Below are 41,280 nucleotides of genomic sequence, written 5' to 3'. Positions count from 1 at the left end.
GTTAGATATGTATCCAATTAAGAATCTCGAGGATCTATATGACAAAGAAGGATATCGAGATGGTGAGTTTAAAAAAGGTGATAAAGGTATGTGGACGATATATACAGATTTTGCCAAAAGTAATAAAGCAGACGAATTAAGTAATGAAGGTATGGTCTTATACTTAGATAGAAATACACGGACAGCAAAGGGACATTATTTTGTTAAGACATTTTATGAAAAGGATAAATTCCCAGATAGAAAAAAATATAAAGTTGAAATGAAAAATAATAAAATTATCTTATTAGACAAGGTAGAAGATCCAAAACTAAAAAAGAGAATAGAAAACTTTAAATTTTTCGGACAATATGCAAACCTTAAAGAATTGAAAAATTACAACAATGGTGATGTCTCAATTAATGAGAATGTTCCAAGTTATGACGCAAAATTTAAAATGAGCAATAAAGATGAAAATGTTAAGCAATTAAGAAGTCGTTATAATATTCCTACTGATAAAGCACCGGTATTAAAAATGCATATTGATGGTAATTTGAAAGGAAGTTCTGTGGGTTATAAAAAGTTGGAAATTGACTTTTCAAAAGGTGAAAAAAGCGATTTGTCAGTAATAGATTCATTAAATTTCCAGCCGGCGAAGGTGGATGAAGATGAAAGATAAATACAAAATAGATCCAGGACCTATTAAATATAATACTGAGGAAACTACAGCTATTTCTAAAATAAGTTATGAAATTGAAAATGCGAAATTATATGGAATTAAAAGTAAAACAATAGGTAGACAAATAGATCAATTAAAAGAAGCGAAAAAATTCCCTTCTAATCTTGAATATGTTGATAGTTATACTGATTCTCTTAATGGAGTAACAACTTCTGCTTTTTTAAATAAAGATACAGGCAAAGTAACTCTTGGGATGACTGGGACTAATATACAAGGCGAAGCCTTTAAAAAGTTAAAAGAAGGTGAATTTTCAAGACAAAATTTTACCAATGCTTTGGAAACAGTTAAAGATGGATATGCAGATCTTAAAATATTATATTCTCCTGCATCTGATCAAAACTATAGATATGCGAATACGCAAGAATTTATAAATAAAATAAAAAGTAAGTATGATATTGATTTTATTACTGGACATTCACTAGGTGGAAGAGATGCGGTAGTTCTAGGAATGAGTAATGGTATTCCGAACATTGTGGTTTATAATCCAGCTCCTATTTCTATAACTAGTTTGAATCCTAATTCCCCAGATGGAAAACGATTGTTAGAGTTATATAAAAATTATAAAGGTAATATTACTAGGTTTGTTGCAGAAAATGATGCATTGACAGAAAATCTGAAGAAATATAAGCATTATGTTTTTTTCGGTAATGATAAAGTCTTTAAAAATGGTAAAGGTCATGAAATGGAAGGCTTTCTGACCGAAGAAGAACAAAAAGCTATAAAAAAAGAACTTAAAAAACTACAAGGTTATGCAGAAGAAAATAATAAGTCATTTGTAAAGCATTCAAATAATGCTATCTCTAAATTAGCTAGTATAGAATTACTTAGAGCAAATATGATGACTACAAATGGAGGAGGATTATCTTCTTCGCAGCAAAAAGTTTTAGAAAGTTTAACAGCTTTAACAATTGCGCAGTCATTCAGTCAACTGATAGACGATGAAATTAATCAAATCAAAAAAATGTATAATGAAAAGAAAAAGAAATTTGGAAAAAATTGGGAAGACGCTCAAAAAGCTGGAAAAGCTGTAGGTGAAGATTTGAGTGTAAATGGAGTTCTCAATGCTTTAGATGAAGGTCAAGTGAATGAAAGTAGTATGGTAAGAGAACCTGAACAAATGATATCTGCAAAAGAAAGACAACTTTCAACGATAGGGTCTTCTGTATCAAATTATATTATGAGAGTTAGACTCAGTATTAATGAAATCGTTGATAAAGATCAAGTGCTTGCATCACAAATAGGTGGATTACTATGATGTTTAATCAAATTAATAATAAAAATGAATTAGAAGAATCATATGAATCTGAGAAAAAACGTATAGAGAATGAACTGCAAAATTTAAATGAACTTAGGCATAGAACTCGAAAAGAAAATGAACGTAGTTATGATGTTTTTCAATATTTGAAACACGAAATGAATTATAGTGAAGATGCACAAAGGAAAATGACGAGAAATATAGAAGCGTATGAGCAAGAAATCAATGAGATAATTAGAAAGCAAGAATGGAAATTAGAAGAATATAAAGAAGACTTAAAAAAGTCTTATGAAAAGCAGTTAGATAAACTAAGTGACTGATAATTTGGAGGAGATTAAATGACTCTAATAGAACCAGATATGACCTTAAGAATGCCAGATATAAGTACTACAGTAGAAACACTTAATCTCATATCTAAAATGAATGCTCAAAAAGAAAACATTCGTTCAGTTGTTGCACCTGAACATAAGCATAAATATAAAGATATTGAAAATGGATTAAAAGGTGAAGAAAAAGTATTAATTGAACAAATGGCGCATCATTGCGAGGCTTTTAAAGCTAATTTTAAAGGCGCGGCTCAAGGAGATTGGGTTAAAAGTGCCATGTCTGAGATAGACAGCATTAAGGATGACCTGAAAAAAATTAATAGCTAAACTACATATCGTACTACTAAATAAAGCGACCAATGTTCAGTGTATTCACAACTGACACTAGGCCGCTTCTTTTTATTTTATTCCCATGTGAAGTAATTCGAACTGAATCGAAATATCACACTTACAATTGTAAAAACACAACTTAAATTACTGTCCCGCATTAAACATATCCAAATTCCAAACAGCAACAACAAAATCCTCAAGTACCAAAAGCTATGACCTCTTTATCAAAATCAACGCAAGTCAAACTCTCTCGAACTATCCGCCATAAATCATCCTCACCTTACAAACCATAAAGCGCTGCAGTTAAGTATTGAATGGCATAGCCAATTGAAATGAAAATAGCAATCGTTATAATAGCACTGCCAATGGTATATAAAGTATGTTTCGTAGATAATCCTTCAGTCTTTGAACCAAAAACACTGAGTAGAATAAATGTAATACCAATGATATATAAAACTAAAATGACAAATAGCATGTTTATACACCTCGATTCTCTCTCGTGAGATATATCTTTGTCTCCATTATAAAGTAAAGTGCTCAATAATTTAATTAAGTATACTATTTTTTTATTATCGAAGATTGCGAAAGAGGAAATGCTCCTATATAATGTAAAACGGAATTATTCCTATTTGCAAACGAACGAAACAAATAAATTGAAGTGAGGGTATATATATGGCTAAAATTCCAGTTACGGTATTAAGTGGTTATTTAGGCTCGGGGAAAACAACGTTGTTAAATCATATTTTACAAAATCGAGAAGGTCGACGTATTGCGGTAATTGTAAATGATATGAGTGAAGTCAATATCGATAAAGATCTTGTCGCAGATGGTGGGGGACTATCGCGCACAGACGAAAAATTAGTCGAACTTTCTAATGGTTGTATCTGTTGTACACTTAGAGACGATTTATTAAAAGAAGTTGAGCGTTTAGTGAAAAAAGGTGGCATCGATCAAATTGTTATTGAGTCAACAGGGATTTCAGAGCCAGTACCTGTTGCACAAACTTTCTCATATATTGATGATGAACTTGGCATTGATCTTACAGCGATTTGCCGTTTAGATACAATGGTTACAGTTGTGGATGCTAACCGCTTCGTACATGACATCAACTCAGAAGATTTATTGATGGATCGTGATCAAAGCGTTGATGAAACAGATGAGCGTTCGATTGCTGATTTATTAATTGACCAAGTTGAATTTTGTGATGTATTGATTATTAATAAAATTGATTTAATTAGTGAAGAAGAACTTGCGAAGTTAGAAAAAGTGTTAAGTGCATTGCAACCTACTGCTAAAATTATTAAGACAATAAATTCTGAAGTGGATTTAAAAGAAGTCTTAAATACGCAGCGTTTTGATTTTGAAAAAGCGAGCGAGTCAGCAGGATGGATCAAAGAACTTGAGTCTGGTGGGCATGCATCGCATACACCTGAAACAGAAGAATATGGTATATCATCGTTTGTATATAAACGTCGACTTCCTTTCCATGCTAAAAGGTTCAATGATTGGTTAGAAACCATGCCAAATAATGTCGTTCGATCAAAAGGTATCGTATGGCTAGCACAATACAATCACGTAGCATGTTTATTATCTCAAGCAGGGTCATCTTGCAATATTCATCCAGTTACATATTGGGTGGCTAGTATGTCTGAAGCACAACAAACGCAAATATTAGCAGAACGCCAAGACGTCGCAGCTGAATGGGATCCAGAATATGGCGATCGTCATACACAATTTGTCATTATTGGTACCGACTTAGATGAAGAAAAATTAACAAAAGAACTCGATGCATGCTTAGTCAATGCGCAAGAAATTGATGCAGATTGGCAACAATTTGAAGATCCATATCAATGGCAAATTAGACCAGCACGATAAGTTGAATGAAGTATAATCATTTTTAAATTGTGGCTTAATTGTTTGCAATTTATGACAATTAATAAAAAGTTAAGATGTTCTTAGGATCTTTTTGTTTTCAATCTATCTAAAGTGTGATAGTTTTGATAAAGCAGAAATTTGCATTTTATCCATAGGGCTAGGACATGTATATGTCTTAGTCCTTTTTATGTTTGCTTTGATGAAAAATGGCAAAACCATCGTACCAACTGTTAATTGAAGGTACAATCATTGTTTAACAGTCATAAAAATGAGTGAAGTAAATGCAGCTATCAATGTACTATTAACACTTACGGTCACACGAGTGTTTCAGTCTAAACGTGCAACGCAATTCTGCACGTGGCCAATATATCTTGGGATAGATTATGAAAATCATTAAGATTTCGTATGCCAAATCATGAATGTCTCAGACCTCGAGTATCAAACATAAAACACGCCACAAAAATATAACGCGTCAGACTACAAAGATCACGAATATTCCGTACGTCCCACCAAGAACATCCTATACAAAAAACCAAGACCATTTATTTGCAACAAACTAACAAGACTCACCTCACATCAATAAATCAACACAAAGCAAAGCCACCATCCCTATTGGTATAGTGGCCTGAGAATTTTAAGTATTCAATTCGCTTAAATTATTTTGCGAAAATGTCGATAATTGCTTTGATGATTTTAATGATAGTACCTACAATAGCCATCGTTTTGTCCTCCTGTATGTTGATTTAACATAGTGATGAGTTGTTGATCGTTAATGTTTGAGATTAGTTGTTACCTAAAAATTTACCAAGTAAATCTTTAAAGAATTTGAATAATTTTGCTACGAATTCCATGTGAATGGCCCCCTTCAAATAAGATGTTCATATCTATGAGATTTTTATAACTTACTTACCAGTGAATTTCTCAATTAATCCTTTAATGAATTTAATGATTCCTGCAATGATACCCATGTGAAAGACCTCCTTTGTTTGTTATGAAATCTTATTTACCAGTGAATTGTTCGATTAAGCTTTTGATAACTTTAATGATGCCAGCGATGATACCCATTAAGATTACCTCCTTTGCTTATGAGTTAACTTCATTGTACATAGTTATCTTGTGCGTAATTGATTTTTTTCCTAACTTGAATTGTTATGATCATAACTGCGAATTTTTTATTTTAAAAGGACGGGAAATACTGCCTAACTGTACAGGTGCATTTACAAAATCTTTACAATCATTGGTTTAATAGAGGTTAAGCTCATGAATTTGACATGAAGCAGAAATTTAATTATATTTTATGTTATAAGTTTAAAACGAATAACACGTTAGGTCTCGTCTAGGCAAAGCATATTTATGAAGATGAATTGAACAGACAGAAGTAACATTTTATATACATATGTGCATGGGAGCACGCTTAAAGAGAACAATGCAACAAGGTATATCAACGTACCGTGATGCAGTGTCTAGTTAAACTGAAACCTGCAATAGTAAATTTTCTGCCATTATGTACAGAATCTACTATTGTAGGTTTTTATTTTATACATAAGCAATTATGCGAGAGATTAGAAATAAGGAGGTTATGCAGTGTTAAGTTTTCAATTGCTATTTTCACTGTTTGTTATTGCGCTTATCATTGCATTGATAAGTGGCTTGTTGTTTTTAGCACCAGTTATGCCAATGAGATATATTAAATTACATTTATACATACTAGTCATGCCAGTATTATTTGCAGTCATTGGCTTTTTCGGTATTCATGGTCAACATGTCTTAGGTCCATTTAAAATAGATCGTTTATCTTGGTTATTAGCTGGCTTTGTAATGGCGCTTGGTTTTATTATTCAAAAGTTTTCAATGCGATATTTACTAGGTGATCATCATTATAGACATTACTTTCCATTGTTCACTGCGATTACGTCGTTTGCATCTTTAGCATGGATGTCTGAAGACTTAAGACTGATGGCACTCTGCTGGGGTATGACATTATTATGTTTAACATTGCTGATGAACGTTAATCGTTTTTGGAAAGTGCCACGTGAGTCTGCGAAATTATCAAGTATGACATTTTTATGTGGTTGGCTTGCATTCGTTGGAGCAATTGTAACTATTTATATTGCGACTGGCGAGTGGCGCGTGCCTCAACATATGTCTAATTCGACATGGTCATTGTTGACGAATGTACTACTTGTATTAGCTGTCATGATACCAGCAGCACAATTTCCATTTCATCGATGGTTGATTGAATCTGTAACAGCACCAACGCCAGTATCGGCAATTATGCATGCAGGAATTGTGAATGCAGGTGGTGTTATTCTAACTCGTTTTGCGCCGATATTTGATAATGGATTTGCGTTATCATTATTACTTATCCTTTCTAGTATTTCTGTATTGTTAGGATCGGGTATTAGCTTGGTTCAAGTGGATTACAAAAGACAGTTAGTCGGCTCTACGATGAGTCAAATGGGCTTTATGTTAGTTCAATGTGCATTGGGTGTATATTCAGCAGCGATTATTCATTTAATATTGCACGGTATTTTTAAAGCAACATTATTTTTACAATCAGGTTCTATCGTGAAGCGATTCAATATTCCAAAACAAGCATCTGCTAAAGACGCTTATGGCTGGATTGTCATGGGACGTGTATTAGCTATTATCGTGGCATTTCTATTTTGGATGAGTAGTGACAGAAGTGCATATGAAGTGTTAAGTGCACTCATTCTAGCATGGTCATTACTTGTATCTTGGAATCAGATGGTAGCCTTTAGTAAAGGGCGCATGGCACGTCTGGTTGGCATGATTTTGATTGCAATTGTGACATTTATCTACGTCATCACACACAATTATTTTTACGATGTATTACAAAATATAACAACACATGCGACAACGCCGCCTACAGTGAGTGTCATCATTAGTGTTGTCATTTTAATATTTGGTAGTTTATTAAGTATTTGGGTGGCGCGTCATCGATACTCTAAGGGTTTTGCGGTATTGTACGTGTGGTTAGTTAATCTAGGTGAAGCACGCTCGAAAGCGATAGAAAGTCATCCGAATTATTTGAAGAAGTATTTATAGGAGGTGAAAGGTATGACAACACAGTTAAATATCAATTCAGTCATTGAAAATGCGAAACGTGTTATTACACCATTATCACCGATTTCGATTTTTGCAGCACGAAATCCATGGGAAGGATTAGAAGCGGATACGTTTGAAGATGTTGCAAAATGGTTACGTGATGTTCGAGATGTGGATATTTTTCCAAATAAAGCATTAATAGAAAGTGCTGTGGCACGTGGTGAATTAGACGAAAGTGTCTTTAATCAACTTGTTACTGATATGTTACTTGAACATCACTACAATATCCCGCAACACTACATCAATCTTTATATTGATAACATTAAAACATTAAAAGACGTACCTGCATCATATATGAATCATTCAAATGTTGATGTTGTTGCTGATCTACTATTAGAAAAATCAAAACGTGATATGGCTGATTCATATCATCACTATGATGTACGTCCGATGAGTGATGCAATAATAGATGAACAAGGTGAGCCACTTAGCGAACAAGTGAATCGTCAAATGATTAAATGGACGAAACTTTATATCGATCAATTTCTATCGAGTTGGACAATGCCGAAGCGTGAGCAAAGTTTTTACCATGCATGGTTGCATTTAGCGCAACATGATCATAGTTTTACTAAAGCACAGCGCCAAGTGATTAAAGGCTTGCCCAATGATCCTAAAATGACGATAGAGTCAGTATTAACTCATTTTTCAATAGATCAGGAAGACTACCAAGCTTATGTTGAAGGACATCTTTTGGCGTTACCGGGTTGGGCAGGTATGTTGTATTACCGTTCACAACAGCATCACTTTGAACAACATTTGTTAACGGATTATTTGGCAATTCGGTTAGTTGTCGAACAATTGCTAGTTGGTGATGAGTTTAAGTCAGTCACTAAAGATTGTGAAAGTAGATCGGAAAATTGGTTTAAGCAAACTGTTGCATCATGGTGTTACTACAGTGATATGCCTAGCGATGTATTACTACAACATGACGTCAATGAAATTCAAACGTTTATTCATTTTGCAGCAACTATGAATAAAAATGTATTTAAAAATTTATGGCTAATTGCCTGGGAAATGACATACGAATCTCAGTTAAAACAAAAAATTAAAGCAGGTCATGAAAGTGTGGCGGGCGCATTAGATGTAAACCAAGTAAATGTCTCAGAAAATGATAACGCTAATCAGCCACATTCAGTATTATTAAATGACACACAAGCAGTTGATGAAAATAATAGCGAGCTAAATCAGGTGGGCACATCAACGAAAGCGCAAATTGCATTTTGTATAGATGTTCGTTCAGAACCATTTCGTAGACATATCGAAGCAGCAGGGCCCTTTGAAACGATTGGTATTGCAGGTTTCTTTGGATTACCTATTCAAAAAGATGCCGTAGACGAACAATTCAAACATGATTCATTACCTGTCATGGTACCGCCGGCATATCGCATTAAAGAATTTGCAGACCGCTACGATATGAATGTTTATCGACAACAGCAACAGACAATGTCATCGATGTTTTACACATTTAAATTGATGAAAAATAATGTTATGCCTAGTCTGTTATTGCCTGAATTAAGTGGGCCATTTTTAAGCTTGAGTACCATTGTCAATTCGATTATGCCTAGAAAAAGTCGCGCGTCTTTACAAAAAATAACACAAAAATGGTTGAAAAAGCCTGAAACAAAGTTAACGATTGATCGTGAGTTTGACCGAACATCAGACTTACCTGTTGGATTTACTGAGCAAGAGCAAATTGATTTCGCGTTACAAGCGTTGAAATTGATGGATTTAACCGAAGCATTTGCGCCGTTCGTTGTGTTAGCAGGTCATGCTAGTCATTCTCACAATAATCCACATCATGCATCACTTGAATGTGGGGCTTGTGGTGGCGCATCAAGCGGTTTTAATGCTAAGTTATTAGCGATGATATGTAATCGTCCAAATGTCAGACAAGGATTAAAACAATCAGGTGTGTATATTCCAGAGACAACTGTTTTTGCGGCAGCAGAACATCATACGTCTACTGATACGTTGGCATGGGTATATGTGCCAGACACATTATCTTCTATTGCTTTAGATGCATATGAATCATTGAATGACGCGATGCCGATGATTTCTGAACACGCGAATCGCGAACGTTTGGACAAACTGCCAACGATTGGTCGTGTGAATCATCCAGTGGAAGAAGCGCAGCGGTTTGCGAGTGATTGGAGTGAGGTACGTCCAGAATGGGGCTTGGCTAAAAATGCATCATTTATAATTGGACGACGCCAATTAACAAAAGGCATTGATTTAGAAGGGCGGACATTTTTACACAATTATGATTGGCGTAAAGATAAAGATGGCAAATTGTTAAATACTATCATTTCTGGTCCGGCGCTTGTGGCACAATGGATTAATTTACAATATTATGCGTCGACAGTTGCGCCGCATTTTTACGGAAGTGGGAATAAAGCGACACAAACCGTCACGTCAGGTGTTGGTGTCATGCAAGGTAATGCGAGTGATCTGATGTATGGCTTATCATGGCAATCTGTTATGGCTGCTGATCGAACGATGTATCATTCGCCAATTCGTTTGCTTGTCGTTGTTCAGGCACCCGACTATGTTGTAGCAAGACTACTCGCGAATAATGACCATTTCGCTAGGAAGGTGTCTAATCATTGGCTGCGTTTAATGAGCGTTAATGAGGAAGGGCGTTTTAAAAGTTGGATTTAACGATGATATGTTGCGATGCTAAGTAACTAATATATCATCATATCTACAATGTTCTAGCTTCTTAAAATATACTAAAAATGATAAACTTAATGTAATAGTTGATGTCGTGATAACGATACAAAGATGAAGTAATCAATTTTAATATTATTGGAGTTAGTGATATGAAAAGAACGAAAGGTGAAATCGAAGCTGAAATCAGTAAAGCCATTACGCAATGGGAAAAAGATTTCCTTGGCAGAGGTTCCTTGTCAGTTAAATCAGACATTTTAAGAGATATGGTGATTATTAGTTTACAAGGTATCTTAACGCCAGCAGAATATCGTGTGTGTAGTACGAATGAAGGATTACTAAATATTAAACGAACACGTTCTGAATTAGTTGAATCCGGTGAGCAAGATTTGAATGATATCATTTTTAAAATTACAGGTATCAAAGTGATGAGCTTCCATAGTGATTTAAGTACAGTTACAGGTGAACGTATTATCGTATTCAAACTTGAGGATAATTTGGAAAAGCATATTTAAGAAGGTTAGGTATGCTTTTGCTGGCTTATTAAAGCTATAGAAGTATGCTTGGTTAAACAGCGCAACGCCATATATTTGGGTGTGCTGTTTTTCTATTACATGATGTGTTTATTACGTGGATGAATGCGTGGGTCTGAATATAGCCCGTGAAAGGCGTATGTCATAAAATTTGCGAATGGTGACAAGTCGACGCAAGCATATTTGTTGCGAGACATGCCCACTATCCTTTTACATAAAGAGTATATGTGTGACGTAGGCATATAATCGATAAAGTATTCCTAAAAAATTAGGTATAATGACCATTGTTGCAATAAGTTTTTCGGCCTTGAAACCGATAACGCATAGTATAATAGGAATAAAATATAATACAAATATCCAGTAAATCAAATTTGAAAACGATGGATGAATAGGGGTAAAGAATCTAACTAATGTAATGATTAACGCTATATAGACAAAAATAACTCTATTGATACGCCTTACCCCCTCTGTATAATAAATATAGATCGTACTAAATTGAAAATAGCAAAATATTGTTATTTCAATTATACAATGTTTTATTTGCAATATACATAACAATATGAACTTTATAATTTTGATATTGTCGGTAAAGTGAAATTTGTGGCACATTGATATTATGGATAACATTTGTAAAATGAAAATGATGATACGAGGAGATTGTAAGATGATAGATAAAAAATTAACATCACCGAAAATGACAGTGCCTTTATTTTTAATCGCGCTGATTGTATTTATAGGTATGTTTTACAGTGTAGTGACAAATCAAGAATGGCTTAAAAATATAGATATGGGATCATTAACATGGTTTACAGATTATTTCGGTGAGCCACAACGTCAGTATGTTAACAATTTATTTAATTACTATATGACGTTTAGTGCGGAAATTGGAGATGTCAAAGGTGTCGTGTTGATTTCCATTATCGTCACAATCATACTGTTTATTAAACAGAGGCATTTAGCGGTTTGGTTTGTGACATATTTGGTTTCAGGTGTCATCATGAACAAATTAATTAAAGATACTGTTTTACGTCCAAGACCATATAATCATTTAGCCGTTGATACAGGCTTTTCATTTCCAAGTGGACATTCCAACGCCAGCACATTATTATATTTCGCTTTAATGATCATAATTATTTCACTTGCTGCTAAGACAATAACAAAAGTGTTGAGTGCGCTAGTTATGGGAATATTATGGCTTAGCATATTATTTTGTCGCCTTTATTTTCATGCGCATTACTTTTCAGATGTCATTGGCGGCACGTCACTAGCAATCATTTGGGTAGCGTTATTCTTAATGGTATACCCATACTTTATTAATCATCGACGACAACGCGTTTAGCAAACATCTTTAGACATAGTGGAGGTATATAGAAAAATGAGAATTAAAACACCGAGTCCATCTTATTTAAAAGGCACAAATGGACATGCGATATTATTATTACATTCATTTACAGGTACAAATCGGGATGTGAAGCATCTTGCAGCTGAGTTAAATGACCAAGGATTTAGTTGTTATGCACCGAATTATCCAGGTCATGGCTTACTGTTGAAAGATTTCATGACATATAATGTAGATGATTGGTGGGAAGAAGTTGAGAAAGCTTACCAATTTTTAGTCAATGAAGGTTATGAATCTATCAGTGCAACGGGTGTGTCTTTAGGTGGATTAATGACATTAAAATTGGCGCAACACTATCCTTTGAAACGTATCGCTGTCATGTCAGCACCAAAGGAAAAGAGTGACGATGGTTTAATAGAACATTTAGTTTATTATAGTCAACGCATGTCGGATATTTTAAATTTAGATCAGCAAGCATCGAGTGCGCAATTAGCAGCAATTGATGATTATGAAGGTGAAATTACGAAGTTTCAACATTTTATTGATGATATCATGACAAATTTAAATGTTATTAAAATGCCAGCTAATATATTATTTGGTGGTAAAGATGCGCCATCCTATGAAACAAGTGCACATTTTATTTATGAACATTTAGGATCAGTAGACAAAGAATTAAATGGTCTGAAGGATTCGCATCATTTAATGACGCATGGAGAAGGCAGAGATATTTTAGAAGAAAATGTTATTCGCTTTTTCAATGCTTTAACATAATTGAAGATTTTAAAAATTAACACTTGAGTGACGATGTTATTATATTTGTCATTTGAGTGTTTTTTGTGGCGTGATAGTATAGGGAACTTAGCTAAAGTTAATTTTTAGTGTGATGTCGTGGAAATATTATGGAGTTATACCAGAAGTTGATTTGTATTGTAATGTTGTGGGCATTTTATGGGCATTGCACCTGAAGTTGTTATGTGGCGAGATGTTGGGGATATAGATGGTGTTGTATGTGGCGAGATATTGGCGCACGTATACAGCGTTGAACCAGGAATTTTAATGTAGCGTAATGACAACACATTACAAGAGTTGACTATATTATGATAAATCCAGGCGCTACCGTATTAATGAAACAATTTTGATGCAGGTGTATTGCATGTTATTTACATACATGTTAGAGTGTTACTTAAACACGTAGACGCTTTAACGCTTTAAAGGAGATGTGAATGATGAAAAGACAACAATCACAATGGAAGTCATCAACTGGATTTATTTTAGCTAGTGCGGGTTCTGCAATCGGTCTTGGTGCCATGTGGAAATTCCCATATATGGCAGGGATTTATGGCGGCGGTGCCTTTCTAGCTATGTTCTTAATATTCACCATTTTTGTTGGGTTACCATTACTCATTATGGAATTCACTGTTGGGAAAATGGGACGGACATATACAACACAAATATATAGTAAATTAACTGGTAAAAAATGGCTCAATATCATTGGCTGGAACGGTAATTTGGCCGTGTTTATTTTATTTGGCTTCTATAGTGTTGTCGGTGGTTGGATTGTCATTTACATCGGACAAGTATTATGGCAATTAGTTATATTTCAACGCATCAATCATCTCCAAGAAATGAATTTTGAAGCGGTAATATCAAATCCTTGGTTAACTGTTCTAGGGCAAGGTATATTCATATTCGCTACGATGATTATTGTCATGTTAGGTGTTGAAAAAGGATTAGAAAAGGCATCGAAAGTTATGATGCCATTGCTGTTTGTCTTTTTAATCATCATTGTGATTAAGTCTTTAACATTAGATGGCGCCTTAGAAGGTGTGAAATTTATTTTACAACCAAGAGTGTCAGAGATTACTGCTGACGGTATCTTGTTTGCGCTAGGCCAATCATTCTTTACGTTATCATTAGGAACTACAGGTATGATTACTTATGCGAGTTATGCCTCTAAAGACATGACGATTAAGTCATCAGCTATTTCTATCGTTGTTATGAATATCTTTGTATCTGTATTGGCAGGTCTAGCTATATTTCCGGCGTTACATAGTTTTGGCTATGAACCACAAGAAGGGCCTGGATTATTATTTAAAGTACTGCCAATGGTCTTTAGTCAAATGCATCTAGGCACATTATTCTATTTGGGATTCTTAGTGCTGTTCTTATTTGCGGCTTTAACGTCATCTATTTCTTTATTAGAATTAAATGTTTCTAACTTCACGAAGAATGACAATACAAAACGTAAAAAAGTCGCAGTGATCGGTAGTATTTTAGTATTTATCATTAGTATTCCAGCAACCTTATCTTTTGGTATCTTAAAAGATGTAAGATTCGGTGCGGGAACGATTTTTGATAATATGGATTTCATCGTTTCGAATGTATTGATGCCATTAGGCGCATTAGGTACTACGCTTGTCGTAGGACAATTATTAGATAAAAAATTATTACAACAATATTTTGGTAAAGATCGATTTAGATTATTCAGTGGTTGGTATTACTTAATTAAGTATGCGATGCCTGTCGTTATTATTTTAGTCTTTATCGTGCAATTATTTAGTTAATATATAGAAGCATCTGACACACAAGTATTTGTGTTGCTCAGGTGTTTTTTTGTTTGGAATTGAAAAGTTAGTACTGGTTCTGAATTAATCGAAACTTAGATAATTGCAAAATAACAAAATGTCGTTTATAATTCTTATTTGAAAAGTAAGAATTAAAATTGAGACATGAAGAAAGGTTTCATTCATTTGATCGGCATGTCAGATGAGGGTGCATCTATGATTACTTATGATTTAATTGGCAATACACCATTAGTACTGTTAGAACATTATAGTGATGATAAAGTTAAAATTTATGCCAAGCTTGAACAATGGAATCCTGGAGGCAGTGTTAAAGACAGACTCGGGAAATATTTAGTAGAGAAGGCAATTCAAGAAGGGCGTGTGCGTGCAGGTCAAACTATTGTTGAAGCGACTGCTGGTAATACAGGCATAGGGTTAGCTATTGCAGCGAATAGACATCATTTAAAATGTAAGATCTTTGCGCCGTATGGTTTTTCAGAAGAAAAGATTAATATTATGATAGCGCTTGGTGCAGATGTTTCAAGGACGAGTCAGTCTGAAGGTATGCATGGGGCACAATTAGCTGCACGTTCCTATGCTGAAAAATATGGTGCCGTTTATATGAATCAATTTGAATCCGAACATAATCCGGATACATATTTTCATACATTGGGACCCGAATTGACTTCAGCATTACAGCAAATTGATTATTTTGTGGCTGGTATTGGCTCTGGCGGTACATTTACAGGTACCGCACGTTATTTAAAGCAACATCACGTGCAATGTTATGCCGTTGAGCCAGAAGGGTCCGTGTTAAATGGAGGGCCAGCTCATGCACATGACACTGAAGGTATCGGTTCTGAGAAATGGCCGATATTTTTAGAGAGACGTCTTGTAGATGGGATATTTACGATTAAAGATCAAGATGCCTTTCGAAATGTCAAAAGTTTGGCTATAAATGAAGGGTTGTTAGTAGGCAGTTCTTCAGGTGCAGCATTACAAGGTGCATTGAATTTAAAAGCGCAATTATCTGAAGGTACGATTGTTGTCGTATTTCCAGATGGTAGCGATCGATATATGTCTAAGCAAATATTTAATTATGAGGAGAATGATTATGAATAAGAAAACTAAATTAATTCACGGTGGACACACAACGGACGACTATACAGGTGCAGTTACTACACCAATTTATCAAACAAGTACATATTTACAAGATGATATTGGTGATTTACGTCAAGGATATGAATATTCTCGTACTGCGAATCCAACAAGAAGTTCTGTAGAAAGCGTTATTGCGGCATTAGAAAATGGCAAACATGGCTTTGCGTTTAGTTCAGGTGTTGCAGCTATCAGTGCAGTTGTTATGCTGTTGGACAAAGGTGATCATATTATTTTAAATTCAGATGTATACGGCGGTACTTATCGCGCATTGACAAAAGTATTTACACGATTTGGCATTGAAGTGGATTTTGTAGATACAACGCATACAGATTCAATTGTACAAGCGATACGCCCAACAACAAAGATGTTGTTTATTGAAACACCTTCTAATCCATTATTACGTGTTACTGACATTAAAAAGTCTGCTGAAATTGCGAAAGAACACGGTTTGATTTCAGTCGTTGATAACACATTTATGACACCTTATTATCAGAATCCATTAGATTTAGGCATCGATATTGTCTTGCATTCTGCAACGAAATATTTAGGTGGACATAGTGATGTCGTTGCTGGTTTAGTTGCAACATCGGATGACAAGCTTGCAGAACGTTTAGCATTTATTTCAAATTCAACAGGTGGCATTTTAGGACCTCAAGATAGCTATTTACTTGTGAGGGGTATTAAAACATTAGGTTTACGTATGGAACAAATTAATCGCAGTGTTATTGAAATTATTAAAATGTTACAAGCACATCCAGCTGTGCAACAAGTGTTCCATCCAAGTATTGAAAGTCATTTAAATCATGATGTCCATATGGCTCAAGCGGATGGCCATACAGGTGTGATTGCATTTGAAGTGAAAAATACAGAAAGTGCCAAACAATTGATTAAAGCAACATCGTATTACACATTAGCTGAAAGTTTAGGTGCAGTGGAAAGTTTAATTTCAGTACCTGCATTGATGACACATGCATCCATTCCAGCAGATATTCGAGCTAAAGAAGGTATTACAGACGGACTTGTAAGAATTTCTGTAGGTATTGAAGATACTGAAGATTTAGTCGATGATTTAAAACAAGCACTAGATACGTTATAAATAATAGCAGCACTGGCATATATTTTGAGTTCAACGTTTGTTGTTCTTGAATATGCTAGTGCTTTTTTTGTGCGATGTTAATCATTCGTGATTGAGTTATGGAGGTTTGGTGGACATTTGTATGGATTTAATTTGATAAATGTCATAGTAGTCTCACAATTCGTCATTGTCACATGAATTGCTTATTTTTTAATTTTTTAGAAAATTCGGCAAATTGTATTGACGATATATGCAATTTTACATATAATGCTTTTATTCCTAGTGGAATGATAAGAATTTGAAGGAGGGGGCTTTGCATGATTGAGTTTCGACAGGTAAGTAAGACCTTTAATAAAAAGAAGCAAAAAATAGATGCTTTGAAGGACGTATCATTTACGGTCAATCGCAATGATATTTTTGGTGTGATTGGATATAGTGGTGCAGGAAAAAGTACGTTGGTAAGACTCGTGAATCATCTTGAAGCTGCCTCGAATGGACAAGTGATTGTAGATGGACATGATATTACGAATTATAGCGATAAAATGATGAGGGATATTAAGAAAGATATCGGTATGATATTTCAGCATTTCAATTTATTAAATTCAGCTACCGTATTTAAAAATGTAGCAATGCCACTCATTTTAAGTAAGAAAAGCAAAACAGAAATTAAGCAACGAGTAACGGAAATGCTTGAATTTGTAGGATTGAGTGATAAAAAAGACCAATTTCCTGAAGAATTATCTGGTGGGCAGAAGCAAAGGGTGGCTATTGCAAGAGCGCTTGTTACTAATCCGAAAATACTCCTATGCGATGAAGCAACAAGCGCATTGGATCCAGCAACGACTGCTTCGATATTGACGTTATTAAAGAATGTCAATCAAACCTTTGGCATTACAATTATGATGATTACACATGAAATGCGCGTTATTAAAGACATTTGTAATCGTGTTGCTGTAATGGAAAAGGGTCAAGTGGTTGAAACAGGAACTGTTAAAGAGGTGTTTAGTCATCCTAAAACGACGATTGCTCAAAATTTTGTGTCTACAGTTATACAGACTGAGCCAAGTACATCATTGATTCGTCGATTGAATGACGAACAAGTTGGCGATTTTAAAGATTATAAAATCTTCGTCGAGGAAACTCAGGTGACACAACCGATTATAAATGACTTGATTCAAATTTGTGGCAGAGAGGTTAAAATTTTATTTTCATCTATGTCAGAAATACAAGGTAACACCGTATGTTATATGTGGCTTCGATTTAATATGGATCAACAATTTGATGACACGGCAATAAATCAATATTTCAAAGAGAAAAATATTCAATTTGAGGAGGTGCATTAACATATGTTTGGTTCTGATTTAGACAGTGCACAGTTATTACAAGCATTGTACGAAACGCTATATATGGTATCTATTGCTTTATTTTTAGGAGCAGTGATTGGTATTCCATTAGGTGTCTTATTGGTAATTACTCGAAAACAAGGCATATGGCCGAATATAGTGATACATCAAGTTTTAAATCCTATAATCAATATTTTAAGGTCACTACCATTTATTATTTTGTTAATTGCGATTGTACCATTCACAAAATTAGTAGTAGGTACTTCAATTGGTACGACTGCTGCCATCGTGCCTTTAACAGTATATGTGGCACCTTACATTGCAAGACTTGTTGAAAACTCATTATTAGAAGTAGACGAGGGGATTATTGAAGCGGCGAAAGCGATGGGCGCTTCACCACTACAAATCATTAGATATTTTTTAATTCCTGAAGCGTTAGGTTCATTAGTATTAGCAATTACCACTGCGATTATTGGACTTATTGGAAGTACGGCGATGGCAGGAGCTGTTGGCGGTGGTGGTATAGGAGACTTAGCTTTAGTGTATGGTTATCAAAGATTTGATACGACGGTCATTATTATTACCGTTATTGTATTAGTCATTATTGTCCAAGTGATTCAAACGCTAGGGAATGTCCTAGCTAGATTCATACGTAGACATTAATGATATATAGTGAAGATTTTGAAAGGAATTGATAGAATGAAAAGATTGATTGGGTTAGTTATCGTAGCACTTGTATTATTAGCAGCGTGTGGTAGTAACAATGATAAAAAAGTAACAATTGGTGTCGCATCAAATGACACTAAGGCTTGGGAGAAGGTTAAAGAATTAGCTAAAAAAGATGATATTGATGTGGAGATTAAGCACTTTTCCGATTACAATTTACCGAATAAAGCATTAAACGATGGTGATATTGATATGAATGCATTCCAACATTTCGCATTTTTAGATCAGTATAAGAAGGCACATAAAGGAACAAAGATTTCAGCATTGAGTACAACAGTTTTAGCACCGTTGGGCATTTACTCAGATAAAATTAAAGATGTCAAAAAGGTTAAAGATGGTGCTAAAGTTGTCATTCCAAATGATGTATCAAACCAAGCACGTGCACTTAAACTATTAGAAGCAGCTGGTTTAATAAAACTGAAAAAAGATTTCGGATTAGCAGGTACAGTGAAAGCTATAACGTCAAATCCAAAACATTTAAAAATTACTGCAGTAGATGCACAGCAAACTGCGCGTGCTTTATCTGATGTCGATATTGCAGTTATTAATAACGGTGTAGCAACTAAAGCGGGGAAAGACCCTAAAAATGATCCGATATTTTTAGAAAAATCAAATTCAGATGCTGTAAAGCCATATATTAATATTGTTGCAGTTAATGACAAAGACTTGGATAACAAAACATATGCTAAAATCGTAGAATTGTATCATTCAAAAGAAGCTCAAAAAGCGTTGCAGGAAGATGTCAAAGATGGAGAGAAACCTGTTAATTTATCTAAAGATGAGATTAAGGCAATAGAAACGTCATTAGCAAAATAAATTATATTGCGTCCTACAAGCAAAGTTCATGCTTATGTTTGTAGGGCGTTATTGTTGGAGAATAAAATTATTTCCAATAGAGAAAGGGATTGTAATCATTTTATAGTGAAATATTATGAAATTGTAATAATTTAGATATTGTAAAATCTAATAAGTTGTAATAATTTTAAGGGGTAATTATAAAATTTGATGATACAGTATATGATTTTTTTGTAATCATAATGTCATCAAACATCAACCTATTATACATAATAAAATCGTATAATGATGTAGTATTCATAAATTCGGATAAAAGAATGTTAGGAAAGTTAAGCAAGAGGAGGATTTTAAAGTGCAAAAAAAAGTAATTGCAGCTATTATTGGGACAAGCGCGATTAGCGCTGTTGCGGCAACTCAAGCAAATGCGGCTACAACTCACACAGTAAAACCGGGTGAATCAGTGTGGGCAATTTCAAATAAGTATGGGATTTCGATTGCTAAATTAAAGTCATTAAACAATTTAACATCTAATCTAATTTTCCCAAACCAAGTACTAAAAGTATCTGGCTCAAGTAATTCTACGAGTAATAGTAGCCGTCCATCAACGAACTCAGGTGGCGGATCATACTACACAGTACAAGCAGGCGACTCATTATCATTAATCGCATCAAAATATGGTACAACTTACCAAAACATTATGCGACTTAATGGTTTAAATAATTTCTTTATTTATCCAGGTCAAAAATTAAAAGTATCAGGTACTGCTAGCTCAAGTAACGCTGCGAGCAATAGTAGCCGTCCATCAACGAACTCAGGTGGCGGATCATACTATACAGTACAAGCAGGTGACTCATTGTCATTAATCGCATCAAAATATGGTACAACTTATCAAAAAATTATGAGCTTAAATGGCTTAAATAATTTCTTTATATATCCGGGTCAAAAATTGAAAGTAACTGGTAATGCATCTACGAACTCAGGATCTGCAACAACGACAAATAGAGGTTACAATACACCAGTATTCAGTCACCAAAACTTATATACATGGGGTCAATGTACATATCATGTATTTAATCGTCGTGCTGAAATTGGTAAAGGTATTAGTACTTATTGGTGGAATGCTAATAACTGGGATAACGCAGCGGCAGCAGATGGTTACACTATCGACAATAGACCTACTGTAGGTTCTATCGCTCAAACAGATGTAGGTTATTATGGTCATGTTATGTTTGTAGAACGTGTAAATAACGATGGTAGTATTTTAGTTTCAGAAATGAACTATTCAGCTGCACCAGGTATTTTAACTTACAGAACGGTACCAGCTTACCAAGTAAATAATTATAGATATATTCACTAAAGTCTTACGTATATAAATATATAATGAATTCCTATTACATTTCACAAGCTGAAAAGTTGGATTGAATCCTAAACTTTATGGCGGGGCTATCAAAGTCGTGATTGTTGTAATAGGAATTTTTGTATAAGAAAAAGGATTGGTCGAATGAACTTCATGTTCTATGTTCGACCAATCCTTTTCTGAATTAGTATTCATGCTTTACTTTGCGAATGCTTGTAAATAATCTAGCACCGTTTGTTATTAAAGTAACAACTGCCACTGCTTTTTTGAACTTACGTGGTGACTTAATTGAAATGTAAAAGTCTAACACGGTTCCTACAGTGCTTAAACCTAATGAAAGATATACTAATTTTTTATTTTTAGCATGATATTTATAGCCATTGTAGCCGTCGACTATGAAACCTGCGACATTTAGTAAACTTGATAAACGTTGTGATTTGGAACGTTTTGCCATAATAATAATTCCCCCTAGTATCTTCTGTTTATATGAAAAATTGGGTGCGCTGAATTGCTAACGTTTTGCGCTATAACTACTCATATATGATAACATAATTGTACAGTATAATTTTAAAAATTGATTTCACAAAGTTGGGGTGTCAAAGATGATTAAATGTGTCTGTTTAGTTGAAGAAACAGCTGATAAAATATTACTTGTTCAAGTAAGGAATCGCGAAAAGTATTATTTCCCAGGTGGTAAAATAGAAGAAGGGGAATCACGAGTACAAGCGCTGTTAAGAGAAGTAAAAGAAGAATTAAATTTAACATTAACAATGGATGAAATTGAATATATCGGGACAATTGTAGGTCCTGCATATCCACAACAGGATATGTTAACTGAGTTAAATGGATTTCGCGCATTAACCAAAATCGATTGGGAAAACGTAACTATCAATAATGAAATTACGGATATACGCTGGATTGATAAAGATAATGATGCGTTGATTGCGCCTGCTGTCAAAGTTTGGATTGAAACGTATGGTGGTAAACATGACAAATAATGACACCATCATGTTACGACATTATGTCCCACAAGATTATTCGATGTTAGAAGCTTTTCAATTAAGTGAAAGTGATTTGAAGTTTGTTAAAACGCCAGAGGAAAATATTACAGCTGCAATGTCTGATAATGAAAGGTATCCCATCGTTGTAATGGATGGCAGGCAATGTGTGGCCTTTTTTACATTACATCGTGGAAAAGGGGTCGCACCATTTAGCGATAACCAAGATGCAGTATTTTTCAGGTCATTTAGTGTTGATCAACGTTATCGTAATAGAGGAATAGGTAAAGTGGTAATGGAAAAATTGGCGTCATTTATCACTTCAACATTTCAGGATATTAATGAGATTGTGTTAACGGTTAATACTGACAATCCACATGCCATGGCACTTTATCGCCAACAAGGATATCAATATATGGGAGATAGTATGTTCATCGGAAGACCTGTTCATATTATGGCGTTAACTATAAAATAAATTAAATTTAAAAGCATCTTTACTCATCGTCGACCACAACAATTAATGATGAATAAAGGTGCTTTTTGTTATAGATCATCGGACAATTTACTATAGTAAAAAGCGACCTAGTGAACAATTGACATATATCCACAGGTCGCTTAACTTAAGTTATATTGCTAGTTGCGATTAATTGATAGACTCATCATTTTTGCGCTGTCGAGATGGTCTTTTTATTAAAAATGCCGTAATCCAAGCCGTAATCGGAATACTGATTGCAACGGCAATACCGCCTAAAATAATAGAAATAAATTCTTGGGCAAATATTTTCGAGTTTATAATATGACCAAATGAATATTTAAGTTTGAAAAACCAAATAAATAAAGCAAGTTGGCCACCAAAAAAGGCAAGGTAAATCGTGTTCGCAGATGTCGCTAAAATTTCTCTACCAACACGCATGCCAGATTGGAATAATTCGTATTGCGTAAGCGTTGGATTCACTTGATGCAATTCATAAATGGGTGAACTAATGGTAATTGTTAAATCTATCACAGCTGCAATAACAGCAAGAATAATAGTGAACACCATAAATTGAACCATATCAATGCCAATATTCATTGAATACACATATGTTTCATCTTGTTGTTCGGTTGAAAAGCCTTGTAGATGACCGAAGTAGACCGATAAATAAATGAGTGTAATCAACAATATTGTTGTAACGATAGTGCTGATAAATGCAGCTTGTGTTTTAACATTGTAACTATTGAGTACGAATAAATTACAAGCGCCAATAATAATGCAGAAAAAGAATGTGACGACATAAATCGGTACGCCAAAAATAATCAACACAATACTAATAATTAAAATAGCAAAATTTAAAAATAGGGTTAAATAAGAGATGAATCCCTTTCTACCTCCGAAAATTATCATCAGAAAGAGGAGCAATAACGCCAATATAAATACAGCATTCATTGTTTCGCCCTCCTTAATGTTTCAAATATTTCCATAAACAATATTGTGATAGGAATTGTAAGTACGATACCTATACCACCTGTTAGTGCGCGCGCAATTTCTAACGACCAATTCATCGAAATAGTATAAGTCACTGTATTGGCATTTTTTAAAAAGATTAAAAACATAGGTAGTGCACCGGATAAATATGAGAATAATAAGATGTTAGTCATTGTTCCCATAATATCTTGGCCGATGTTTCGGCCAGCAAGCGCCCATCTCCTCATTGAAATGTGTGGCGTACGCTGTAAAATTTCATGCATACCACTAGCAATTGTAATTGCAACATCCATAATAGCGCCAAGTGAACCTATTAACACTGAGGCTAGGAAGATATCTTTCGGTGGTAATGATAAAAAGTTCATCGTTTCATATTTAATGCCTTTACCGTCTGTCATATATATGATTAATTCTGTTAAACCTATACTCAAAAAAGTTCCGATAATTGTACTGGCTATGGTAATGAGTGTGCGCATATGCCAGCCTGTAACGAGCAATAAAGTGAGTATTGTTGAACAGATCATGGCAATGGTCATGAGTAAGAATAAATTAATATTGCTATGTTGAATATGAATGTAAATTGCGATTAATATGGCAATAGAATTCAAGATTAACGATAAAATCGATTGCAGTCCGACTTTGCGACCAACCAATAATACAGTTAATAAGAACAAACCAGTGATGATAACCGTTAAGGTATCACGCTTCTTTTCTATAATATAAGCATCACTCGGCTTGTTAGAAATATGTAATAATACTTTTTCGTGTGTGCGAAATGCCTCAGAATCTGCTTGCGATTTGACGTACTGATGATTAATCGTCGTCGTTTCTCCAGCAAATTGACCATTTAATATTTTGACTTTTAATTGATTTTTATATTTAATATCACGATTATTTTGTGCATCTTTTGTAGGTGTCGAAGAAACATGTTTGACATCTATAATTTGACCAATTGGTTTGTTGTAAAAGTTCTCATTATTGAATGTAAATAAAATAGCACCAATGAATGCGATGCAGAACAAACCTAAAATTATATTAAATGGCTTTGTAAATAAATTTCTATATTTCAAAAACAAAACCCCAATTCTATGAATGAATTAATATGGTGATTATACGCCCTTAATTTTTTATTTTCAAAGATATTACTGCTAAGTGTAAAACGAAAATCATCATTGATAGCATCGAATTACTTAATGGAATGTAGACGTTTTAGTCATTAATTGCTGAATGAGTGTTAATAAGATACCAATATCACTCTTCGTATAAGGTTCTTTCGTAATAGCACATATCGTTCTTTTTAATTCAGTATGATCTAATTTTATATCTATCCATGATTTAGATTCTGGTAAATGTATATTTTGTGATGAAATGATGTAACCTTCTTTTTGACGAAGGAGATACTGCGCAAGTGGTTGGCTACTGATTGTGTATACATCTGATTTAGTAATCTTGCGCAATTGTTTTTTTACAGTTTCGGCAAATGGTGCCAAGCAATAAATATGACTATGCTCAAACTGAATTAATGGTGGGTGTGTCGCCATCGTAATTGGATCGTCTGAAGGCGCATATAAATGATAGTGCTCTTCGAATAAAGGTAGCATATGTAATTGTTTGTGTTTACGTATTTCTGGTGTAAGTTCCGTGAAACCAATGTCTATATTCCCATTTAATACGCTATTTATAATCGTGTCATGATCTAATAAGTTCGGTATGACATGTGTATCATTTTGTAAATGAAACGTTTGGATAAGTGGTAGTAACATGTGGGATACGTCACTCTCATCATAGCCAATGTAGATACTTTTATTTTTAGTTAATCCATGGCTTTGAAATTGTTCAATCGTGCTATCTAAATGTTCAATAATGCGCAGAGCTTCATTAAATAATAATTTCCCTTCAGAAGTGAGCGTAATATTGCGTCCTTGCTTTTTAAATAAAGACACATTAAGTTCTTGTTCTAATAATGTAATTTGACGGCTTATCGCTGATTGAGCAATGTTTAGTTCAAGTGCTGTTTCGGAGATATGTTCTCTTTTAGCGACCTCGATAAAATATCTTAATTGTTTAATTTCCATAGTGATATAGGCACCTCCAAAAATGAGTGTTTTGTAACTATTATAGCAATATTATTGATAAATGTTCTATTTTTTAGATGAATATCTTCTATTTTATATATTGAACAGATAAATTTTTTAGATTATAGTAATTATCATTAATAACTAATATCAGAATATTCTAAAAAAAGGGGTGTGCATCATGCACAATGAGAAATTAATTAAAGGCTTATATGACTATCGTGAGGAACATGATGCGTGTGGTATTGGTTTTTATGCGAATATGGATAATAAAAGGTCTCACGACATCATTGATAAATCGCTTGAAATGTTGCGACGCTTAGATCACAGGGGCGGGGTCGGCGCAGATGGCATCACTGGTGATGGCGCAGGTATTATGACTGAAATACCTTTTGCATTTTTCAAACAACATGTAACGGACTTTGATATCCCAGGTGAAGGTGAATATGCCGTGGGGTTATTTTTTTCCAAAGAACGCATTTTAGGTTCTGAACATGAAGCAGTTTTTAAAAAATATTTTGAAGGTGAAGGGTTATCAATTCTTGGTTATCGTAATGTACCAGTTAATAAAGATGCCATTGCTAAACATGTAGCAGATACGATGCCAGTCATTCAACAAGTGTTTATTGATATTAGGGACATTGAAGATGTTGAAAAGCGTTTGTTTTTAGCGAGAAAACAATTAGAGTTCTATTCGACTCAGTGCGATTTAGAATTGTATTTTACGAGCTTATCACGCAAAACAATTGTATATAAAGGTTGGTTACGATCAGACCAAATTAAAAAACTCTATACAGATTTATCGGATGATTTATATCAATCAAAGCTAGGGTTAGTGCATTCGAGATTTAGTACGAATACATTCCCGAGTTGGAAAAGGGCGCATCCTAACCGTATGTTAATGCATAATGGTGAGATTAACACGATTAAAGGTAATGTGAACTGGATGCGAGCACGCCAACATAAATTAATCGAAACATTATTTGGCGAGGATCAACATAAAGTGTTTCAAATTGTCGATGAGGATGGTAGTGACTCTGCCATTGTAGATAATGCGCTAGAGTTCTTATCGTTAGCCATGGAGCCAGAAAAGGCAGCGATGTTACTCATACCTGAACCTTGGTTATACAATGAAGCGAATGATGCAAATGTACGTGCATTTTATGAATTTTATAGTTATTTAATGGAACCGTGGGATGGTCCTACAATGATTTCGTTCTGTAACGGTGACAAACTTGGCGCGCTTACAGATAGAAATGGATTACGTCCAGGTCGTTATACGATTACTAAAGATAACTTTATTGTCTTTTCATCTGAAGTGGGTGTTGTGGACGTACCTGAAAGTAATGTTGCTTTTAAAGGTCAATTGAATCCTGGAAAGTTATTGCTTGTTGATTTTAAACAGAATAAAGTCATTGAAAATAATGATTTGAAAGGTGCGATTGCTGGAGAATTACCATATAAAGCGTGGATTGATAACCATAAAGTTGACTTTGATTTTGAAAATATACAATATCAAGATTCGCAATGGAAAGATGAGACGTTATTTAAATTACAACGTCAGTTTGCATACACGAAAGAAGAGATTCATAAGTATATTCAGGAACTTGTAGAAGGTAAGAAGGATCCTATCGGTGCAATGGGATATGATGCGCCAATTGCAGTGTTGAACGAGCGACCAGAATCACTATTTAATTACTTTAAACAGCTGTTTGCACAAGTTACGAATCCACCAATTGATGCGTATCGTGAAAAAATCGTAACGAGTGAACTTTCTTATTTAGGTGGCGAAGGTAACTTACTAGCACCTGACGAAACGGTTTTAGATCGTATTCAATTGAAAAGGCCGGTATTGAATGAATCACACATAGCAGCGATTGATCAGGAACATTTTAAATTAACTTATTTATCAACGGTATATGAAGGGGATTTGGAAGATGCGTTAGAAGCATTAGGCCGAGAAGCAGTGAATGCTGTAAAGCAAGGCGCTCAAATTCTAGTGTTAGATGATAGTGGATTAGTTGATAGCAATGGCTTTGCAATGCCGATGTTACTCGCAATAAGTCATGTGCATCAATTACTTATTAAAGCAGATTTACGTATGTCTACAAGTTTAGTCGCTAAATCTGGTGAGACACGAGAAGTGCATCATGTTGCTTGTTTACTCGCATATGGCGCGAATGCAATTGTGCCATACCTAGCGCAACGTACAGTTGAACAACTGACATTGACAGAAGGGTTACAAGGCACCGTTGTCGATAATGTTAAGACATATACGGATGTATTGTCCGAAGGTGTCATTAAAGTAATGGCTAAGATGGGAATTTCGACAGTGCAAAGTTATCAAGGTGCACAAATATTTGAAGCGATTGGCTTGTCTCATGATGTGATTGATCGTTATTTTACTGGGACACAGTCTAAGTTATCGGGTATTTCGATTGATCAAATTGATGCTGAAAATAAAGCACGTCAACAAAGTGATGATAATTATCTTGCATCAGGTAGTACATTCCAATGGAGACAACAAGGTCAACATCATGCTTTTAATCCGGAATCTATTTTCTTATTGCAGCACGCATGTAAAGAAAATGACTATGCGCAATTTAAAGCATACTCTGAAGCGGTGAACAAAAATAGAACAGATCACATTAGACATTTACTTGAATTTAAAGCATGTACACCGATTGACATCGACCAAGTTGAACCGGTAAGTGACATTGTCAAACGCTTTAATACAGGGGCGATGAGTTATGGATCGATTTCAGCGGAAGCACATGAAACGTTAGCACAAGCCATGAACCAATTAGGTGGAAAGAGTAATAGTGGTGAAGGTGGCGAAGATGCAAAACGTTATGAAGTACAAGTTGATGGAAGCAACAAAGTAAGTGCGATTAAACAAGTTGCTTCTGGGCGTTTTGGTGTAACTAGTGATTATTTACAACATGCCAAAGAAATTCAAATTAAAGTTGCGCAAGGTGCAAAGCCTGGTGAAGGTGGTCAATTACCTGGTACTAAGGTATATCCGTGGATTGCGAAGACAAGAGGGTCAACGCCAGGTATCGGTCTGATTTCACCACCGCCACATCATGATATTTATTCAATAGAAGATTTAGCGCAACTGATACATGATTTAAAAAATGCGAATAAAGATGCAGATATCGCGGTAAAATTAGTTTCGAAAACAGGTGTTGGTACCATTGCATCTGGGGTGGCAAAAGCATTTGCAGATAAAATTGTCATCAGTGGTTACGATGGTGGTACAGGGGCTTCACCTAAAACGAGTATTCAGCATGCCGGTGTTCCTTGGGAGATTGGTTTAGCAGAAACACATCAAACATTAAAACTAAACGACTTAAGAAGTCGTGTTAAGTTAGAAACAGACGGTAAGTTATTAACTGGTAAAGATGTAGCGTACGCATGTGCGCTTGGAGCGGAAGAATTTGGATTTGCAACTGCACCATTAGTGGTGTTGGGCTGTATTATGATGCGTGTATGCCATAAAGATACATGTCCAGTAGGAGTTGCAACTCAAAACAAAGATTTACGTGCTTTATATAGAGGTAAAGCACATCATGTTGTTAATTTTATGCATTTTATTGCACAAGAATTAAGAGAAATTTTAGCATCTTTAGGTTTGAAACGTGTAGAAGACTTAGTTGGAAGAACTGATTTATTACAACGATCATCAACATTAAAAGTGAATAGCAAAGCGGCTAGTATTGATGTTGAAAAACTGTTATGTCCTTTCGATGGGCCAAACACAAAAGAAATTCAACAAAATCATAATCTTGAGCATGGATTTGATTTAACAAATTTATATGAAGTAACGAAGCCGTATATTGCTGAAGGGCGTCGCTATACAGGTAGCTTTACAGTAAATAATGAACAACGTGATGTAGGAGTTATTACAGGTAGTGAGATTTCGAAACAATATGGAGAAGCAGGACTTCCTGAAAATACAATTAATGTTTATACGAATGGTCATGCTGGTCAAAGTCTTGCAGCATATGCACCGAAAGGCTTAATGATTCATCATACTGGAGATGCGAATGACTATGTTGGTAAAGGATTATCTGGTGGTACGGTCATTGTCAAAGCACCTTTTGAAGAACGACAAAATGAAATTATTGCTGGTAACGTCTCATTCTATGGTGCGACAGGTGGTAAGGCATTTATTAACGGTAGTGCAGGAGAAAGATTCTGTATTAGAAATAGTGGTGTAGATGTTGTCGTTGAAGGTATCGGTGACCATGGATTAGAGTACATGACTGGTGGACATGTCATTAATTTAGGTGATGTAGGTAAGAACTTCGGTCAAGGTATGAGTGGTGGTATTGCTTACGTTATCCCGTCTGATGTAGAAGCTTTTGTTGAAAATAATCAACTAGATACGCTTTCGTTTACAAAGATTAAACACCAAGAAGAAAAAGCATTCATTAAGCAAATGCTGGAAGAACATGTGTCACACACGAATAGTACGAGAGCGATTCATGTGTTAAAACATTTTGATCGCATTGAAGATGTCGTCGTTAAAGTTATTCCTAAAGATTATCAATTAATGATGCAAAAAATTCATTTGCACAAATCATTACATGACAATGAAGATGAAGCGATGTTAGCTGCATTTTACGATGACAGTAAAACAATCGACGCTAAACATAAACCAGCCGTTGTGTATTAAGGAAAGGGGGAGATACGATGGGTGAATTTAAAGGATTTATGAAGTATGACAAACAGTACTTAGGTGAATTATCACTGGTAGACCGTTTGAAGCATCATAAAGCATATCAACAACGATTTACTAAAGAAGATGCCTCTATCCAAGGTGCACGATGTATGGATTGTGGAACGCCGTTTTGTCAAACCGGACAACAGTATGGTAGGGAAACAATAGGTTGTCCAATTGGAAACTACATTCCTGAATGGAACGACTTAGTGTATCATCAAGATTTTAAAACTGCTTATGAACGCTTAAGCGAAACAAATAACTTTCCTGACTTTACAGGGCGTGTATGTCCTGCACCATGCGAAAGTGCTTGTGTGATGAAGATTAATAGAGAATCGATTGCGATTAAAGGTATTGAACGCACAATTATTGATGAAGCTTTTGAAAATGGTTGGGTAGCGCCGAAAGTTCCGAGTCGCCGTAGAGATGAAAAAGTGGCAATCGTTGGAAGCGGTCCAGCAGGATTAGCTGCTGCTGAAGAACTTAATCTACTAGGATATCAAGTAACTATTTATGAACGTGCTAGAGAATCAGGCGGTTTATTAATGTATGGTATTCCGAATATGAAACTTGATAAAGATGTGGTTCGACGTCGTATTAAGTTAATGGAAGAAGCGGGCATTACTTTCATTAATGGTGTTGAAGTAGGCGTTGATATTGATAAAGCAACGTTAGAATCTGAGTATGATGCCATTATATTATGTACTGGTGCACAAAAAGGTAGAGATTTACCTTTAGAAGGACGCATGGGTGATGGTATACATTTCGCTATGGATTATTTAACTGAACAAACGCAGTTGTTAAATGGAGAAATTGATGATATAACAATAACTGCAAAAGATAAGAATGTCATTATCATTGGTGCTGGTGATACAGGGGCAGACTGTGTAGCGACAGCATTAAGAGAAAATTGTAAATCGATTGTTCAATTTAATAAATATACGAAATTGCCAGAAGCAATTACATTTACAGAAAATGCATCATGGCCTTTAGCAATGCCGGTGTTTAAAATGGACTATGCGCACCAAGAGTACGAAGCTAAGTTTGGTAAGGAACCACGTGCATATGGTGTTCAAACAATGCGTTACGATGTTGACGATAAAGGACACATACGTGGTTTGTATACTCAAATTTTAGAGCAAGGCGAAAATGGTATGGTCATGAAAGAAGGACCTGAAAGATTTTGGCCTGCTGACCTTGTATTATTATCAATCGGCTTCGAAGGTACAGAACCAACAGTACCGAATGCTTTTAACATTAAAACGGATAGAAATCGAATCGTGGCGGATGATACAAACTATCAAACTAATAATGAAAAGGTATTTGCTGCTGGAGATGCTAGACGTGGTCAAAGTTTAGTTGTATGGGCGATTAAAGAAGGTAGAGGCGTAGCGAAAGCAGTAGATCAGTATTTAGCGAGTAAAGTTTGTGTATAATCTTTGTATGGAAATGGTGGTTACGTTGACGTTGTGGCATGCTGAATCGAGTTTGAAATAATCTAGTATCTATCAACGTCACATGCCATCTTTGTAACCTAAAAACAAAGGTTTGTAAGACAACAAATCGATTAATTATAAGTAGTGATTTTTTACATTCGTTTATAGGTCAACTGTAGTGGAAGACAATGATTTGTGGTAATCATGTAATGCTTAAAAACAATATTGACTTTTACAGAACGTTCATATATGATAAATATTGTGTTTAGGAGGAATACCCAAGTCCGGCTGAAGGGATCGGTCTTGAAAACCGACAGGGGCTTAACGGCTCGCGGGGGTTCGAATCCCTCTTCCTCCGCCATCAATATTTATATTAAATACTATATATAATGAAGGTAAGTGCTCAAATTTTGAGTATTTGCCTTTTTTATTTGTCTTTGAATGGCTCGTTTTTTTAGCTATAGAAATGATAGGGCATTGAGATTGGAAGGGCATTTGGCTTGTGCAATATACATAGCTAAATGTCTTTTTTGTTTTGTGAAATATGATGGATGGCTTGTGTGGGCAAGTTTGCTATTTATAGATATGCATTTTTCAATTTAGGAGTTGGCCATGCATCTACACTTTATAATGGTGAGAGCGTGGTGAGGTATTGTTAATCACGCAATTGTAGCGAGGAGTTATTGCTACATATGTCGTTATGGCTCATTGATTTTCTGAAATGGCTACCCCAGATAATTGTGACAAAATAAAAAATATTTGTTGAAAGCCTTTACATAACTTGTCTAGACAAGTTATACTCGTTTTAAGACATTAAGGGAGTGAAATATATGGCTGTAAAAAGAGAAGATGTAAAAGCCATCGTAAGCGCTATTGGGGGAAAAGAAAATCTTGAAGCTGCAACGCATTGTGTAACACGATTACGTTTAGTGCTTAAAGATGAAAGCAAAGTTGATAAAGACGCATTAAGTAATAACGCGTTGGTCAAGGGGCAGTTCAAAGCAGACCATCAATATCAAATTGTCATTGGTCCAGGAACAGTCGATGAAGTGTATAAGCAGTTTATTGATGAAACAGGTGCTCAAGAAGCTTCGAAAGATGAAGCGAAACAAGCAGCTGCGCAAAAAGGGAATCCAGTACAACGTTTGATCAAATTGTTAGGGGATATTTTTATACCAATATTACCTGCGATTGTGACAGCTGGTTTGTTAATGGGGATCAATAATTTACTTACAATGAAAGGTTTATTTGGTCCAAAAGCACTTATTGAGATGTATCCACAAATTGCTGATATTTCAAACATCATTAATGTGATTGCGAGTACGGCATTTATTTTCTTACCAGCATTAATTGGTTGGAGTAGTATGCGTGTATTTGGTGGTAGTCCGATTCTAGGCATAGTCTTAGGTTTGATTTTAATGCATCCGCAATTAGTATCTCAGTATGATTTGGCAAAAGGGAATATTCCGACGTGGAACTTATTTGGCTTAGAGATTAAGCAGTTGAATTACCAAGGTCAAGTGTTGCCAGTTTTAATTGCAGCTTATGTTCTAGCTAAAATTGAAAAAGGATTAAATAAAGTCGTTCACGATTCGATAAAAATGTTGGTCGTTGGACCCGTAGCGCTTTTAGTTACTGGATTTTTAGCATTTATTATCATTGGACCAGTTGCGTTGTTGATTGGTACAGGTATTACATCTGGTGTTACATTTATATTCCAACATGCAGGATGGCTTGGCGGAGCAATATATGGATTGTTATATGCACCACTTGTAATTACAGGACTACACCATATGTTTTTAGCAGTAGATTTCCAATTGATGGGTAGCAGCTTAGGTGGTACGTACTTATGGCCAATCGTTGCGATTTCCAATATTTGTCAGGGCTCTGCAGCATTTGGAGCATGGTTTGTCTATAAACGTCGTAAAATGGTTAAAGAAGAAGGCTTGGCATTAACATCTTGTATTTCTGGTATGTTAGGTGTTACTGAACCAGCCATGTTTGGTGTGAACTTACCTCTGAAATATCCATTTATCGCTGCGATATCAACATCTTGTGTATTGGGGGCAATCGTTGGTATGAATAACGTACTTGGAAAAGTTGGTGTTGGTGGCGTGCCAGCATTCATTTCAATTCAAAAAGAATTTTGGCCAGTATATCTCATTGTGACAGCTATTGCTATTGTTGTACCATGTATACTAACAATTGTGATGTCTCATTTTAGTAAACAAAAAGCGAAAGAAATTGTTGAAGATTAATAAAATAAAAAAGGGGCGTTCGTTATTTGGACGTCCTTTATTACGTTATAAGGTGGTAATTGTGTGTCGAAAGAAATAGATTGGAGAAAATCCGTTGTATATCAAATTTATCCTAAGTCGTTTAATGATACGACGGGGAATGGTATAGGAGATATCAATGGAATTATAGAAAAATTGGATTATATCAAGTTATTGGGTGTTGATTATATTTGGTTAACACCAGTGTATGAATCACCGATGAATGATAATGGCTATGATATCAGCAATTATTTAGAAATCAATGAAGACTTTGGAACGATGGATGATTTTGAAAAGTTAATCAAAGTTGCTCATCAAAAAGACTTGAAAGTGATGTTAGATATTGTCATTAATCATACGTCGACGGAGCATGAATGGTTTAAAGAAGCCCGTAAATCTAAAGACAACCCTTATAGAGATTATTACTTTTTCAGATCATCTGAAGACGGGCCGCCAACAAATTGGCATTCTAAATTCGGTGGTAATGCATGGAAGTTTGATTCTGAGACAGATGAATATTATTTACATTTATTTGATGTCAGTCAAGCTGATTTAAATTGGGATAATCCGGAAGTACGTCAATCGTTATATCGCATAGTCAATCATTGGATAGACTTCGGCGTTGATGGTTTTCGATTTGATGTCATTAACTTAATTTCTAAAGGTGAATTTAAGGACTCTGACAAAATAGGTAAAGAATTTTATACGGATGGTCCTAGAGTGCATGAGTTTCTGCATGAATTAAATCGTCAAACGTTTGGTAACACTGACATGATGACTGTAGGAGAAATGTCTTCGACGACGATTGAAAATTGTATTAAGTATACACAGCCAGAACGCCAAGAATTGAATAGTGTTTTTAATTTTCATCATCTAAAGGTTGATTATGTTGATGGTGAAAAGTGGACAAATGCGAAGCTTGATTTTCATAAGTTAAAGAAAATTCTGATGCAATGGCAACGAGGTATTTATGACGGTGGCGGATGGAACGCGATTTTCTGGTGTAATCATGATCAGCCACGGGTAGTGTCTAGATTTGGTGATGATACGTCGGAAGAGATGAGGATACAAAGTGCTAAAATGTTAGCTATCGCACTGCATATGTTGCAAGGGACGCCATATATTTACCAAGGTGAAGAAATTGGTATGACGGACCCACATTTTACATCAATAGCACAATATCGTGATGTTGAATCGATTAATGCCTACCATCAGTTGTTAAGTGAAGGGCATGCTGAAGCGGATGTGTTAGCGATTTTAGGACAGAAGTCACGAGACAATTCGAGAACGCCTATGCAATGGAGTGATGATGTTAATGCTGGATTTACAGCTGGTAAGCCTTGGATTGATATTTCGGAAAATTATCATCAGGTCAACGTTAGACAAGCACTTCAGAATAAAGAGTCTATTTTCTATACGTATCAAAAATTAATACAATTAAGACATACGCATGATATTATTACGTATGGAGACATTGTGCCACGTTTTATGGATCATGATCATTTATTTGTTTATGAACGTCATTATAAGAATCAACAATGGCTAGTAATTGCGAATTTCTCAGCATCGGCTGTTGATTTGCCAGAAGGATTGGCTAGAGAAGGTTGTGTTGTGATTCAAACAGGCACAGTGGAAAATAATACGATAAGCGGGTTTGGTGCAATTGTAATCGAAACAAACGCGTAAAATAAATTGAGTGGATGCGTTTATATGGCGAAACAAAAAAAGTTTATGAAGATTTATGAGGCGTTGAAAGAAGATATATTAAACGGGCAGATTCAATATGGTGAACAAATTCCGTCTGAACATGATTTGGTGCAATTGTACCAGTCATCTCGAGAGACCGTGCGTAAGGCATTAGATTTGTTGGCATTAGACGGCATGATTCAAAAGATTCATGGTAAAGGGTCACTTGTCATTTATCAGGAGGTTACAGAGTTTCCATTTTCTGAACTTGTTAGTTTTAAAGAAATGCAAGAAGAAATGGGCGTCGCATATTTAACTGAAGTTGTTGTGAATGAGGTTGTTGAAGCGCATGAAGTTCCAGAAGTTCAACATGCTTTAAACATCAATTCTAGTGAATCACTCATTCATATTGTTAGAACTCGTCGGCTTAACCAACATGTGAAGATTGTTGATGAAGATTATTTTCTAAAGTCGATTGTTTCAGATATAGGTAATGATGTTGCGAGTGATTCTATTTATGATTATTTGGAAAAGGTATTAAATCTTAATATTAGTTATTCAAGTAAGTCTATTACTTTTGAACCGTTTGATGAACAAGCATATCAATTGTTTGGTGATGTATCGGTGGCTTATTCAGCAACAGTTCGAAGTATTGTGTATTTAGAAAATACAATGCCGTTTCAATATAATATTTCAAAACATCTTGCAAATGAATTTAAATTTAACGACTTCTCAAGACGTCGTATAAAGTAAACAATGATATAAATGATTTATACTTGCAATTAACTATTAAAATATAGTAATATATATCTTGCCGTGCTAGGTGGGGAGGTAGCGGTTCCCTGTACTCGAAATCCGCTTTATGCGAGGCTTAATTCCTTTGTTGAGGCCGTATTTTTGCGAAGTCTGCCCAAAGCACGTAGTGTTTGAAGATTTCGGTCCTATGCAATATGAACCCATGAACCATGTCAGGTCCTGACGGAAGCAGCATTAAGTGGATCATCATATGTGCCGTAGGGTAGCCGAGATTTAGCTAACGACTTTGGTTACGTTCGTGAATTACGTTCGATGCTTAGGTGCACGGTTTTTTATTTTTTAAATATTAAACCGATTATTAAGAGTTGAAAATATATATTTATAGAAGCTACTTTCTTGAAGACAATTCAGCGTATTATACGTGGAACATGTTTGTGGGAAGTAGCTTTTTTATATGTGAAGTTTGATTCAAGTGAACTCGATGCGCAGTTTGAATGATTTTTGTGTCAATGAAAAGTAAGAAGTTATTATTTGATGATAAAGAAATGATGGTGAAATGAGGGGGAGTATCTTACAATAGAATTATTAATGAGATACGTTATGATTATTGACAATCAAATGCCTACGGAGGACATATGCAAATATATTTAAGTACTTTAACAGAGTTAGATTATGATAAATCTTTAAATAGTATTGAAGAAAGTTTTGATGATAATCCTGAAACGAGTTGGCAAGCACGTGCGAAAGTAAAACATTTAAGAAAATCTCCTTGCTATAATTTTGAATTAGAAGTAATAGCGAAAAATGAAAATAACGATGTCGTTGGACACGTTTTATTAATTGAAGTAGAAATTAATAGTGATGATAAGACGTATTATGGTTTGGCGATTGCCTCTTTATCAGTTCATCCTGAATTACGTGGACAAAAATTAGGTCGTGGCTTGGTTCAAGCAGTAGAAGAGCGTGCCAAAGCACAAGAGTATAGTACGGTTGTTGTAGACCATTGTTTTGACTACTTTGAAAAGTTGGGTTATCAAAATGCTGCTGAGTATGACATTAAATTAGAATCTGGTGATGCACCGTTACTTGTAAAATATTTATGGGATAATTTGACGGATGCACCACACGGAATCGTAAAATTTCCAGAACATTTTTATTAATTGTTCAATTAAGAAGTAAAGGTATTATCATGCTATAATGAGAGGTAATTGTTTATGGAGGTGCTAACTTGAATTATCAAGCCTTATATCGTATGTACAGACCCCAAAGTTTCGAGGATGTCGTCGGACAAGAACATGTCACGAAGACATTGCGCAATGCGATTTCGAAAGAAAAACAGTCGCATGCTTATATTTTTAGTGGTCCGAGAGGTACGGGGAAAACGAGTATTGCCAAAGTGTTTGCTAAAGCAATCAACTGTCTAAATAGCACTGATGGAGAACCTTGTAATGAATGTCATATTTGTAAAGGCATTACGCAGGGGACTAATTCAGATGTGATAGAAATTGATGCTGCTAGTAATAATGGCGTTGATGAAATAAGAAATATTAGAGACAAAGTTAAATATGCACCAAGTGAATCGAAATATAAAGTTTATATTATAGATGAGGTGCACATGCTAACAACAGGTGCTTTTAATGCCCTTTTAAAGACGTTAGAAGAACCTCCAGCACACGCTATTTTTATATTGGCAACGACAGAACCACATAAAATCCCTCCAACAATCATTTCTAGGGCACAACGTTTTGATTTTAAAGCAATTAGCCTAGATCAAATTGTTGAACGTTTAAAATTTGTAGCAGATGCACAACAAATTGAATGTGAAGATGAAGCCTTGGCATTTATCGCTAAAGCGTCTGAAGGGGGTATGCGTGATGCATTAAGTATTATGGATCAGGCTATTGCATTTGGTGATGGTACGTTAACATTGCAAGATGCGTTGAATGTCACAGGTAGCGTACATGATGAAGCGTTGGATCACTTGTTTGATGATATTGTACAAGGTGACGTACAAGCATCTTTTAAAAAATACCATCAGTTTATAACAGAGGGTAAAGAAGTGAATCGCCTAATAAATGATATGATTTATTTTGTCAGAGATACGATTATGAATAAAACATCTGAGAAAGATACTGAGTATCGAGCACTGATGAACTTAGAATTAGATATGTTATATCAAATGATTGATCTTATTAATGATACATTAGTGTCGATTCGTTTTAGTGTGAATCAAAACGTTCATTTTGAAGTGTTGTTAGTAAAATTAGCTGAGCAGATTAAGGGTCAACCACAAGTGATTGCGAATGTAGCTGAACCAGCACAAATTGCTTCATCGCCAAACACAGATGTATTGTTGCAACGTATGGAACAGTTAGAGCAAGAACTAAAAACACTAAAAGCACAAGGAGTGAGTGTCGCTCCTGCTCAAAAATCTTCGAAAAAGCCTGCGAGAGGCATACAAAAATCTAAAAATGCATTTTCAATGCAACAAATTGCAAAAGTGCTAGATAAAGCGAATAAGGCAGATATCAAATTGTTGAAAGATCATTGGCAAGAAGTGATTGATCATGCCAAAAACAATGATAAAAAATCACTCGTTAGTTTATTGCAAAATTCGGAACCTGTGGCGGCAAGTGAAGATCACGTACTTGTGAAATTTGAGGAAGAGATCCATTGTGAAATCGTCAATAAAGACGACGAGAAACGTAGTAGTATAGAAAGTGTTGTATGTAATATCGTTAATAAAAACGTTAAAGTTGTTGGTGTACCATCAGATCAATGGCAAAGAGTTCGAACGGAGTATTTACAAAATCGTAAAAACGAAGGCGATGATATGCCAAAGCAACAAGCACAACAAACAGATATTGCTCAAAAAGCAAAAGATCTTTTCGGTGAAGAAACTGTACATGTGATAGATGAAGAGTGATACATGACAAGCGATATAATCGTATGTATAATGAAAGAAACATCATTTTATTGATAAATATTTATTGATTTTCAAGGAGGAAATGGAATATGCGCGGTGGCGGAAACATGCAACAAATGATGAAACAAATGCAAAAAATGCAAAAGAAAATGGCTCAAGAACAAGAAAAACTTAAAGAAGAGCGTATTGTAGGAACAGCTGGCGGTGGCATGGTTACAGTTACTGTAACTGGTCATAAAGAAGTTGTCGACGTTGAAATCAAAGAAGAAGCTGTAGACCCAGATGATATTGAAATGCTACAAGACTTAGTGTTAGCAGCTACTAATGAAGCGATGAATAAAGCTGATGAGCTTACTCAAGAACGTTTAGGTAAACATACTCAAGGCTTAAACATCCCTGGAATGTGATCATAGATGCATTATCCAGAACCTATATCAAAACTTATTGATAGCTTTATGAAATTGCCAGGCATTGGTCCAAAGACAGCCCAACGTCTGGCTTTTCATACCTTAGATATGAAAGAAGACGATGTTGTTCAGTTTGCCAAAGCATTAGTAGATGTTAAGAGAGAATTAACATATTGTAGCGTATGTGGTCACATTACTGAAAATGATCCATGTTATATTTGTGAAGATAAGCAAAGAGATCGTTCAGTTATTTGTGTTGTGGAAGATGACAAAGATGTCATAGCTATGGAAAAAATGAGAGAATACAAAGGTTTATATCACGTTTTACATGGGTCTATTTCGCCTATGGATGGCATTGGACCAGAAGATATTAATATTCCTTCATTGATTGAACGCTTGAAAAACGATGAAGTTAGCGAATTAATCTTAGCTATGAACCCGAACTTAGAGGGGGAATCTACAGCCATGTATATTTCTAGATTAGTTAAGCCTATAGGTATCAAAGTGACGAGATTAGCACAAGGGTTATCGGTAGGTGGCGATTTAGAGTATGCTGACGAAGTAACATTATCTAAAGCAATCGCAGGTAGAACAGAAATGTAATGTCTTCTATTAAACATTTTTGATTTTAATACTATAGTAAGAAAAGTCACAGTGTAATCATTGTGGCTTTTTTTATGGTGTGGTGTGATGTACTACTTTATTTGCGGTGTGGCGGTGGTATGGTTTACCTAGTTTTACTGAGGGATGGGTAATCTTTAGGAAGCAAGCCGTTGGTTGTGATTTGTTACTTCTAATAGTAATGATGTGAATTGGATTATCGAATTAGATCTATGGTTATGGTGTGTTGGTGCTATTAATTTGATAAATGCGGTTAATGGTTAATGACTATGCAAATGAAATTCTTTTGTAATTGAAATGATAGATGCTGGCTTAGTAGTTGTACTTCTTTGGTCTAAAGTTTATTAAATCAGCCTGTATAGCGGTGTTTTGAGAGGTTATTTAAAACTTGTAAATTTATTTTTAATTTCTGGTAAAAAAATAAAGTTCTGTTTTGCGGTTTTTTTGATTGATATGGTTAGAGAAAAATCTGTTTCTTGTTCTAAAAAACGTACTATTTATAAGTGGGGATTTTTTAAGTTCGATTTTTAGGATAAGGGCGTTCAGTACAGATGGCAAAGGTGTAATTTTTACTGTTGTTAAGCAGTTTGAAAGCCTGTATAGTATTTATTTGTTGAGGCAAACAAAACAACTCAACTTAAGAAATAACTTGAATTACTAACGAAAATTAATTTTAAAAAGTTGTTGACTTAAATGTTAATAAAATGTATAATTAATT

Annotated in this window: 40 protein-coding genes, 1 tRNA gene, 1 other RNA gene and 1 pseudogene; 33 read left to right on the top strand and 10 right to left on the bottom strand. The window is 35.0% G+C overall.

From position 1 onward, the window contains the following. The 4 genes from HMPREF3247_RS07270 to HMPREF3247_RS07255 form a co-directional block, all read left to right on the top strand. The coding region (locus tag HMPREF3247_RS07270; protein ID WP_070866218.1) for a tandem-type lipoprotein at nt 1-655 on the top strand (655 nt) is incomplete at its 5' end. After that, the gene (locus HMPREF3247_RS07265) at nt 645-1,970 is read left to right on the top strand and encodes a membrane protein (RefSeq protein ID WP_000653711.1); all 1,326 of its coding nucleotides are present in this window, start codon (nt 645-647) and stop codon (nt 1,968-1,970) included. The genes HMPREF3247_RS07270 and HMPREF3247_RS07265, both read left to right, overlap by 11 nt. Beyond that, nucleotides 1,967-2,290: a hypothetical protein gene (locus tag HMPREF3247_RS07260; RefSeq protein WP_000971498.1), complete on the top strand. Its 324-nt coding sequence runs from the start codon at nt 1,967-1,969 to the stop codon at nt 2,288-2,290. The genes HMPREF3247_RS07265 and HMPREF3247_RS07260 overlap by 4 nt, the downstream gene beginning before the upstream one ends. Nucleotides 2,291-2,308: 18 nt before the next feature. Beyond that, nucleotides 2,309-2,623, top strand: a complete 315-nt coding sequence (locus tag HMPREF3247_RS07255; RefSeq protein ID WP_000172545.1) for a hypothetical protein — start codon at nt 2,309-2,311, stop codon at nt 2,621-2,623. A gap of 283 nt (nt 2,624-2,906) precedes the next feature. Here HMPREF3247_RS07255 and HMPREF3247_RS07250 read toward each other — a convergent pair whose 3' ends face one another. Beyond that, nucleotides 2,907-3,167 (bottom strand): hypothetical protein, encoded by a 261-nt coding sequence (locus HMPREF3247_RS07250; RefSeq protein WP_072419840.1) that lies wholly within the window; start codon nt 3,165-3,167, stop codon nt 2,907-2,909. 131 nt (nt 3,168-3,298) lie between these two features. Here HMPREF3247_RS07250 and HMPREF3247_RS07245 point away from each other — a divergent pair, with 131 nt between their 5' ends. Continuing rightward, a complete protein-coding gene (locus HMPREF3247_RS07245; protein WP_001062985.1) occupies nt 3,299-4,501 on the top strand; it encodes a GTP-binding protein in 1,203 nt (400 codons plus the stop codon). 656 nt (nt 4,502-5,157) lie between these two features. On the opposite strand, the gene HMPREF3247_RS14730 is transcribed toward HMPREF3247_RS07245, so the two are convergent. The 4 genes from HMPREF3247_RS14730 to HMPREF3247_RS14720 all read right to left on the bottom strand — a co-directional run bounded on the left by HMPREF3247_RS14730 (nt 5,158) and on the right by HMPREF3247_RS14720 (nt 5,566). Further along, a complete protein-coding gene (locus tag HMPREF3247_RS14730) occupies nt 5,158-5,220 on the bottom strand; it encodes a phenol-soluble modulin PSM-alpha-4 (RefSeq protein WP_014532416.1) in 63 nt (20 codons plus the stop codon). A 63-nt stretch (nt 5,221-5,283) separates the two neighbouring features. After that, nucleotides 5,284-5,352 carry a phenol-soluble modulin PSM-alpha-3 gene (locus tag HMPREF3247_RS14380; protein ID WP_014373779.1) on the bottom strand — a complete coding sequence of 23 codons (69 nt, stop codon included), beginning with the start codon at nt 5,350-5,352 and terminating at the stop codon, nt 5,284-5,286. A gap of 51 nt (nt 5,353-5,403) precedes the next feature. After that, nucleotides 5,404-5,469 (bottom strand): phenol-soluble modulin PSM-alpha-2, encoded by a 66-nt coding sequence (locus tag HMPREF3247_RS14725; protein WP_014373780.1) that lies wholly within the window; start codon nt 5,467-5,469, stop codon nt 5,404-5,406. Nucleotides 5,470-5,500: 31 nt separating this feature from the next. Then, nucleotides 5,501-5,566 (bottom strand): phenol-soluble modulin PSM-alpha-1, encoded by a 66-nt coding sequence (locus HMPREF3247_RS14720; RefSeq protein WP_014373781.1) that lies wholly within the window; start codon nt 5,564-5,566, stop codon nt 5,501-5,503. Nucleotides 5,567-6,085: 519 nt separating this feature from the next. On the opposite strand from HMPREF3247_RS14720, the gene HMPREF3247_RS07235 reads away from it, so the two are divergent. From HMPREF3247_RS07235 to HMPREF3247_RS07225, 3 genes are all read left to right on the top strand, one after another. Then, entirely contained in the window at nt 6,086-7,570 is a 1,485-nt protein-coding gene (locus HMPREF3247_RS07235) for an NADH dehydrogenase subunit 5 (RefSeq protein ID WP_000948299.1), read from the top strand. A gap of 12 nt (nt 7,571-7,582) precedes the next feature. Then, on the top strand, nt 7,583-10,288 hold the full coding sequence (locus HMPREF3247_RS07230; protein WP_000211536.1) for a DUF2309 domain-containing protein: 2,706 nt from the start codon (nt 7,583-7,585) through the stop codon (nt 10,286-10,288). A 161-nt stretch (nt 10,289-10,449) separates the two neighbouring features. Then, the gene (locus HMPREF3247_RS07225; RefSeq protein WP_000831495.1) at nt 10,450-10,812 is read left to right on the top strand and encodes a Na-translocating system protein MpsC family protein; all 363 of its coding nucleotides are present in this window, start codon (nt 10,450-10,452) and stop codon (nt 10,810-10,812) included. A gap of 228 nt (nt 10,813-11,040) precedes the next feature. On the opposite strand, the gene HMPREF3247_RS14375 is transcribed toward HMPREF3247_RS07225, so the two are convergent. After that, nucleotides 11,041-11,457: a hypothetical protein gene (locus HMPREF3247_RS14375; protein ID WP_001789536.1), complete on the bottom strand. Its 417-nt coding sequence runs from the start codon at nt 11,455-11,457 to the stop codon at nt 11,041-11,043. A gap of 37 nt (nt 11,458-11,494) precedes the next feature. On the opposite strand from HMPREF3247_RS14375, the gene HMPREF3247_RS07215 reads away from it, so the two are divergent. The 10 genes from HMPREF3247_RS07215 to aaa all read left to right on the top strand — a co-directional run bounded on the left by HMPREF3247_RS07215 (nt 11,495) and on the right by aaa (nt 21,190). After that, nucleotides 11,495-12,169, top strand: a complete 675-nt coding sequence (locus tag HMPREF3247_RS07215; RefSeq protein WP_000565820.1) for a phosphatase PAP2 family protein — start codon at nt 11,495-11,497, stop codon at nt 12,167-12,169. Nucleotides 12,170-12,205: 36 nt separating this feature from the next. Then, entirely contained in the window at nt 12,206-12,940 is a 735-nt protein-coding gene (locus HMPREF3247_RS07210; RefSeq protein WP_001220807.1) for an alpha/beta hydrolase, read from the top strand. 177 nt (nt 12,941-13,117) lie between these two features. Next, nucleotides 13,118-13,231, top strand: coding sequence for a hypothetical protein (locus HMPREF3247_RS07205; protein ID WP_000510434.1), 114 nt, complete (start codon nt 13,118-13,120; stop codon nt 13,229-13,231). 164 nt (nt 13,232-13,395) lie between these two features. Next, nucleotides 13,396-14,733, top strand: a complete 1,338-nt coding sequence (locus HMPREF3247_RS07200; RefSeq protein ID WP_000828730.1) for a sodium-dependent transporter — start codon at nt 13,396-13,398, stop codon at nt 14,731-14,733. A 216-nt stretch (nt 14,734-14,949) separates the two neighbouring features. Beyond that, nucleotides 14,950-15,855, top strand: coding sequence for a PLP-dependent cysteine synthase family protein (locus HMPREF3247_RS07195; RefSeq protein WP_000634098.1), 906 nt, complete (start codon nt 14,950-14,952; stop codon nt 15,853-15,855). Further along, entirely contained in the window at nt 15,848-16,990 is a 1,143-nt protein-coding gene (locus HMPREF3247_RS07190; protein ID WP_001036648.1) for a bifunctional cystathionine gamma-lyase/homocysteine desulfhydrase, read from the top strand. Before HMPREF3247_RS07195 ends, HMPREF3247_RS07190 begins: the two co-directional genes overlap by 8 nt. A gap of 296 nt (nt 16,991-17,286) precedes the next feature. Next, nucleotides 17,287-18,312, top strand: coding sequence for a methionine ABC transporter ATP-binding protein (locus HMPREF3247_RS07185; protein WP_000569289.1), 1,026 nt, complete (start codon nt 17,287-17,289; stop codon nt 18,310-18,312). A gap of 3 nt (nt 18,313-18,315) precedes the next feature. Further along, nucleotides 18,316-18,975, top strand: a complete 660-nt coding sequence (locus tag HMPREF3247_RS07180; RefSeq protein WP_000467991.1) for a methionine ABC transporter permease — start codon at nt 18,316-18,318, stop codon at nt 18,973-18,975. A 36-nt stretch (nt 18,976-19,011) separates the two neighbouring features. Next, on the top strand, nt 19,012-19,854 hold the full coding sequence (gmpC, locus tag HMPREF3247_RS07175; protein WP_000825528.1) for a dipeptide ABC transporter glycylmethionine-binding lipoprotein: 843 nt from the start codon (nt 19,012-19,014) through the stop codon (nt 19,852-19,854). A 331-nt stretch (nt 19,855-20,185) separates the two neighbouring features. After that, nucleotides 20,186-21,190, top strand: coding sequence for an autolysin/adhesin Aaa (gene aaa / locus HMPREF3247_RS07170; RefSeq protein ID WP_001170264.1), 1,005 nt, complete (start codon nt 20,186-20,188; stop codon nt 21,188-21,190). A 184-nt stretch (nt 21,191-21,374) separates the two neighbouring features. Here aaa and HMPREF3247_RS07165 read toward each other — a convergent pair whose 3' ends face one another. Beyond that, nucleotides 21,375-21,644, bottom strand: coding sequence for a hypothetical protein (locus HMPREF3247_RS07165; protein ID WP_001129473.1), 270 nt, complete (start codon nt 21,642-21,644; stop codon nt 21,375-21,377). Nucleotides 21,645-21,792: 148 nt separating this feature from the next. Between HMPREF3247_RS07165 and HMPREF3247_RS07160 the strand changes: the two genes are divergently transcribed. Continuing rightward, complete coding sequence (locus HMPREF3247_RS07160; protein WP_000588530.1) at nt 21,793-22,188, top strand: NUDIX hydrolase; 396 nt, start codon at nt 21,793-21,795, stop codon at nt 22,186-22,188. Further along, nucleotides 22,178-22,663: a GNAT family N-acetyltransferase gene (locus HMPREF3247_RS07155; protein ID WP_000183668.1), complete on the top strand. Its 486-nt coding sequence runs from the start codon at nt 22,178-22,180 to the stop codon at nt 22,661-22,663. Before HMPREF3247_RS07160 ends, HMPREF3247_RS07155 begins: the two co-directional genes overlap by 11 nt. 168 nt (nt 22,664-22,831) lie before the next feature. Here HMPREF3247_RS07155 and HMPREF3247_RS07150 read toward each other — a convergent pair whose 3' ends face one another. The 3 genes from HMPREF3247_RS07150 to gltC all read right to left on the bottom strand — a co-directional run bounded on the left by HMPREF3247_RS07150 (nt 22,832) and on the right by gltC (nt 25,728). Then, nucleotides 22,832-23,614 carry a YibE/F family protein gene (locus HMPREF3247_RS07150; protein WP_000994681.1) on the bottom strand — a complete coding sequence of 261 codons (783 nt, stop codon included), beginning with the start codon at nt 23,612-23,614 and terminating at the stop codon, nt 22,832-22,834. Continuing rightward, nucleotides 23,611-24,729, bottom strand: a complete 1,119-nt coding sequence (locus HMPREF3247_RS07145) for a YibE/F family protein (protein ID WP_001794550.1) — start codon at nt 24,727-24,729, stop codon at nt 23,611-23,613. Before HMPREF3247_RS07145 ends, HMPREF3247_RS07150 begins: the two co-directional genes overlap by 4 nt. A 114-nt stretch (nt 24,730-24,843) precedes the next feature. Next, the gene (gltC, locus tag HMPREF3247_RS07140; protein WP_000403911.1) at nt 24,844-25,728 is read right to left on the bottom strand and encodes a glutamate biosynthesis transcriptional regulator GltC; all 885 of its coding nucleotides are present in this window, start codon (nt 25,726-25,728) and stop codon (nt 24,844-24,846) included. A 181-nt stretch (nt 25,729-25,909) separates the two neighbouring features. On the opposite strand from gltC, the gene gltB reads away from it, so the two are divergent. The 13 genes and pseudogenes from gltB (at nt 25,910) to HMPREF3247_RS07075 (ending at nt 40,854) form a co-directional block, all read left to right on the top strand. Further along, nucleotides 25,910-30,409 (top strand): glutamate synthase large subunit, encoded by a 4,500-nt coding sequence (gltB, locus tag HMPREF3247_RS07135; RefSeq protein ID WP_000551335.1) that lies wholly within the window; start codon nt 25,910-25,912, stop codon nt 30,407-30,409. 17 nt (nt 30,410-30,426) lie between these two features. After that, nucleotides 30,427-31,890, top strand: a complete 1,464-nt coding sequence (locus tag HMPREF3247_RS07130) for a glutamate synthase subunit beta (RefSeq protein WP_000503583.1) — start codon at nt 30,427-30,429, stop codon at nt 31,888-31,890. A 268-nt stretch (nt 31,891-32,158) separates the two neighbouring features. Continuing rightward, nucleotides 32,159-32,251: transfer RNA gene (locus HMPREF3247_RS07125), tRNA-Ser, on the top strand. Between the two features lie 469 nt (nt 32,252-32,720). After that, entirely contained in the window at nt 32,721-34,148 is a 1,428-nt protein-coding gene (gene treP / locus HMPREF3247_RS07120; RefSeq protein ID WP_000279365.1) for a PTS system trehalose-specific EIIBC component, read from the top strand. Between the two features lie 63 nt (nt 34,149-34,211). Next, nucleotides 34,212-35,852: an alpha,alpha-phosphotrehalase gene (gene treC / locus HMPREF3247_RS07115; RefSeq protein WP_000031499.1), complete on the top strand. Its 1,641-nt coding sequence runs from the start codon at nt 34,212-34,214 to the stop codon at nt 35,850-35,852. A gap of 24 nt (nt 35,853-35,876) precedes the next feature. Continuing rightward, a complete protein-coding gene (gene treR / locus HMPREF3247_RS07110; protein ID WP_001118675.1) occupies nt 35,877-36,605 on the top strand; it encodes a trehalose operon repressor in 729 nt (242 codons plus the stop codon). A 61-nt stretch (nt 36,606-36,666) separates the two neighbouring features. Continuing rightward, an RNA gene (gene ffs, locus HMPREF3247_RS07105) (signal recognition particle sRNA large type) lies at nt 36,667-36,936 on the top strand. A gap of 68 nt (nt 36,937-37,004) precedes the next feature. Beyond that, a complete protein-coding gene (locus HMPREF3247_RS07100; RefSeq protein WP_031824659.1) occupies nt 37,005-37,106 on the top strand; it encodes a hypothetical protein in 102 nt (33 codons plus the stop codon). A gap of 137 nt (nt 37,107-37,243) precedes the next feature. After that, on the top strand, nt 37,244-37,768 hold the full coding sequence (locus HMPREF3247_RS07095; RefSeq protein ID WP_001167829.1) for a GNAT family N-acetyltransferase: 525 nt from the start codon (nt 37,244-37,246) through the stop codon (nt 37,766-37,768). A 68-nt stretch (nt 37,769-37,836) separates the two neighbouring features. Next, nucleotides 37,837-39,534 carry a DNA polymerase III subunit gamma/tau gene (gene dnaX, locus HMPREF3247_RS07090; protein ID WP_001109040.1) on the top strand — a complete coding sequence of 566 codons (1,698 nt, stop codon included), beginning with the start codon at nt 37,837-37,839 and terminating at the stop codon, nt 39,532-39,534. Between the two features lie 89 nt (nt 39,535-39,623). Continuing rightward, nucleotides 39,624-39,941 (top strand): YbaB/EbfC family nucleoid-associated protein, encoded by a 318-nt coding sequence (locus HMPREF3247_RS07085; RefSeq protein WP_001213993.1) that lies wholly within the window; start codon nt 39,624-39,626, stop codon nt 39,939-39,941. A 6-nt stretch (nt 39,942-39,947) separates the two neighbouring features. Next, on the top strand, nt 39,948-40,544 hold the full coding sequence (recR, locus tag HMPREF3247_RS07080) for a recombination mediator RecR (protein WP_000559156.1): 597 nt from the start codon (nt 39,948-39,950) through the stop codon (nt 40,542-40,544). Between the two features lie 204 nt (nt 40,545-40,748). Further along, nucleotides 40,749-40,854, top strand: a pseudogene (locus HMPREF3247_RS07075) (hypothetical protein). Nucleotides 40,855-41,280 lie beyond the last annotated feature (426 nt).

The sequence above is a fragment of the Staphylococcus sp. HMSC36A10 genome, assembly GCF_001838845.1.
GTDB classification, from domain to species: domain Bacteria; phylum Bacillota; class Bacilli; order Staphylococcales; family Staphylococcaceae; genus Staphylococcus; species Staphylococcus aureus.
This window is presented reverse-complemented; position numbering and strand designations above follow the sequence as displayed.

Coding starts and splice junctions, on each gene's coding strand:
- gmpC (WP_000825528.1), top strand. CDS start 19,012: ATGAAAAGATTGATTGGGTTAGTTATCGTAGCACTTGTATTATTAGCA.
- HMPREF3247_RS07210 (WP_001220807.1), top strand. CDS start 12,206: ATGAGAATTAAAACACCGAGTCCATCTTATTTAAAAGGCACAAATGGA.
- HMPREF3247_RS07195 (WP_000634098.1), top strand. CDS start 14,950: ATGATTACTTATGATTTAATTGGCAATACACCATTAGTACTGTTAGAA.
- HMPREF3247_RS07150 (WP_000994681.1), bottom strand. CDS start 23,614: ATGAATGCTGTATTTATATTGGCGTTATTGCTCCTCTTTCTGATGATA.
- gltC (WP_000403911.1), bottom strand. CDS start 25,728: ATGGAAATTAAACAATTAAGATATTTTATCGAGGTCGCTAAAAGAGAA.
- HMPREF3247_RS14375 (WP_001789536.1), bottom strand. CDS start 11,457: ATGTTATCCATAATATCAATGTGCCACAAATTTCACTTTACCGACAAT.
- HMPREF3247_RS07190 (WP_001036648.1), top strand. CDS start 15,848: ATGAATAAGAAAACTAAATTAATTCACGGTGGACACACAACGGACGAC.
- HMPREF3247_RS07255 (WP_000172545.1), top strand. CDS start 2,309: ATGACTCTAATAGAACCAGATATGACCTTAAGAATGCCAGATATAAGT.
- HMPREF3247_RS07205 (WP_000510434.1), top strand. CDS start 13,118: ATGGGCATTGCACCTGAAGTTGTTATGTGGCGAGATGTTGGGGATATA.
- HMPREF3247_RS07225 (WP_000831495.1), top strand. CDS start 10,450: ATGAAAAGAACGAAAGGTGAAATCGAAGCTGAAATCAGTAAAGCCATT.
- gltB (WP_000551335.1), top strand. CDS start 25,910: ATGCACAATGAGAAATTAATTAAAGGCTTATATGACTATCGTGAGGAA.
- HMPREF3247_RS07180 (WP_000467991.1), top strand. CDS start 18,316: ATGTTTGGTTCTGATTTAGACAGTGCACAGTTATTACAAGCATTGTAC.
- HMPREF3247_RS07245 (WP_001062985.1), top strand. CDS start 3,299: ATGGCTAAAATTCCAGTTACGGTATTAAGTGGTTATTTAGGCTCGGGG.
- HMPREF3247_RS07165 (WP_001129473.1), bottom strand. CDS start 21,644: ATGGCAAAACGTTCCAAATCACAACGTTTATCAAGTTTACTAAATGTC.
- HMPREF3247_RS07095 (WP_001167829.1), top strand. CDS start 37,244: ATGCAAATATATTTAAGTACTTTAACAGAGTTAGATTATGATAAATCT.
- HMPREF3247_RS07265 (WP_000653711.1), top strand. CDS start 645: ATGAAAGATAAATACAAAATAGATCCAGGACCTATTAAATATAATACT.
- HMPREF3247_RS07185 (WP_000569289.1), top strand. CDS start 17,287: ATGATTGAGTTTCGACAGGTAAGTAAGACCTTTAATAAAAAGAAGCAA.
- HMPREF3247_RS07130 (WP_000503583.1), top strand. CDS start 30,427: ATGGGTGAATTTAAAGGATTTATGAAGTATGACAAACAGTACTTAGGT.
- HMPREF3247_RS07085 (WP_001213993.1), top strand. CDS start 39,624: ATGCGCGGTGGCGGAAACATGCAACAAATGATGAAACAAATGCAAAAA.
- HMPREF3247_RS07260 (WP_000971498.1), top strand. CDS start 1,967: ATGATGTTTAATCAAATTAATAATAAAAATGAATTAGAAGAATCATAT.
- treP (WP_000279365.1), top strand. CDS start 32,721: ATGGCTGTAAAAAGAGAAGATGTAAAAGCCATCGTAAGCGCTATTGGG.
- HMPREF3247_RS07155 (WP_000183668.1), top strand. CDS start 22,178: ATGACAAATAATGACACCATCATGTTACGACATTATGTCCCACAAGAT.
- HMPREF3247_RS07230 (WP_000211536.1), top strand. CDS start 7,583: ATGACAACACAGTTAAATATCAATTCAGTCATTGAAAATGCGAAACGT.
- treR (WP_001118675.1), top strand. CDS start 35,877: ATGGCGAAACAAAAAAAGTTTATGAAGATTTATGAGGCGTTGAAAGAA.
- recR (WP_000559156.1), top strand. CDS start 39,948: ATGCATTATCCAGAACCTATATCAAAACTTATTGATAGCTTTATGAAA.
- HMPREF3247_RS07200 (WP_000828730.1), top strand. CDS start 13,396: ATGAAAAGACAACAATCACAATGGAAGTCATCAACTGGATTTATTTTA.
- HMPREF3247_RS07215 (WP_000565820.1), top strand. CDS start 11,495: ATGATAGATAAAAAATTAACATCACCGAAAATGACAGTGCCTTTATTT.
- HMPREF3247_RS07160 (WP_000588530.1), top strand. CDS start 21,793: ATGATTAAATGTGTCTGTTTAGTTGAAGAAACAGCTGATAAAATATTA.